The sequence below is a fragment of the Roseateles sp. genome, assembly GCF_047654785.1.
Classification (GTDB): Bacteria; Pseudomonadota; Gammaproteobacteria; order Burkholderiales; family Burkholderiaceae_C; genus Pelomonas.
In genome coordinates this window covers 227174-284844 of the sequence record NZ_JASGKQ010000002.1, presented here as the reverse complement: position 1 = coordinate 284844, position 57671 = coordinate 227174, and the positions used below count along the sequence as shown (strand labels likewise).

Sequence of the window (57671 nt, the reverse complement as noted above, 5' to 3'; positions counted from 1 at the left end):
CGCTTGCGGCTATGGCGGCCATCGGCGCGGCCGAAAACACCCAGACGCTCAAGGCCCGGTGCCCGGGCCGCTGACCTTCCCGGTCACCGGCTGCCGGGTGGCGCGGTCCTCGATCCAGGCCTCGCAGGCGTCCGGCGCGATGCGGCCCGCGACGCGGTAGGCCTTGCCGGCCTCGGGCGTGAAGGCCAGGTCGCCGGACACCCGGCAGCCGTGGCCGCGCATCGCCAGCAGCGGTGCGGCGTACTGCGTCACCGCCTGTAGCCGCACGACGGCCGGGCGCGGCGGCAGCTCGTTGCTCAGCGCCACCGGGGCGGCCGAGAAGCCGCGGCCCTGGTGGGCCTGCAGCGTGGCGATGCTGGTGCTCAGCAGCCGCCGGCCGTCCACCGCCGTCATCTCGAACACATGGGCCAGGCTGTCGCCCTGCAGCGTCGACTGGTCGGCCACGTTCACGGTCGGCCCGTCGTAGCCCTCGGGCGTGGCGGGCTGGAAGCCGCTGAAGCTGCCGCAGCCGGCCAGCAGCGCGACGCCGCAGATGCCGAGCGCGGCCCTCATCGCGCCACCGCCGCGCGCAGCGACCGCGCCACGTCGGCCAGCGCCACGGCCGCCAGCGCGAAGCCGACGGCCACGCCCGGCAGCACCTGCTGCCAGCGCAGCGCCTCGCCCTTCAGCACGGCCAGCATCAGCGTGTTCTGCGCCAGGCCCGGCACCCACAGGTACCAGGGCGCGTCGCCGCCCGGGTTCAGCAGCGTGACCATGGGCATCAGGCTCACGGCCGTCACCACCAGCGTGCTGCCGGCCTGCGCCTCCTTGAAGGTCTTGGAGCGGATGGCCAGCGCCATCAGCAGCGCCGACAACCCGGCCGCCAGCGGGATCTGCAGCAGCCAGAAGGCCAGCACCTCGCCCGGGCCGAACTGGAACATCGCCTGCAGGCTGTCGCTCCTGAGCAGCCACTGCGCGGGCACGAAGCTCAGGGACGACAGCAGCGCCACCGCCAGGCCCAGCAGCGCGACGGCGCCCCACTTGCCGGCGACGATGGCGGCGTGCGGCGCGGGGTTCATCAGCAGCGGCTCCAGCGAGCCGCGCTCGCGCTCGCCGGCCGTGCTGTCCAGCGCGGCGGTCAGCGCGCCGTACAGCACGGCCATGATGATGAACATCGGGATGATGCTGGTCAGCCGCGTGGCGCGGGCCTGCACGCTGGCGAGGTCGCGCTCCTGCACGTCCAGCGGCTCCAGCAGCTCGACGGACACGCCGCGCAGCGCCAGGTTCAGCGCCGCACGCTCGCGGTTGAAGCCGTTCAGCAGCCGCGCGACGGCGCCGGTGCCGGCGGCCGCGCGCTGGTTGGCGCTGTCGCTGACGACCTCCACCGTCGGCGCCTCGCCGGCCAGCAGCCGGGCCTCGAAGTCCCGGGGCACGACGAGCACCGGCTCCAGCAGCTTGTTCGCGCGCAGCCGGGCCTCGTAGTCGGGCGGCGCGGCCTTCAGGGTGTAGGTCTGGCGCTCGATGAAATTCCTCAGCGTGGGCGCGTGCTCCATGCCCACGGCCAGCAGCTCGCGGCGGTCCGCGCGCTCCTCCAGCGACGCGATCAGGCTCGACAGCGCGGCCAGCAGCAGCGGCCCCATCAGCAGCGCCGGGACCAGCAGGCGCAGCAGCGTGCGCCGGTCGCGCAGCGCGTCGGCCAGTTCCTTCGTGAAAACGATCAGCGCCTGCTTCATGCGGCGTCCTCCTGCGAAACCCGGGGAAAGGCGAGCCTGACGAACGCGTCCTCGAAGCGCGCCTCGCCGGCCTGCGCCAGCAGCGCCGGCACGCTGCCGCGCGCGACGCTGCGGCCGTGGGACACGACCACCACCTCGTCGCACAGCTGCTCCACCTCCTGCATGATGTGCGTGGAGAAGACGATGCACTTGGCCCCGCCCTCGGCGCTGCGCAGCCAGCGCAGCGCCTCGCGCAGGCCGCGCGTGGCCAGCACGTCCAGGCCGTTGGTGGGCTCGTCCAGCACGATGTTGGCGGGGTCGTGCACCAGCGCGCGGGCCAGCGCCGTCTTCATGCGCTCGCCCTGGCTGAAGCCGTCGGCGCGGCGGTCCAGGATGGCCCGCATGTCCAGCAGCCGCGCCAGCTCGTCGGCGCGCGCGTGGGCGGCGTCGGGGTCCATGCCCTGCAGCCGGCCGAAGTAGACGATGTTCTCGCGCGCCGACAGGCGCGGGTACAGCCCGTGCGCATCGCCCAGGATGCCCATGCGGGCCAGCGCTTTCAACGGGGCATCCTTCACGACGATGCCATCCACCGCGATGTGGCCGCCGTCCGGCGCGAACAGCCCGGCCAGCATGCGCAGCGTCGTGGTCTTGCCGGCGCCGTTGGCGCCCAGCAGGCCGGTGATGCGGCCGTTGGCGGCCGACAGGCTGACGCCTTGCACCGCGCGCACCACGCGCTTGTCGCCCCGCTTGAACAGCCCCGCGCCGGTGCGCGAGACGAATTGCTTGTGAACGTCCTGGATCTCGATCATCGCGCTGCTCCCGGGGCCTGGACGGGCTGGAAGGCCAGCGGGCGCGGGATGCGCGTGGCGCAGCCGCCGTCCTGGGGCAGGGCGGCCGCATCGGTCTTGGCGTCGATGAAGCGGAACACCAGGTCGCGCACGCAGCCCACCGCCATCACGCCGTGGCCGGCCTCGGGCGCCACCAGGTGCTGCACCCGCCCGGGCTGCCCGGCGGCCAGCGCACGGGCGACGCGCTCGCCGTGGCGCGGCGGCGTGGCCGGGTCGGCGCCGCCGCTCAGCACCAGCACCGGGCTGGGCGCGGGCGGCACCCGGTAGAAGGCGGCCGGCACGTCGCCGCGCGGCCAGCTCCGGCAGACGCGGGCGTACAGGTCCGCGCCGCCGGTGCCGAAGTCGGCGCCCGGCGCATCGGCGGCCTGCGCCAGGCGCGGCATGTCTTCCGCGCAGATCACCGAGAAATGCATGCCCATCGCCAGCGCCATGCCCTTGCCGCCGGCAAAGGCGGCGGTCAGGCCGAACAGCCCGTCGAAGCGGCCGTCGTGCGCGGCGGCGTGCAGCGCGGCCGGCAGCGCGGCGGCCAGCGCCGGCTGGTACAGCGGCGGGCGCACGGCCCGCAGCAGCAGCTCGCGGTCCACCGTGAAGCGCTCGGGCGTGCCGGTCAGCGGGTGGGCCACGGTGACGGGGCGGGGCAGCGAGGCCAGCAGCTGCCGCCAGTCGGCGCGCAGCCCGGGGTGGGTGCGGGCGTGGGCGTCGAACAGCTTGTCCAGCGCGGCCTGGCCGTCGGTCGAGAAGCTGGCGGGCAGCACCATGTCCGGCGGCGCCACGCCGTCGATGACGGTGCGGCGCACCCGGGCCGGGAACTGGCGCAGGTACTCCAGCGCGGCGCGCGTGCCGTAGCTGGCGCCGACGAGGTTCCACTGCGGCACGCCCAGGCGGTCGCGCACGGCGTCCATGTCCTGCATGGCCAGGGTCGTCGTGAAGAAGCGCAGGTCGCCGTAGGGCAGCTTCTCGAGCGCGGCGCGGCAGGCGTCCAGGCGCCGGAACTGCGCCTCGGCGTCCAGCTGCTCGGTGACGGTCAGCCGGCTCTCGTCCGCGCAGGTCAGCGGCGCGGAGCGGCCGGTGCCGCGCTGGTCGATGAACACCAGGTCGCGCCGGTTGTTCAGCCGGTTCAGCCGCGGCAGCACGCGCGCGGCGACGTCGATGGCGCTCTGCCCGGGGCCGCCGGCCAGCATCAGCACCGCGTCGGGCTGCTTGTTGCGCGCCATCGCGGGCACCACGAGGTAGTGCACGGCGATCTTCACGCCCGCCGGCCGCGCCGGGTCCAGCGGCCGCTCCAGGCTGCCGCACTGCAGCTCGTTGGGGATGCCGTCGATGCGGCAGGGGTGCAGCGGCGGCGTGGCCGCTGCCGCCGCGCCGCACAGGCCCGCCATTGCCAGCGCCGCCGCCAGGCGGCCTCGCCAATCACGCATGCCGGTCTCTTCTCGTCGTTGGGATGGCGTGCAGTATCCGGCCCGGGCGCCGCCGTGACGGGGCGCGGCGGGTGGGTGGCGCCGGTGGCCGCGCGAGCGGCAGCCGGTGCGGGTGAATGGCGGCCCCCGCGAACCGCGCTTCAGGCCTTCTTCATCAGCCCCCGGCAGGCCGACCGGGCCTTGGCATCGCTGCCGTCCAGCTTGCCGCAGACGCCGTCCAGCTGCGCCTTCAGCCGGCCGACGGCGGCGGCCTGCGGGGCACCCTGGTTCCAGGCGGCCAGCAGGGTGGCCACCTTCTTCAGTGACCGCTCGCTGCGCTCATAGAACGCGCCCGGGTCCTTCTCGGCCTCGGCGAACAGCTGGGCGGCCGCCTTTTCGATGCGCGGCGTGTCCTGCGGGCTCAGCTCGATCAGCGCCGCGACGTAGTTCGAGCCCCACTGCAGCCGCGTCGCCGGGCCCTCGCTCTTGCTGAAGGCCTCCTCGTACCAGCGCAGCGCCTCCTGCTTGCGGCCCTGCTTCTTCGCGTTGCCGCCCAGCTGGCTCATCAGGTAGTACGGCGAGTGGCTGCGCGCCAGCGCGGACTTCAGCAGCTCGTCGCTGTCCTTCCACAGCCCGGCGCGGCCCAGCAGGTGGGCGGCCTGGGTGACGGCGGCCTGGCGCTCGTAGCCGTCGGTGATCTCGCGGTGGGCGCGGCCGGCCTGCTCGCGCGCCTCGGCCAGCAGCGTGGGCGGGAGGCCTTGCGGATGGGGCTGGTCCCGGGCCACGTCCAGGCGCGCCAGCTCGATGCGGCCCTGCAGCGCGTTCAGCCGGTCGGCGCGGGACAGCGTGGCGTCTTCGTTGAGCCGCTTCAGCGCGGCGTCGAACGCGGCCAGCAGCGCGGCGCGCGCGTCGCCCGGCTGCGGCGCCAGTGCGCGGACGAGGTCCGGCGCCTCGTTGGCGAGCACGTCCATCTGCGCGCGCGCCTGGGCCGGGTCGGCCAGCACGGCGCGCAGGCGCGGCAGCTGCGCGGCGTCCGCCGCGCGGCCCTCGGCCAGCGCGCCGACGGACTTCAGCCACAGCCGCGTCGTCGTCTCGGCGTCCGCCGCGCCGGCACTGGCCCGGGCCAGCTGCGCCAGCGTGGCGGCGCGCTCGGCCACCGGCAGCAGCTGCTGCTCGTCCGTCTCCCAGCCGTAGAAGCCCAGCAGCCGCCACTCGTTGGCCGAGAGCTTGCGGCCCGCCTTCGCGTCGGCCAGCACGGCCTTCACCGGCCGGCCGCTGGACAGGCCCAGCTGCAGCACCTGCATCACCTGCGCCGCGTCCGCCTCGCCCGGCAGCCGGGTGATCTCGCTGCCGCCGGGGTTGAACAGGATCAGCGTCGGGTAGCCGCGCACCTTGAAGCGCGTGCCCAGCTTCTGCGCGCCGGGCGCGTCGCCGTCGATGCCCACGGCCACGAAGGCCTTGCTCTGCGCGATGAAGTCCGCGCGGTTGAACAGCGTCGCCTTCAGCTGGTTGCACGGCGGGCACCACTTGGCGCCCCAGTACAGCAGCACCGGCTTCTTCTCGGCCCGGGCCTGGGCGAAGTGGCGGTCGATGTCGGCATCCGCGGCGGCGGCCTGCCAGGACACGCCCGGGCCGGGGCCGGTGGCCGCCTGGGCGGCGGGCGTGGCGGCGAGCAGGGCGGCGGTGGCCAGCGCGGCGAAACGGAGGGTGAGCGTCATCGGGCCTGGGTGGGGAGGTGGTCGAGGCCGCCATTGTCCGCCGCGGGCCGGCGGGCGGTGTCTGCGCGGGCCGCATGAGCTTATTCGCCGCCCAGCCTTTCCGTCCCCCGTCCGGGGGGGGGGGCTCCGGGGCGACTCCCCCACCGGGCCTCCCCCCGGGCGATGGCCGGCGCCGTGCCGGGCGCCGATGCTGAGGGCATGGCGTCTTCCCGTGCGCCGCCCCCCGGATGGAGCCCGACATGCACTTCTTCCACGCTTTGCAGACCGCCCGCCCCAACACCCCGCCGCCGGCCGCGCTGCCGCAGGCGCAGCCCGCCGTGCCGCGCACCCCGTCCGAGGCCTGCGGCTGGTTCGACTCCAGCTTCGACCTCGCCGCGGGGCTGGAGGTGTCCGAGCAGGACTGCGACACGCTGTACCAGCTCTGGCAGCTGTCCTGAGCCGAACCCGGCCGGCGTGGCCGCGCAACAGTTCTTCACCGGCCGCCAGACGGTGGCAATCGTCCCGCCGCCCGCTTGAGTTCTAATCGCGGGTCCGCGCAATGGGGATCAGCCCGGCGGTTTGGTTTTTTCGGAGAGATTTCGATGCGATTCACCCCCCGGGCCACCTGGCTGGCCTTGATGCTGAGCCTGCCCGCCACCGCGCTGCTGACGGCCTGCGGCAGCGGCGGCGATGGCGGCGGCGACACGCAGGTGCGCCTGCTGAACGCCACCCGTTCCTACCCCTCGCTGGACCTGACGGTCAACGACAAGACCATCAACAGCAAGGTCGCCTACGCCACCGTCGGCGAATACGGCGCGGTGAACATCGACGCCACGGCCACCAAGGTGCTGACCAGCGACGTCGGCACCAGCATCGCCGCGACGACGCCCTCGCTGACCGCCGGCAGCAACTACACCTACATCACCTACGGCTTCGCCGGTGCCGTGCGCACCACGCTGCTGCAGGAAGCCGAGACGGTGCCCGACGCCAACAAGGCCAAGCTGCTGGTGCTGAACCTGGCGCCCGATGCCGGCGCGATGGACGTCTACCTGACCACCGCCGCCGACTGCGCCCTCGCCACCGAGACGGCACTGACCAGCAACCTGCAGGGCGGCGCCGGCAGCGGCTACATCCAGGTCAACTCCGGCACCTTCCGCGTCTGCGTGACCGGCTACAACAAGCGTGCCCAGGACCTGCGCCTGAACATCCCGGCCGTCACGCTGGACTCGGCCACGGTCAACACGCTGATCCTGACCTCCACGGACGGCGGCGTGCTCGTCAACGGCATCACGCTGGTCCAGAAGGGCGCCGTCAAGAACTACGCCAGCACCCAGGCCCGCGTGCGCACCGTCAACGCGCTGAGCAACAGCGCCACCGTCAGCGCCACCGTCAACGGCCAGCAGATGTTCGACGGCGCGATCAGCCCGCTGATCAGCGACTACGTGACCGTCGAGTCCGGCGCCAGCACCCTGAGCGTCCAGGTCAACGGCAACAGCGTCAGCTACACGCCGCCGACGTTCACCGCCGGCACCGACACCACGCTGCTGGTGTACGGCGACCCGGCCGCGCCCAAGCTGTCCGTGCTGAACGACGACAACCGCCTGCCCACCGTGTCCGGCGACGTCAAGATCCGCCTCATCAACGCGATGCCCATCTCCGGCGCCGGCCTGAACGTCGGCTTCGGCGCGGTCGCCTCCAACGTCGCGTCGGGCGCGACCTCGGTGCCCGCCACCACGTCGTCGTCGTCCAGCACCCAGGTCGACGTGACGGCGCCCATTGCCGGCTCGCCGATCTACACCAACACGGCCTTCCCGCTGCCGGCCAACACCGTCTGGACCTTCATCGCCGTTCCGACCGTGATGAGCACGACCAACACGACGGGCTACACCGCCCTGCCCAAGCGCGAGCGCCCCTAAGCGGCCCCGCCGCTCCCGGCCCCACAACCCCCGGGCCTCCCGGCCGGGGGTTTTTTGTTGCCCGCGCGGAGCCGCTCCGGCCGCCGCCGGCCGGCCCACAATCCGTGCCCTGACTTCCCGGAGCGCGCCATGGCCGCCGCGAACAAGACCGTCCCGACCGCCGCCGACGTCGATGCCTACGTCGCCGCCCAGCCCGAGGCGCGCGCGGCCGACTGCCGCACGCTGATCGCGCTGATGCAGCGTGCCAGCGGCGAGCCGCCGGTGATGTGGGGGCGCATGGTCGGCTTCGGCCGCCGGCACTACGTCTACGACAGCGGCCGCGAGGGAGACATCTTCCGGATCGGCTTCGCCAGCGGCGCCGGCGGCAAGGGCGACATCAGCCTCTACCTCGACCTGGGTTGCCTGCCCGCCGGGCGCGAGGCCCTGCTCGCCGGGCTGGGCAGGTACCGCGAAGGCAAGGGCTGCCTGTACGTGAAGCGGTTGGCCGACGTGGACCTGGGCGCGCTGGGCCGGCTCTGCGAGGCCGCGCTGCGCGAGGCCGGCGCATGAGCTCACGAAGGAGGTGCCGGTGAGCGCGGACCTGCCGGGCGACGCGCGCTGCCCGCGCTGCGGCGGCGGCTTCGCGTGCGGCGCGGCCACCGGCCACTGCGCCTGCTTCGGCCTGCGGCTGAGCGACGCGCTGCGCGCCGAGCTGGCCGCGCGCTACCGCGGCTGCCTGTGCCTGGCCTGCCTGCGCGCGCTGGCCGAGGCCGATGCCGGCGGCACCGCGCGTCCCGGGGCATGATGGCGCCACATGCCCGCCCTCGACCGTCTCGCCCCGCCGCTGTTCATCTTCATCTGGGCCACCGGCTACATCGCCGCCAAGCTCGCCGCGCCCTACGCCGACCCGCTGACCTTCCTGTGCTGGCGCTATGCCGGCGTGCTGGTGCTGATGCTGGGCCTGGCGCTGGCCGCGCGCGCGCCCTGGCCCGGCCGGCGCGGCGTGCTGCACCTGGCCGTGGCGGGCCTGGGCATCCAGGCGCTGTACCTGGGCGGCGTGTGGGTGTCCATCCGCCAGGGCCTGCCGGCGGGCACGGCGGCGCTGATCGTCAACTTGCAACCGGTGCTGGTGGCGGCCCTCGCGCCGCTGATCGGCGAGCGCGTGGCGCCGCGGCAATGGCTGGGCGTGGCGCTGGGCCTGGGCGGCGTGCTGCTCGTCATCGGGCACAAGCTGCAGCTGGGCGCCGGCTTCGGCCCGGCGCTGGGGCTGTGCCTGATGGCGCTGCTGGGCATCACCGGCGGTACGCTGTACCAGAAGCGCTTCGTGCCGCAGTTCGACCTGCGCACCGGCCAGGCCGTGCAGTTCGCCGCGTCGCTGGCGGCGACGCTGCCGGTGGCCTGGCTGCTGGAGCCCATGCGCATCGAGTGGAACGCGCAGGTGCTGCTGGCCATGGGCTGGAGCGTGCTGGTGCTGACGGCCGGCGGCATCAGCCTGATGTTCCACATGCTGCGCCACGGCCGCGTGACGGCGGTGTCCAGCACCATGTACCTGGTGCCCTCCGTCACGGCGGTGATGGCGTGGCTGCTGTTCGGCGAGACACTGGGCGCCCAAGCGATCGCCGGCATGGGGGTGACGCTGTTCGGCGTCTACCTCGTCGTGGCGAAATGACCGGAGACTTCCCCCCATGATTTCCCCTCGCGCGCATCACAAGTTCTGGCCGGCCCGCGTGCCCCACGCCATCCGCCCGCCGGCTACGGCGCTGCCGGACAACCTGCTCGTCAGCGCCCGCCGCTTCCCCGACCACCCGGCGCTGGTCTTCCTCGGCCAGGCCACGAGCTATGCCGAGCTGGCCGCGCAGGTGCAGCGCCTGGCCGCGTGGCTGGCACAGCGCGGCGTGCGGCGCGGCGACCGCGTGCTGGTGGGCCTGCAGAACTGCCCGCAGCTCGTCATCGCCCACTACGCCATCCACAGCGCCAACGCGGTCGTCGTGCCGGTGAACCCGATGAACCGCGCGGCCGAGCTGAAGCACCTGCGGGAAGACAGCGGCGCCGTGCTGGCCATCACCAGCGCCGACCTGGCCGCCGAGTGGCTGGCCGCCGGCATGGCCGCGCAGGACCTGCTCGTCACCCGGCTGGCCGAGGCGCTGCCCGGCGGGCGCGCCGACGCGGCCGCGCTGCAGCAGCTCCCGCCCGGCTGGGGCGACTGGCTGAACGCCGACATCCCGCTGCCGGCCGGCGCCACCGCCTGGGCCGACGCGCTGGCCTGCACCGCCGAGCCGCCGCAGACCGTGGTGGGCGCCGACGACCTCGCCGTGCTGCCCTACACCAGCGGCACCACCGGCAACCCCAAGGGCTGCATGCACCTGTACCGCAGCCTGCAGCACAACATCTTCGCCGGCGGCCTGTGGGGCAATGCCAGCCACGAGGACGTGGTGCTGGGCGTGGTGCCGATGTTCCACATCACCGGCATGGTGGTCGTCATGCACGGCACGCTGGCCAGCGGCGGGACGCTGGTGCTGATGCCGCGCTGGCAGCGCGAGTACGCCGCGCGGCTGATCGCCGAGCACCGCGTCACGCGCTGGACCAACATCCCGACCATGGTCATCGACCTGCTCGCCAGCCCGCAGGCCGACGGCTTCGACCTCAGCAGCCTGGTCACCATCGGCGGCGGCGGCGCGGCCATGCCGCAGGCCGTCGCCGAGCGGCTGCTCAGCCGCCACGGCCTGCGCTACATGGAGGGCTACGGCCTGACCGAGACGGCCGCGCCCAGCCACAGCAACCCCTACGACGCACCCAAGCAGCAGTGCCTGGGCGTGCCCTTCCTGAGCTGCGACGCGCGCGTGGTGGACCCCGACACGCTGCGCGAACTGCCGCCGGGCGAGAGCGGCGAGATCATCGTCCACGGCCCCATGGTGTTCGACGGCTACTGGCGCCAGCCCGAGGCCACCGCCGCGGCCTTCGTCGAGTTCGAGGGCCGGCGCTTCTTCCGCACCGGCGACATCGGCTGCGTGGACGCGGACGGCTACTTCTTCATGACCGACCGCCTCAAGCGCATGATCAACGCAAGCGGCTTCAAGGTCTGGCCCAGCGAGGTGGAGAACCTGATGCACGCCCACCCCGGCATCGCCGAGGCCTGCATCATCTCGGCGCCCGACGCCTACCGCGGCGAGACGGTCAAGGCCGTCGTCGTGCGGCGCGCCGGGCACGAGGCGCTGACGGCGGACGCGCTGCGCGCCTGGTGCCGCGAGCACATGGCCGTGTACAAGGTGCCGGCGGTCGTCGAGTTCGTCGACACGCTGCCCAAGAGCGGCGCCGGCAAGGTCATGTGGCGGACGCTGCAGGAGCGCGAGCGCGCGCCCGGCGGCTGACCGGCGCGGCGCCCGGGCCTCAGCGGCGGCGGCGCAGCGCGCCCAGCCCCGCGAGGCCGAGGGCCATCAGCCCCCAAGCCCGCCGGCTCGGGCACGGGCGCGGCCAGGCGGGTCGTGATGGCCGCGCCGCGCACGTCCTCGTAGGCGAAGGCGTTCAGCGTGATGCGGTAGTCCTTGCTGACGGTGATGTCGGCGAAGCCGTAGAACACGTCGCTGGCCGAGCTGCCGCTGGCGTCCCGGATCGTCAGGCCCAGGAAGCCGCGGCCGATGTCGAAGTTGCCGAACACCGGGCCGATGTCCGTGTAGCCGGCGCCCGGGCTCTGGTAGCCCGTGCCGGGGCCGATGCTCACGCCCGCGCCGAAATAGGCCGGGTTGAGGTTGCTGCTGGAGGCGTAGATGACGCCGTTGCCGCGCGAGAAGAAGCCCTGGGTGAAGACCATCGCCTCGGGCGTGGGCAGCGAGGCGTCCAGCAGCAGGAAGAACTGGCCGTCCTCGAACAGCGGCGAGGGGAAGAGGTAGCCGCGCTCCTGCGCCATGCCGGTCAGCGGGTTGAACCACACGCCGGTGCCGTCGGCGTTGCCGCCGGCCGGGTTGGGCGCCGTGGTCAGCGGCGTGGCGAGCGCCGTGTAGACGACCGCGGCCGGCGCGGTGGTGGCGGCGCCCAGCAGGGCCGCGAACGAGAGACCGGTCAACAGGGCACGCATGGCCATTCCTTTCGAGCTGGGATGCCGCCGAGTCTGCCCAAGACCCGCCCGGTGCCGCATCGCGGGGAACCCGCGAATGCGCCTACTCGAACAGATGCCCCAGGTCGTGGTGGCCCATGGACTCGGCCTTGGTGCGCAGGTACTTCTCGTTCTCCGGCCCGGGCCGCGTCAGCGACGCCTCGCGCGCGACGACCTCGATGCCGCACTCCGCCAGCGCCGCCATCTTCAGCGGGTTGTTCGTCAGCAGCCGCACGCGCTGCACGCCCAGCGCGCGCAGCATGCAGGCGGCCGCGTCGTAGCGGCGCGCGTCGATGGGCAGGCCCAGCGCGGCGTTGGCCTCGATGGTGTCCTTGCCCGCGTCCTGCTCGGCGTAGGCGCGCAGCTTGTGCACCAGGCCGATGCCGCGCCCCTCGTGGCCGCGCATGTAGACGATGGCGCCGCGGCCCTGGGCGGCGATGCGGCGCATCCCGTCCTCCAGCTGCGGCCGGCAGTCGCAGCGCAGCGAGCCGAACACCTCGCCCGTCATGCACTCCGAATGCACGCGCACCAGCGGCGGCTCCGCGCCGGGCGGGCCGGCCAGGTCGCCCATGCTGAGCACGACGTGTTCCTGCCCGCTGTCGCCCTCGCGGAAACCGTGGATGGCGAACTCGCCGAAGGGCGTCGGCAGGCGGGTGGAGACGATGTGTTCGATCTTCATGGACCGCGCATTTTCGCCGCGCCCGCGAGCCCGCGCGCCGCTGGGGTTAGGCTGGCGGCTCTGCAAGAGGAGATGCCCAGATGTCCATGACCCAGATCGTCAGCTTCCCGCGCCCGGACGGCGCCCTCGTGTCCGGCTTCCTGGCCGAAGCCGAGCGGCCCGTCGGCGCCGTCGTCGTCATCCAGGAATGGTGGGGCGTGAACGGCCAGATCAAGGGCGTGGCCGAGCGCTTCGCGCGTGCCGGCTTCACGGCCCTGGTGCCCGACCTGTACCGGGGCCAGAGCACCGTCGAGGCCGAGGAAGCCCACCACCTGATGAGCGGCCTGGACTTCGCCGATGCCGCGTCGCAGGACGTGCGCGGCGCCGTGCGCTACCTGAAGGGCCTGCAGCGCGGCAGCGGCAAGGTCGGCGTCACCGGCTACTGCATGGGTGGCGCGCTGACCGTGCTGGCCGCCACGCAGGTGCCCGAGGCCGACGCCGCCGTCGTCTGGTACGGCATGCCGCCGCTGGAATTCGTGGACGCCGGCCGCATCGCGCTGCCGCTGCAGGCGCACTGGGCCACGCAGGACGAGTTCTTCAAGATCGACGGCGTGGACGCGCTGGAGGCCAAGCTGCAGGCGGCCGGCGTGCGCTACGAAGGCCACCGCTACCTCGCCCACCACGCCTTCGCCAACGAGACGGCGCAAGGCCCCGGCCGCATCCCGCAGACCCAGTACGACGCCGCCTGGGCCCAGCAGGCCTGGGACCGCACGCTGCGCTTCTTCGGCCGGCACCTTGGCTGACGGCCCCCTCGCGCGGCTGCTGCCCGAGCTGCGCGCCTGCACCCGCTGCGAGCCCGCGCTGCCGCTGGGCGCGCGGCCCATCTTCCAGCTCGGCGCCACGGCGCGCGTGCTGATCGCCGGCCAGGCCCCAGGCCGCATCGCCCACGAAAAGGGCCGGCCCTTCGACGACGCCAGCGGCGACCGCCTGCGCCAGTGGCTGGGCGTCACGCGCGAGCAGTTCTACGACCCGGCCCGCTTCGCCATCCTGCCGATGGGCCTGTGCTACCCCGGCACCGGCCCGGGCGGCGACCTGCCGCCGCGCCCCGAATGCGCGCCGCTGTGGCGCCGGCGCGTGCTGGACGCGCTGCCCGGCATCCGCCTGACGCTGGCGATCGGCCAGTACGCGCTCGCCTGGCACCTGGGCCGCAAGGCCTCGGTGGCCGAGCAGGTGGCCGGCTGGCGCGACGGCCTGGCGCGCGGCCGAGGTGCTGCCGGCATTGCGGGCGGCGGTGGCGGCAGCCGGGGCGGCCGGACCCAGCGGGGCCTGACCCATCGCCGGCAGGCCCGTGCGGAGCGCCGAGCCTCTGATTTCCGCGTGATGGGCGGAGGAAAAGCCTGTATTTGGCAGGGCGGACTCAAATCTGAAGTGCAATCCCGCCAACAGCCAAGTCATGGCCGTCTGATGAGCAGGCTGGTGATGAAACCGCCCTACCGCGCTCAATCAATTGCAATCTTGCTGCTGCCACCGCATGCGGTATGCATTTTCAAGCGATTACCTTCTTCAATGCCACGGAACAGGAGCAGGTTGAAACCGAACGAAGGACCGAAATTCTTCGAGTAACGGCCTTCACCGGGCTTGGCGTTCTTGGTCTTCGTGATGTCAAAAGCCCTGTAGCGCTCGCCAAGCTGGGACTCAAGTTCCGTTTTCTGTGCATTCGTCACGGCGGCTGGGAAATAGCGGATGATCGACGTGACCGTCCAATGTTGAGTCGAGGTATCCGATTGACCGGGAATCAGTGAGATGCCGACCCGAGTCGGCAGGCCGCTTTCGGTGGTGTAAGTGCCGATCAACTCGTGCCGTTCGCAAGCCGCAGTCACTCGGGCGAGCCCGGCCAGGGCCGTGGAATCGAACAGGCTGTCGGCAAGGAATGGCAATGCGCCTGCTGTGTCACCTTTGAATCTTGACGCTAGCAGCCGTTTTTCGCCATCAGTCACTTTCTTGGCTGACGTGTAAAGCGGCTTCTGCGGGCTGCTGAAGGGGTTTTTCGATCTGTCCCATTTGACCTTGGAAAGCTCAGGGATCCCATCGCCCAGGCAAATCTCTGCGACACAGGGCAGGCCGTTCTTTTCGTAAGTGGCGCCCTGCGAGAACGCGGGGGTCGTGATCATTGCAACGGTGACGAGTAGGGCTTTGCGCATGGTGAGGTCTGTTTCAGGGGGCGTATGGCTGCTCATGCTTCTTGCTGGGCTCGATGGTAGCCGACGAGCGCATTGGCATGACCATGGCCGAGTTTGTGCTCGGTCTTGAGAAAGGCGACTTGCTCCATGTGCTTCTTGTTTTTCACCGAGTTGAGAATATTGAACCAGTGCGAGACGGGTTTTCCGTAGGTTTTCTCAATCGATGGGAAATAGGCGGCTGGGCCTTTGACCTTGGGTTCGCTTGCCATGTCGATCTCCAATGGGGGTGTGCTGGGAGCAGGTCTGTCGATCAGACGGCAGCCATGCTACGTTGCGCCGCCAATCAACACAAGCCAGGGCATCCCTCCAGTGGAGGTCGTCCGCTTTCGCCATCTTCGGCGGACCTGGAATCTACCGGGAGCCAAGAATATAGCCACGAATCAAAACGCCAGCGCCGTCGTCGATTTGACCTCTTCCATCACCGCATAAGTCCGCGTCTCCCGCACCCCCGGCAGCGTCCAGATGACATTGCCGATGAATTCCCGGTATGCACCCATATCCCGCACGCGGGTTTTCAGCAGGTAGTCGAACCCCCCGGCCACCAGGTGACATTCGAGGATTTCGGGGCGGGCCTGGACGGCGGCCTTGAAGTTGTCCATCACGTCCATCACCGTGCGGTCCAGGTGCACCTCGATGAAGACCAGCATCGCCGCGCCCAGCCTGGCCGGGTTCAGCCGCGCTTCGTAGCCGAGGATGTAGCCGTCGCGCGTGAGGCGCTTGACGCGCTCCAGCACGGCCGTGGGCGACAGGTGCACCGTCTCCGCCAGCTTCAGGTTGGAGATGCGCCCGTCCGCCTGCAGCGCGCGCAGGATGCGCGCGTCGATCTTGTCCAGCTCGTCGCTCACCTGGATTTTTCTCTGTGGATACCTCGATTCTTGGAATTTAATCCAAGTAACTGCCCGATACATTGCCGCATCTCACAGGAGCCCGCCATGTCCACGCCCTTCGCCGCCCCCGCCGAACAGCCCCGCCTGCCCGACCCCTACCGGCCCGAGCCCGCCGTCGTGCAGGCGCTGGCGGCGCGGCTGGACGGCGCGCTGGACTGGGGCCGGGTGCTCGCCGCCGCCGGCCCCTGGGTGGAGCAGGTGCGCCGCAGCCCGGCGCCGTTCTGGGCGATGGAATCGCTGCTGCGCGAGTACCCGATCACCAGCGCCGAGGGCCTGGCGCTGATGCGGCTGGCCGAGGCGCTGCTGCGCGTGCCGGACGCGCCCACGGCCATCGCGCTGACGGCCGACCAGCTGGGCCGCGCCGACTTCGACGGTGCCTCGGAAGGCAGCCCGCACAAGATGCTGGCGGCGCTGTCGGCCTCGGCGATCTCCATGTCCAAGCGCTTCCTGCCGGGCGCGGAGGACGACGGCGGCCTGTTCAAGCGCCTGGGCGCGCAGACGGTGGTGGCCGCCACGGTGCGCGCCATCCAGCTGCTGGGCCGGCAGTTCGTGCTGGGCCGCAACATCCGCGAGGCGATGGGCGAGGCGGACGCGGCGCGCAAGCAGCAGAAGCAGCTGCGCTTCAGCTACGACATGCTGGGCGAGGGCGCCCGTACCGAGGAAGACGCGGCGCGCTACCAGGCGGCCTACATCGGCGCGATCCAGGCCATCGCCGGCGGCCGCCGCGCGGAGAGCCCCGAGGGGTCGGACGGCATCTCCATCAAGCTGAGCGCGCTGTTCAGCCGCTACGAGGTGCTGCAGCGCGAGCGCGTCTTCGCCGAGCTGCTGCCGCGCGTGTGGCAGCTCATCGAGCTGGCCGCCGCCGCCAACATCAACCTGACCATCGACGCCGAGGAGGTGGACCGCCTGGAGCTGTCGCTGGACGTGCTCGACACGCTGGCCGCGCGCATCGCCGCGGCCTACCCGCAGTGGCGCGGCTTCGGCCTCGCGGTGCAGGCCTACCAGACGCGGGCGCTGGCCGTCGTCGACGAGGTGGCCGCCATCGCCCGCAAGCACGGGCTGCGCTTCATGGTGCGGCTGGTCAAGGGTGCTTACTGGGACGGCGAGATCAAGCGCGCGCAGGAGCTGGGCCTGGCGCACTACCCGGTGTTCACGCACAAGCAGCACACCGACGTGAGCTACCTCGCCTGCGCCCGCGCGCTCATCCAGCACGCCGACGTCATCTACCCGCAGTTCGCCAGCCACAACGCCGGCACCATCGCCGCCATCGTGCAGATGGCCCGCTCCGCGAATGCCGCCTTTGAGATGCAGCGCCTGCACGGCATGGGCGAGGGCGTGTACCGCGAGGTGCTGAAGGACGGCACCATCCCCTGCCGCGTCTACGCCCCCGTCGGCGAGCACCGCGACCTGCTCGCCTACCTCGTGCGCCGGCTGCTGGAGAACGGCGCCAACTCCTCCTTCGTGCACCAGCTGGCCGACCCCGCGGTGCAGGTGCCCGAGCTGCTCGGCTCGCCGCTGCTGGACGTGCGTGACGCCAGCGCGCTGCCGCTGCCGCCCGCGCTGTACCTGGACGCCGAAGGCCGCGGCCGCGCCAACTCCACGGGCGCGGACCTCACCGCCCCCGCCCAGCGCGCGCCGCTGCAGGCCGCGCTGGCCGCCACCGCCGTGCAGCCCGTGCCCGAGGCCACGGCGGCGGGCGTGGACGCCGCGATGCAGCGCCTGCACGCCGGCTTCGCGGGCTGGAGCGCGGCGCCCGTCGCCCAGCGCGCCGCCGCGCTGCGCCGCGCCGCCGATGCGCTGGACGCGCGCCTGCCCGAGTTCTGTGCGCTGCTCGTCAAGGAGGCGTTCAAGACCCAGGCCGACTGCGTCGCCGAGGTGCGCGAGGCCGTGGACTTCCTGCGTTACTACGCCGACATCGCCGAGCAGGACGCCGCGTTGATGCAGGGCCGAGGCGTGTTCGTCTGCATCAGCCCGTGGAACTTCCCGCTGGCGATCTTCGCGGGCCAGGTCGCCGCCGCGCTGGTCGCGGGCAACAGCGTGGCCGCCAAGCCGGCCGAGCAGACGCCCTATGTCGCGCTGCGGATGGTCGAGCTGCTGCATGAGGCCGGCGTGCCGGCCGACGCGCTGGCGCTGCTGCACGGCGCGGGCGAGACCGTCGGCGCCGGGCTCGTCGCCCACGCGCACACGGCCGGCGTCTGCTTCACCGGCTCCACGGCCGTCGCGCAGATCATCAACAAGGCGCTGGCCGCCAAGCAAAACTCACCCGTCCCGCTGATCGCCGAGACCGGCGGCCTCAACGCGATGGTGGTGGACTCCACCGCGCTGCCCGAGCAGGTCATCGACGCCGTCGTGCAGAGCGCCTTCCGCTCGGCCGGCCAGCGCTGCTCGGCGCTGCGGCTGCTGTGCGTGCAGTCCAGCATCGCCGACGGCGTCATCGAGATGCTGAAGGGCGCTCTCCAAGAGCTGCACGTCGGCCAGCCCGCCAGGCTGGCGACCGACGTCGGCCCCGTCATCGACGACGAGGCCCACGCCAGCATCAGCCGCCACGTCGAGCGCCTGAAGCGCGAGGCCCGCCTCATCGCCGAGGCGCCCGTGGCCGAGCCGCTGCCGCGGCAGATCCGCCCGGTCGCCTTCGAGCTCGCGCGCATCGATCAGCTCGGCGAGGAAATCTTCGGCCCGGTGCTGCACGTCGTGCGCTTCGACGACCCGGTGGACGAGGTCGTCCAGCAGATCAACGCACTGGGCTACGGCCTCACGCTCGGCATCCAGACCCGCATCGACAGCCGCGCCCAGCGCCTGGCCGACGCGGCGCGCATCGGCAACGTCTACGTCAACCGCAACATCATCGGCGCGGTCGTCGGCGTGCAGCCCTTCGGTGGCGAGGGCCTGTCCGGCACCGGCCCCAAGGCCGGCGGGCCGGACTACCTGCGCCGCTTCTGCGCCGAGCCGGTGATCGCCGCCGCCGCGCCGCCGCTGGCGCTGGACGGCCGCGCCGACCCGCTGGCCGTGGCCGCCGACACCGGCTGGCGCGACACGCCGCTGGACGCGCGCATCGCCACGCTGCGCCGCGCCGCCGACACGCTGGACGCGCCCACCGCCATCGCGCTGCGCGGCCTGTTCACGGCCGCGCAATCGCTGTTCGCCGACGCCGTGCTGCCCGGCCCCACCGGCGAGAGCAACACGCTGCGCCACCACGCCCGCGGCGTGTTCGCGGTGCTGGGCCGCGCCGAGGCCGGCCTGGCCGCGGCCGTCAGCGCGCTGCTGGCCGGCAACAGCGCCCTCTGGCTGGGCGGCGACGAGCGTGCCCGCCAGGCCCTGCTGCGCGCCGGCCTGCCGGCCGACGCGCTGACGCTGCTGCCCGACGCGGCCCTGCCCGGCCTGCTGGCCGCGCCGCAGCTCGCGGGCGTGGCGCTCGCGTCGTCGGACCCGGCCGCCGCGCACGCGCTGGCCCAGGCGCTGGCCCTGCGGCCCGGCGCCATCCTGCCGCTGGTCACCGCGGCCGGCCATGTGCGCCAGCTCTACCGCTTCACGGCCGAGCAGACGCTGACGGTCAACACCGCCGCCGCGGGCGGCAATGCGGCGTTGCTGGCCGGGGTGGAATGAGGTGAGGCCCCCCGTCCAGGCTTGCGCCGGCTGAACGCCGGCAAGCCTGACCGGCCCCCCGAGGGGGCGGCGATGCTCGCGGGGCGTGCCCCGCTCGCACATCGCCCGCGGGCCGGCTTGGGAGCGGCCCGGCGCTCGGCCCGCGTGTGTCGTGGTCTGCGAGTGGCACCGCAAAATGCCGCCATGCCTGTGGCCGCTTCCTCCCCGCCCGCCGCCAAGTCCGCGCCGCAGAAGGCGATGGAGAAGCTCGGCCTGCTGCGCGACATCGACCTGGCGCTGCACCTGCCGCTGCGCTACGAGGACGAGACCCGCCTGACGCCCATCGCCGCGCTGCGCGAGGGGGAGCCGGCGCAGGTGGAGGGCGTGGTGGTGGACTGCCAGGTCGATCTGCGCGGCCGCCGCCAGCTGCTGGTGCGGGTGCAGGACGACTCGGCGGCGCCCGGCCGCCCCGAGGCCGGCGGCACGCTGCTGTTGCGCTTCCTGCACTTCTACCCGTCGCAGCAGAAGCTCATGGCCGCCGGCACGCGGCTGCGCATCCGCGGCGAGGCGCGCATCGGCTTCTTCGGCCGCGAGATGGTGCACCCGGCCGTCAAGGCCGTGGACGGCGGCACGCCGCTCGCCGCCTCGCTCACGCCCGTCTACCCGGCCTCGGCGCAGCTGCCGCAGGCCTATCTGCGCAAGGCCGTGGCCTCGGGCCTCGCGCGGGCGGACCTGCGCGAGATCCTGCCGGCCGGCACCGTGCCGCGCGGCCTGCCGCCGCTGAAGGACGCGCTGCACTACCTGCACCACCCGCCGCCCGAGGCCTCGCAGGCCGCGCTGCATGCGCACGACCACCCGGCCTGGCACCGGCTCAAGTTCGAGGAGCTGCTGGCGCAGCAGCTGTCGCAGCTGCAGGCCCAGCGCGAGCGCGCGCGGCTCGTCGCGCCCGCGCTGCGCGCCGCGCCCGGCGGCCTGCACGAGCGGCTGCTGGCGGCGCTGCCCTTCCAGCTCACGGCCGCGCAGCGGCGCGTCGCCGAGGAGATCGCGCAGGACCTGGCCCGCCCGCAGCCCATGCACCGGCTGCTGCAGGGCGACGTGGGCTCGGGCAAGACCGTGGTCGCCGCGCTGGCCGCCGCCGTCGCGATCGACGCCGGCTGGCAATGCGCGCTGATGGCGCCCACGGAAATCCTCGCCGAGCAGCACTTCCGCAAGCTGATCGGCTGGCTGGAGCCGCTGGGGCTGCGGGTCGCGTGGATCACCGGCAGCGTCAAGGGCCGGGCGCGGCAGAAGATGCTGGACGCCGCCGCCTCGGGCGAGGCGCAGCTCGTCGTCGGCACCCACGCCGTCATCGAGGACAAGGTGCGCTTCGCCAAGCTGGGCCTGGCCGTCATCGACGAGCAGCACCGCTTCGGCGTCGCGCAGCGGCTGGCCTTGCGCAACAAGCTCAAATCAATGGACCTGGAGCCGCACCTGCTGATGATGAGCGCGACGCCGATCCCGCGCACGCTGGCGATGACCTATTTCGCCGACCTGGACGTCTCCACCATCGACGAGCTGCCGCCCGGCCGCAGCCCCATCGTCACCAAGGTGTTCACGCTGGCCAAGCGCGACGAGGTGATCGACAAGATCCGCATGGCGGTGGCCGACGGCGCGCAGGTCTACTGGGTGTGCCCGCTGGTGGAGGAGTCCGAGGCCGTGGACCTGCGCAACGCCACCGAGACGCACGCCGAGCTGAGCCAGGCGCTGGCCGGCGCCTCGGTGGGCCTGCTGCACGGCCGCATGGCGCCGGCCGACAAGGCGGCCGTGATGGCGCAGTTCAGCGGCGGCGCGATGAGCGTGCTGGTGGCCACCACCGTCATCGAGGTCGGCGTGGACGTGCCCAACGCCAGCCTGATGGTCATCGAGCACGCGGAGCGCTTCGGCCTGGCGCAACTGCACCAGCTGCGCGGCCGGGTCGGGCGCGGCGCGAAGGCCAGCGTCTGCGTGCTGCTCTACAGCCCGCCGCTGTCCGACACCGGCAAGGCGCGGCTCAAGGCCATGGCCGAGACCACCGACGGCTTCGAGATCGCGCGCCGCGACCTCGACATCCGCGGCCCCGGCGAGTTCATGGGCGCCCGCCAGAGCGGCGCCGAGCTGCTGCGCTTCGCCGATCTGCAGGAAGACGCGCCGCTGCTGCAGGCCGCCCGCGCGCTGGCGCCGCAGCTGCTGGACGCGCATCCCGACGCCGCGCGGCGCCAGGTGGCGCGCTGGCTCGGGACTAAGGCCGAGTTCCTGAAGGCCTGAAGTCCTGACGCGCGGCTACTTCAGCCGCTGCATCCAGTACACCAGCACCTCGGTGCGTGGCTGGAGGTCGGTGGCGCTGTAGCGGTAGACCGGCACGACGTTGATCGCGTCCAGCGTGGCCAGGCCGGAGATGATGCGGCCGAAGACGGCGTAGCCCGGCTTGGCGGCGCTCTGGTAGTCCAGCCCGGTGTTGTCCACCACGTTGAAGAAGAACTCGCTGGTGGCGGAGTCCGGGCCGCTGCGGCGCGGCATGGCGATGGTGCCGCGCAGGTTGGACAGGCCGTTGTTGCTCTCCAGCGGGATGGGCGGGTACAGCGGCCGCTTCTCGACCATGCCCGGCGCGTAGCCGCCGCCCTGCACGACGAAGTCGCGGTCCACGCGGTGGATCAGCGTGTTCGTGTAGAAGCCGGCGGCCACGTAGCGGTAGAAGTTGGCCACCGTCTGCGGCGCGTAGCTGTCGTACAGCTCCACGACCATCTCGCCGCTGCTGGTCAGCATGCACACGGTGCCCCAGCGGCTGGCCGCGGACGCCGCCAGCCCCGCCGCGCTGCACGACAGCGTGGGCGGGTTGGGCTGGGGCTGGGGCCGCGGATAGGGCGTGCCGCTGCCGCCGTCGCCCCAGCCGCCGCCGATCTCGATGGACGCGCCGCCGCCGCAGGCGCTGAGCAGCGCGGCCAGGCCGAGGCTGAGGGCGAGGCCGGCGAGGCGGGGGATCGGGCGCATGGCAACACTCCTGGGCATGGGGTGGGCCAACGCCCGCTGCCTACATGGGTTGACCGGGCTTACAAGCGCTTACGGCCGGGTGGCTATAGTGCGCGCCGCCCGCCACGAGCGGGGTTTCCTCGTCCGCCTGTCTTGATCGCCATGTCCCAGTCCGCCTCCCGCCGCTCCGCCCTCCTGCTCGCCCTGAGCGCCAGCCTCGCCCTTGCCGCCTGCGGCGGTGGCGGCGGCGATGCGGGCACGCCCGTCAATCAGGATCCGAACGGCTGGCAGGCAGTGACCGCCCTCAAGGTCGCCGACACGACGCCGGGCACCGGACTGCAGGCCGATGCCGGCAAGACGGTCTCCGTCCACTACACCGGCTACCTGTACGACGTGCGCGTGGCCAGCACCAAGGGCACGCAGTTCGACACCTCGGTCGGCAAGACGCCGCTGGTGTTCAAGCTCGGCACGAACGCGGTGATCCCCGGCTTCGACCAGGGCGTCACCGGCATGAAGGTGGGCGGCAAGCGCACCCTCACCATCCCGGCCGCGCTGGGCTACGGCAGCGCGGGGGCCGGCGGCGGCACGATCCCGCCGAACGCGGCGCTGGTGTTCGACGTGGAGCTCGTCGGCGTCAACTGACGGCGGCGGCCTCGAGGTTGTCGATCAGCCGGGTCTTGCCCAGCCGGGCGGCGCCCAGCGCGACCAGCGGCTGGCCGGCGACAGCGGGGCCCAGGTCGTGCTGGCGGCGCAGCGTCAGGTAGTCCGGCGCCCAGCCGGCGTCGCGCAAGGCCTGCATCGCGTCGGCCTCCATCGCGGCCAGGCCGCGCTCGCCGGCCTGCCAGCGGGCGATCAGCGCCTTCAGGGCGCGCGACAGGCGCAGCGCCTCGGCCTTCTCGGCCTCGCTCAGGTAGCCGTTGCGCGAGGACAGCGCCAGGCCTTCGCTGCCCGGGGCCTCGCTGCGGCGCGTCTCGCCGCCGTGGATGGCGATGGGCAACGCCATCTGCGCCACCATGCGGCGGATGACCATCAGCTGCTGGTAGTCCTTCTTGCCGAACACCGCCAGCGTCGGCTGCACGATGTTGAACAGCTTGTGGACGACGGTGCAGACGCCGGTGAAGAAGCCGGGGCGGAAGTGGCCCTCGAGGATGTCCGCCAGCTCGGCCGGCGGCACCACCTTGTAGCCCTGTGGCTCGGGGTACAGCTCGCTCTCCGAGGGCGCGAAGACGATGTCGCAGCCCGCGCCCTCCAGCAGCGCGCAGTCGCGCGCCAGCGTGCGCGGGTAGGTGTCGAAGTCCTCGTGCGGCGCGAACTGCAGCCGGTTCACGAAGATGCTCGCCACCACCGTGCCGGCCGGGCCGACCAGCGCGCGCGCCTGCTGGACGAGCGCCAGGTGGCCGTCGTGCAGGTTGCCCATGGTCGGTACGAAGCCGCGCTCGCGGTGCGGCGCGAGCGCCTCGCGCAGCCCGGCAATGGTGTGGATGAGCTGCATGTTCAGAAGCCGTGCACGTCGTTGACCGGGAAGGTGCCGGCCTTCACCTCGTCCACGTAGCCCTTCACCGCGGCCAGGATGGAGTCCCGGCCGGCCATGAAGTCCTTGACGAAGCGTGGCTTGCGGCCGGGCGTGATGTTGAGCATGTCGTGCAGCACCAGCACCTGGCCCGAGCAGCCGACGCCCGCGCCGATGCCGATGACGGGCACGGGCGACGCGGCCGTGATCTCCGCCGCCAGCGCGGCCGGCACCATCTCGTAGAGCAGCATCGCGGCGCCCGCCTCGACCAGCGCCATCGACTCGCGCTTCATGCGCGCCGCGCCGGCCTCGTCGCGCCCCTGCACGCGGAAGCCGCCCAGCGACGTCACCGTCTGCGGCGTGAAGCCCAGGTGCACGCACACCGGGATGCCGCGCTCGCTGATGAAGCGCACCGTCTCGGTCGTCCAGCCGCCGCCTTCGAGCTTGACCATGTGGGCGCCCGCCTTCACCAGCGCGGCCGCGCTCTTCCAGGCCTCTTCCTTGCTCGCGTGGTAGCTGTCGAACGGCAGGTCGGCCACGACGAAGGCGTACTTCACGCCGCGGCGCACGCAACGGGTGTGGTAGCGCATCTCGTCCAGGCTGACCGGGGCCGTGGAGCCTCGGCCCTGCAGCACGTTGCCCAGCGAGTCGCCGATCAGCAGCACGTCCACGCCGGCCTCGTCCAGCAGGCCGGCGAAGGCCGCGTCGTAGCAGGTCAGCATGGCGATCTTTTCGCCGCCGGCATGCATCTGCGCCAGGCGCGGCAGGGTCACGGGCTTGCGGTCGGTCATCACGGAATCCTCGGTGAAAACCCTGGGGCTGCCCCCAGGGCGGGCGCAGTGTAGCGTTCGGGCCCATGACCCTGACCGAACTGCGCTACATCATTGCCGTCGCCCGCGAGCGCCATTTCGGCCGCGCCGCCGAAGCCTGCTTCGTGTCGCAGCCGACGCTCTCCGTGGCCATCAAGAAGCTGGAGGAAGAGCTGGACGTGAAGCTCTTCGAGCGCGGCGGCAGCGAGGTCAGCGTGACGCCGCTGGGCGAGGAGATCGTGCGCCAGGCGCAGTCGGTGCTGGACCAGGCCGGCGCCATCAGGGAGATCGCCAAGCGCGGCAAGGACCCGCTGGCCGGCGCGCTGCGGCTGGGCATCATCTACACCATCGGCCCCTACCTGCTGCCCGAGCTGGTGAAGCACAGCATCGAGCTGTACCCGCAGATGCCGCTGATGCTGCAGGAGAACTTCACCGTGAAGCTGCTGGAGATGCTGCGCACCGGCGAGCTGGACTGCGCCATCATGGCCGAGCCCTTCCCCGACACCGGCCTGGCCACCGCGCCGCTGTACGACGAGCCCTTCGTCGTCGCGCTGCCGGCCGGGCACGGGCTGGCCGGGCGCGCGGCGATCAGCGCCGAGGAGCTCAAGCGCGAGACCATGCTGCTGCTGGGCACCGGCCACTGCTTCCGCGACCATGTGCTGGAGGTCTGCCCCGAGTTCGCGCGCTTCGCCAGCGACGCGGAGGGCATCCGCCGCAGCTTCGAGGGCTCGTCGCTGGAGACCATCAAGCACATGGTCGCCGCAGGCATGGGCGTGACGGTGGTGCCGCGGCTGTCGGTGCCGCAGGAGCCGTCGGCGCACCTGCGCTTCGTGCCCTTCAGCGACCCCGTGCCCACGCGCCGCGTGGTGCTGGCGTGGCGCCGCACGTTCACGCGCTACGAGGCCATCGCGGCGCTGCGCAACGCGATCTATGCCTGCGAGCTGGGCGGCGTGACGCGCCTGTCCTGACGCATCGCGGGCGGCCCGCCCTACAGCCGGAACCCGCCCACCGCCGCCGCCAGCCGCTCGGCCTGCTGCTTCAGCGCCTCGGCCGCGGCGGCCGATTCCTCCACCAGCGCGGCGTTCTGCTGCGTCAGCTGGTCCAGGTGGCCCACGGCGGTGCCGACCTCGCCGATGCTGTGGCTCTGCTCGCTGCTGGCCGCGGCGATCTCCTGCATGATGCCGGTCACCTGGTTCACCGAGCCGACGATCTCGCTCATCGTCTCGCCCGCCTCGGCCACCAGGCGCGAGCCGCTGTCCACGCGCTCGACCGAGGCCGAGATCAGCGTCTTGATTTCCTTGGCCGCGTCGGCCGACCGCTGCGCCAGCGAGCGCACCTCCGCCGCGACGACCGCGAAGCCCCGGCCCTGCTCGCCCGCGCGCGCGGCCTCCACGGCGGCGTTCAGCGCCAGGATGTTGGTCTGGAAGGCGATGCCGTCGATGACGCCGATGATGTCGGCGATGCGGGTGGAGCTGCTGCTGATGTCCTGCATCGTCGTCACCACGCGCGACACCACGTCGCCGCCGCGCTGCGCCACGGCCGAGGCCGCCACGACGAGCTGATTGGCCTGCGCCGCGCGCTCGGCGTTGAGCCGGACCGTGTCGGTGAGCTGCTCGGTGGCGCTGGAGGTCTGCTCCAGGCTGCTGGCGGTCTGCTCGGTGCGGGCGGACAGGTCCTGGTTGCCCAGCGCGATCTCCTGCGACGCGGTGCGCACCGATTCGCTGCTGTCGCGGATCTCGCGCAGCACGCCGCAGAGCTTGTCGACGAAGGTGTTGAAGCTGCGCGCGATCGTGGCCAGCTCGTCGTCGCCGGCCGCGGCGACGCGCCGGGTCAGGTCGCCGTCGCCGGAGGCGATGTCCTGCAGCGCGGTGTTCAGTACCGCCAGGTGGCGCAGCCGCCGCGCCACCAGCGCGCCGATCACCAGGCCCGACACCAGCAGCACGACGACGGCGGCCACCAGCGAGCTGATGGCCAGGCCGCGCAGGCCGGCCAGCGCCTCGGCCTTGTCCAGCGCGATGACCAGCACCCAGTCGGTGCCCTTCACGGCGGTGGCCAGCAACTCGTGGGCGGTGCCGTCGATGTCGGCGGACGCCAGCCGGGCGCCGTCGGCCAGCTGCCGCAGCCGCTCGGGCGTCAGCCCGGCCACCACGTCCTTGACCGGCGTGCCGCCGCGCTTCAGGTCGGGGTGGGCGATGAAATTGCCGTCCTTGTCGGCCAGGAAGGCGAAGCTGCTCGCCGTGGGATGAATGGACTTGACGATGTTCACCACGTTGTCCAGGTACACGTCGCCCGCGGCCACCGCGGTCGTGCTGCCGCCGTCCTTCACCGCCACGGCGAAGGTCACCATCATGCGCTGCGTCGCGGCGTCCTTGTACGGCGAGGTCAGCACCGGGCCGCTGGCGCCGGCGGCCAGCAGGTACCAGGGCCGGCCGGTCGGGTCGTAGCCCGGGGGCAGGTTCTGCGCCGCGCTGAAGACGATGCGCTTGTCGGCGAAGGCGACATAGCTGTTGTCGAAGCCGCCGGAGCCGTGCGCCTGCACCAGGAACCTGACGGCCTCCGCCTCCGGCACGTTCGCCACCGGCACCGTCGACTTGACGACGGCCACCTTGGAGGCGGCCCAGTCGGCGATCGCCTGGGCCTGCGCCTGGGCCAGCCCCAGCGTGTTCTTCTGCAGGTCGTCCAGCACCTGGCCGCGGGCCGTGACGTAGTTGGCCGCCGCCAGGGCCAGCAGGCCGAGCAGCAGGGACATGACGGCCAGCGCGACGAGGCGCGTGCGCAGGGACTTGAACTTTGCGAGCATGGCCTCTCTCCTGTTCATGGGCGGCCGCAAACTCTATCGGCGCCCTTTTGCCGTGCGCGCCCCCGGTCCCGACGCGCCGGCGCAAACCGAGACTTGCACCACACGGTCACGCGAATCCGCTAGGCTGCTGCCGTCTCATTCCGGAGTCATCCATGGCCAAGAAACCCGTCACTTCCCGCGCCCCCGCCGCCCCGTCCATCAGCATCGGCATCAGCGACAAGGACCGCAGCGCCATCGCCGCCGGCCTGTCCGAGCTGCTGGCCGAGACCTACACGCTGTACCTGACCACGCACAATTTCCACTGGAACGTCACCGGGCCGATGTTCAACAGCCTGCACGCGATGTTCATGGCCCAGTACACCGAGCTGTGGAACGCGGTGGACCCCATCGCCGAGCGCATCCGCTCGCTGGGCCATCCCGCGCCCGGCAGCTATGCGCAGTTCACCAAGCTCAGCGGCCTGCCCGACGCGCCCGCCACGCCGCCCAAGGCGCTGGAGATGGTGCGCATCCTGAAGGAAGGCCACGAGGCCGTCGCCCGCACCGCGCGCCAGCTCTTCCCCACCGTCGACAAGGCCGGCGACGAGCCCACGGCCGACCTGCTGACGCAGCGCATCACGGTGCACGAGCAGACGGCGTGGATGCTGCGCAGCCTGCTGGAGGAATAGCGCCTGCGGCCTCGGCGGGATGCGGCCCCGCTTGCGGCCCGCGCCCCGCCCGGCATCCCGGGATGCCGGGCGGTGGCCGACGGGGTGGCTGGGATAATCCCGGGCTCCCCTGCAAGAACAAGTCCATGTCCGAACCCACCGCCAGCCGCATCGAGACGGAAGTCCGCCGCCGCCGCACCTTCGCCATCATCAGCCACCCCGACGCGGGCAAGACCACGCTGACGGAAAAGCTGCTGCTGTTCTCCGGCGCGATCCAGATCGCCGGCTCGGTGAAGGCGCGCAAGGCGACGCGGCATGCGACCTCGGACTGGATGGAGATCGAGAAGCAGCGCGGCATCTCGGTGGCGTCGAGCGTGATGCAGATGGAGTACCGCGACTGCGTCATCAACCTGCTGGACACCCCGGGCCACCAGGACTTCTCGGAAGACACCTACCGCGTGCTGACCGCCGTGGACGCGGCGCTGATGGTCATCGACGCGGGCAACGGCGTCGAGCCGCAGACGCGCCGGCTCTTGCAGGTCTGCCGCGCGCGCAACACGCCCATCCTCACCTTCGTCAACAAGATGGACCGCGAGGTGAAGGATCCGCTGGCGCTGATGGACGAGATCGAGGCCGAGCTGGGCATGACGGTCGTGCCGTTCACCTGGCCGGTCGGCATGGGCAAGCAGTTCCACGGCGTGATGGACCTGCGCCAGCAGCGCATGCGCGTGTTCGCGCCCGGCGAGGACCGCGCGGCCGGCACCGAGGAGGTGCTGGAGGGGCTGGACAACCCGGTGTACGCCGAGCGCTTCGGCATGCAGTACGAGCAGGCCGAGGGCGAGATCGAGCTGGTGCGCGAGGCCGCGCCCGCGTTCTCGCGCGACGAGTTCCTGAGCGGCCGGCAGACGCCGATGTTCTTCGGCTCGGCCGTCAACAACTTCGGCGTGCAGGAGGTGCTGGACGCGCTCGTGGAGCTGGCGCCCGCGCCGGACGTGCGCGAGGCCATGCAGCGCACGGTGAAGCCCGAGGAGCCCCGCTTCACCGGCGTCGTGTTCAAGATCCAGGCCAACATGGACCCGGCGCACCGCGACCGCATCGCCTTCCTGCGCGTGGCCTCGGGCCACTTCGAGCGCGGCATGCGGCTGAAGGTGGTGCGCTCGGGCAAGGAGCTGCGGCCCAACACGGTGGTGTCGTTCCTGAGCCAGCGCCGCGAGCTGCTGGACGAGGCCTTTGCCGGCGACATCATCGGCATCCCCAACCACGGCGTGCTGCAGCTGGGCGACACCATCACCGAAGGCGAGGCGCTGCAGTACACCGGCCTGCCGTTCTTCGCGCCGGAAATGTTCCGCAGCGTCGAAGTGGCCGACCCGCTGAAGACCAAGCAGCTGCGCGAGGGCCTGCGCCAGCTGGGCGAGGAGGGCGCCATCCAGGTGTTCCGCCCCGAGGCCGGCAGCGTGCTGCTGCTGGGCGCGGTGGGCCAGCTTCAATTTGAAGTGGTCGCGCACCGGCTGGAGCACGAGTACGGCGTGAAGGCCCGCATCACCGCGGCGCGCTACAACGTGGCGCGCTGGGTGACCTGCGACGACGCCGAGGGCCAGCCCGGCAGCGGCGAGAAGGAGCTGCGCCGCTTCATCGACCACAACGCCCACCGCGTGGCCTGGGACGCCGTCAACGCGCCCACCGTGCTGCTGGAATATGCCGGCGAGCTGCGCGCGATGCAGGAGAACTGGCCGCGCATCCGGTTCCACGCGCTGCGCGAGCACGCCGGGCTGGTGTTTCAGCAGCGGATGGAGGGGTGAGCGCCCCTCGCTCCCTCACTGCCCCGGCGCGGGGCTCAGCAGCAACTGGTTGATGCTCGGCAGTGCCAGTGCCGACACGCCGGTCCCGCGCAGGTTCAGCGCGATGAACTCGGCCACGTTGCTGGTCGTGCCGTCGCTGGCCAGCACGCCGGTGGCCGGCAGGCGGCGCAGATAGCCTTCGCGCAGGCTGTTGATGACGATCGTCTCGGGCACCGTGGCGCCGGTGTTGAAGTTCAGCACGCTGCTGCGCACATAGCTGCTGTTGGCCGCGTCCACCGAAGCCACCGTGGTCTTGGACGGGCTCATGGGCTGCGGCGCGGTGTATTGCGCCGTCATCCTCAGCACCATGCGCTCCTGCACGTCGCCGACGGCCGGCATCGTCACGGCTGCCTTGCGCGTGGCGAAGGTGATGGGGCCAGCCTGCAACAGCGCCACCAGCATCAGCTCGCCGCCGCCAGCGCGGAAGAGGAAGAGGCGGTCGGTCCAGTCGGGCCCCTTGAGGTCGAAGCCGCCCGCCGCATTGGGCACCACCGTGACCTGCTCCGACAGCGAACCGGTTTCGCAGGACGCTAGGACGTCGCAATCTTGGTAGGCGATGAGCTTGCCCGCAGCGTCGAAGCTGAAGGTGGAGGAAACCAGGTGGACGGGGCCGTTGTCCTCGGTACTCTCCATGGCCAGCGCGTTCCAGTCGCCGGCCAGCTCGGCCACCGTGTGGGCCTGCTCGGGGAAGAGGACGGCGCCCCTCAGGATCGGCCCGTTGCTGTAGACGCGCCCAACCAGCACCCCCGCGCCTGTCACCACGAGCTCCTCACCCGGCAAATCGGTGGTGTAGCGGCAGGTGCCGTCGGCCTGCAGCAGGCCACCCCCGTCGGCGTCCTGGTCGGCGGTCACGAGCAGCGTTTTGGCATTCACGGTCATCGTGGTCGTTGAGGGCTGCTGGTCGTCTGCTTCGTTGATGACGAGGCGGTATTTGCCGCTGCGTAGCGCGGCGCAGTTGGCGGCGGCGGGCTGCAGCAGCTGGGCCGCCGGCAGCGAGGCCACGGCGTCGGTGGTCGGCGCGGCGGGCGCCGCCACGGCGGTGGTCAGGGCCGCCAGCGTCGTCTGCCCGGCGGCGAGGCCGGCGTTCAGCGCGTCCAGCGCCTGCTGCTGGGCATTGCCGGCGGCGATGGCGGCGGTCAGCGGGTCGCCGGCGGCGCTGGTGTCGATGCCGCCCTCCTTGAGCGTCTGCACGACGGCGGCCGTGGCGGTCTGCACGGCGGGCACGGTCGCCTTGGTGGCGTCGAAGCCGTCGTAGAAGCCGGCCGGCGCGCCGCCGGCCAGCCGCGCCACCACCAGCTCGGTCAGCGGCGTCAGGTTGGCGCTGGCGGTGTCGCCGCTGCCGGTGGCCACCGAATGCAGCAGCGTGCCGTCGGCGAGCTTGGCGCGCAGCACGCAGGGCAGCTTGCCGCCGCTGATCGCCAGCGCGTAGACGCCGCGGTCCGAGGCCGTGGCGCTGCCGCTGCCGGCGGCGCATCTGGACTCGACCGCCGCCTTGGAGGCCGGCGTGTCGCCGACGACGGCGCCGCTGAGGGCCAGGGTCGCGGCGGCGGGCGGCGCGGGGCTGTCATTGCCGCCGCCGCCGCAGGCGGCCAGCGCCAGCGCGGCCGGCCAGGCCAGCAGGGATCGGGTCGGATGGAGACAAGACATGGGAACCTCCTAGAGCACCCGTGATGGGTGGGAGGCAGTGTGGGCACGGCGAGCGGGCCTGGCGCCCTCAGTTCTGAGGAGCCCTGGCGCGCCGCGCTGCAGGCCGTTCCTGGCGCCTGCGCATGTTTTACAATTTCAGCCTGAAAAGCTGAAATAGCAAATCCATGTTCACGCGCGCCGCCTCCCAACGCCTGCTGCGCCTGGCGCGCGGCTTTCCGGTGGTCGTCATCACCGGCCCGCGCCAGTCGGGCAAGACGACGCTGGCGCGCCAGTGCTTTCCGCAGTACGCCTACGTGTCGCTGGAAGACCCCGACACGCGCCAGCGCATCGCCGCGGACCCGCGCGGCTTCCTGGCCGCGCATGCGGGCGGCCTGGTGCTGGACGAGGCGCAGCGCCTGCCCGATCTGCTCTCCTACTTGCAGACCGCCGTGGACGCCGACCGCCGCCCCGGCCGCTTCGTCGTCACCGGCTCGCAGAACCTGCGCCTGTCGCAGGCCGTGTCGCAGAGCCTGGCGGGCCGCGCGGGTTTCCTGGAACTGCTGCCGCTGTCCTACGCCGAGGCCGACGGGCGCTTCGACGGGCTGTCGCTGGACGAACTGCTCGTGCGCGGCGGCTACCCGGCCATCCACGGCACGCTCGTGGACGCGGCGGACTGGCATGCCAGCTACGTCGCCAGCTACCTGGAGCGCGACGTGCGCGAGATCAGCCGCGTCGGCGACCTGCTGCAGTTCCAGCGCTTCATGCGGCTGATGGCGGCCTACTGCGGCCAGCTGCTCAACCTCAACGCGGTGGCCAACGACCTCGGCATCGCGCAGACCACCGCGCGCGACTGGCTCACGGTGCTGGAGGCCAGCTACGTCGCCTTCCGGCTGCCGCCGTACCACACCAACTTCGGCAAGCGCCTGGTCAAGACGCCCAAGCTCTACTTCCACGACACCGGCCTGGCCGCCTGGCTGCTGGGCGTGCGCAGCGCCGAGGCGATGAACATCCACCCGATGCGCGGCGCGCTGTTCGAGAACCTGTGCATCGCCGAATACGGCAAATACCTGCGCCACCACGGCGCGCCGGGCACGCCCTATTTCTGGCGCGACAACATCGGCAACGAGGTGGACCTGCTGATCGAGCGCGACGGCCGGCTGTGGCCGGTGGAGTTCAAGTCCGGCGCCACCTTCCAGCCGGCCTGGCTCGCGCCGCTGCACACCTGGCAGCGCCACGCCGCCGCCGCCGCGCAGGGCGAGGCGCTGCTCGTCAGCGCCGCCCCCGGCAACCAGAAGCTGCAAGGCACCGGCCTGGCGCACTGGCGCGACGCGCTGGCGGCCCTGCGGTGACGCGCGGCGCCGGCCCTACCATCCGCCGATGCCCGCCCCCGCCAGCCGCCCCTGCCCGTCCTGCCGCGAGGCCATGCAGGTCCACGTGCTGCCGGCCGTCTACGGCGGCGCGGTGGAGATCGACTTCTGCTTCGCCTGCCACGGCATCTGGTTCGACCACCTGGAGAACCTCAAGCTCGCACCCGAGGCCATCGCGACGGTGTTCAAGGAGATGCACCGCCACCGCGACGACGCCCGCACGCCGCTGGCCGGGCGGCTGAACTGCCCGCAATGCCGCGGCGCGCTGCGGCAGGGCTTCGACCTCGTGCGCAGCGGCCGCTACATCACGCACCGCTGCGAGAACCGCCACGGCCGCTTCAGCAGCTTCGCGTCCTTCATGATCGAGAAGGGCTTCGTGCGCCAGCTCACCCGGCCCGAGATCGCCGACATCGCGCGCAAGGTCGGCGTCATCCACTGCAGCAGCTGCGGCGCGCCGGTGGACCTGCGCAAGGAGGACGCCTGCTCGCACTGCCGCTCGGCCCTGTCGCTGCTGGACCCGCAGGCCGTCGAGCGCGCGCTGCAGACCTATGCCCACGCCGCCGCCAAGCCCCCGCCCGGCAGCCCCGACCAGATCGCCGACGCCATCGTCGCGCTGGCCCGGGAGCAGTCGCGCGCCCGGCGCGAAGACCCCCGCCCCGCTCCCGCCGGGCTGCTCACGGTGGACCTGTTGAGCGTCGGCCTCGGCCTCTTCAGCGCCCTGTGGGACGACTGAACGATGATGCGCAACCATCGCCACCCGCCGCCGCCCCGATGAGCTCGCACCGCCTCCTCCCCGTCGCCGCCATCGCCCTTGCCACGCTCGCGCAGGCCGCGCCCGAACTGGAAACCGTCGTCGAAGGGCTCAAGACCCCCTGGGCCCTCGCCTTCCTGCCCGACGGGCAGTTCCTCATCACCGAGCGCGACGGCGCGCTGCGCACCGCCCGGCCGGGCGGCAAGCCCGGCGCGCCCATCGCCGGCCTGCCGGCCATTGCCGCCGTGGGCCAGGGCGGCCTGCTGGACCTGCAGCTCGACAGCGACTTCGCCCGCAACCGCACGATCTATTTCTGCTTCGCCGAGCCCGGCGCCGACGGCAAGACCAACAGCACCGCGCTGGCCCGTGCGCGGCTCGGCGAGGACCTGAAGCGCCTCACGGACGTGAAGGTCATCTTCAGCCAGAAGCCCAAGATGGACAGCCAGCTGCACTTCGGCTGCCGCATCGCCGAGGCGCCGGACGGCAAGCTCTTGCTGAGCCTGGGCGAGCGCTACAAGGGCATGCAGAGCGCGCAGACGCTGGACAACCACCTCGGCAAGATCGTGCGTATCGGCAAGGACGGCAGCGTGCCGGCCGACAACCCGTTCGTGAAGACGCCCGGCGCGCTGCCCGAGATCTGGAGCTACGGGCACCGCAACTCGCAGGGCCTGGCGTTCGACGAGAAGGGCCGTTTGTGGCAGCACGAGCACGGCCCGCAGGGCGGCGACGAGCTCAACCTCATCGGCCCGAAGCTGAACTACGGCTGGCCCGTCATCACCTACGGCGAGAACTACGGCGGCGGCAGGATCGGCGACGGCATCGCCGCCAAAGCCGGCATGGAGCAACCCGTCGTCAAATGGGTGCCGTCCATCGCGCCGTCGGGGCTCGTCAAGCTGAAGAGCGCGAAGTACGGCGCGGCGTGGCAGGGCAGCTTCTTCATCGGCTCGCTGAAGTTCGGCCACCTGGCGCGCGTGAAGCTCGACGCCGACAACCGCCCCGTCGAGCAGGACAAGCTCTTCCCCGACGCCGGCCGCATGCGCGACGTGCGCGAGGGGCCGGACGGGCTGCTCTACCTCGTGCTGGAGAGCCGCGGCCGCGTCGTGCGCGTGAAGCCTTGAGCTGACCCGGCCCGACGCGCCGAGCCGTGACGGACTGGCTCTCCCCCGCCCAACTCTTCGGCTACGCCGCCTTCGTGCTCGGCGTCGGCTGCTTCCTTCAGACCGACGACCGGCGCTTCAAGTGGTTCATGGCGGGCGAGTGCCTGGCCTACATCGCCCACTTCGCGCTGCTGGGCAACCCGACGGCGGTGGCGAGTTCGTCGCTGTCGCTGCTGCGCTCGCTGCTGTCGCTGCACACGCGCTCGGCGTGGGTGGCCGTGGCCGTCGTGGCGGCCAACGTCGGCTTCGGCCTGGCGGTCGCGCAGCAGCCCGCGGACTGGCTGCCGCTGGCGGCGTCGTGCCTGGGCACGGTGGCGCTGTTCACGCTGCAGGGCATCGCCATGCGGCTGCTGATGCTGTGCGGCACCGGGCTGTGGATCGCCAACAACCTGATCGCCGGCTCCATCGGCGGCACGGCGCTGGAGGTGGTGGTGGCGGCGGTCAACCTCGTCACGATCCGGCGGATGTGGCGGGCGGCGGCGTGAACGACCGCGTCGTCGCCTAGGGCTGACGGCGGCTGTCCGCCAACTGGACGCTGCCGCCCCACTCGACTGGCTGGATTCCAGACAGCGCCGCCGCGCAAACCGCCCCAATCCCGGGTTAACGCGCAAGGGTTTGCATGTGGTTTGCGACCAGGGCACGCGGGCACGTCTCTTGCGCCAGGGGTGCTGGTATCGAACAACAACCCGGAGACAACCATGCCCCGACGCCACCCGGCGCCCTCGCGCCTGCAACTCGCCCTCTTCACCGCGCTGGCCGCCCTCGGCGGGGCCGCCGCCGCGCAGACCGCACCGGCCGCCGCGACGGCCGAGCCGGCCGTGACGACGCTGGACACCGTCAAGGTCACCGCGCGCAAGCGCGAGGAGTCGCTGCAGGACGTGCCCGTCGCCGTCACGGCGCTGACCGCCGAGCAGCTGGACAAGCTCGCCATCAAGGACCTCGGCGACCTGCAGGGCCAGGTGCCCAACCTGACCATCTACGCCGCGCGCGGCAGCAACACGACGATCACCACCTTCATCCGCGGCGTCGGCCAGGCCGACCCGCTGTGGGGTGTGGACCCGGGCGTGGGCATCTATTTCGACGACGTCTACATCGCCCGCCCGCAGGGCGCGCTGCTGGACGTGTACGACGTGCAGCGCGTCGAGGTGCTGCGCGGCCCGCAGGGCACGCTCTACGGCAAGAACACCATCGGCGGCGCGGTGAAATACGTCTCCAAGCCGCTGCCCACCCAGACCGAGGGCTCGCTGACGCTGGCCGTCGGCAACTACGGCCAGGTGACGGCCAAGGGTGGCGTGGGCACGGCGGTGGCCGACGGCCAGTTCCGCTTCCGCGTCGCCGGCGCCAGCCTGGACCGCGACGGCTACGGCCGCAACCTCACCGACGGCAGCCCCGTCAGCGACCAGGACACCACGGCCGGCCGCGTCTCGATGGGCTGGTTCCCGACCGGCAGCAGCTTCAGCGCCCAGCTGTCGGTGGACCGCACGCGCGACAGGTCGCACATGCGCGGCTTCCAGCGCCTGAACGTCAACCCCTCCGACCCGGCCAAGACGCCGGTCATGAGCAGCCGCTACGACATCGCCAGCGGCATGCCCAACGCCAACTACACCAACAGCGGCGGCGAATCGCTGACGTTGAACTGGGGCCTCAGCGACGCCTGGAGCCTGAAGTACATCGCCGCGCACCGCACGTCCGACACCGACACGTCCATCGACTTCGACGGCCTGCCCGCCAAGATCGCCGACGTGCGCGCCGAGTACACCGACAGCTCGCGCAGCCACGAACTGCAGGCCGTCTACGAGGGCGAGAGCAGTTCGGGCGTCGTCGGCCTGTACTACTTCGACGGCCGTGCCGGCGGCACGGTGCGCAACAACTTCTTCAACCTGCTGTTCGGCACCACCAACGGCAATGTCTTCACCGAGGGCAAGGCCGTCTTCGGCGACTGGAGCTGGCGCCTGACGCCACAGTTCAGCGTCAGCACCGGCCTGCGCTACACCAAGGAAACCAAGCACGCCGTGGTGCTGAACCTGGGCTTCCCGAACGCCAACTTCGGCCCCACGCCCATCGCTGTGGCGGCGGATTTCGACAAGTCCCTGAGCGTCTCCAACACCTCGCCGCGCCTGTCGCTGGAATACAGGCTGAGCAAGGAGGTGCAGCTCTACACGACCGCCTCGCGCGGCTTCAAGAGCGGCGGCTACAACATCCGCGCGCAGGCCACGGCCGTGCCGCGCTCGGCCGATCCGTTCAAGGACGAAATCCTGGACTCGCTGGAAGCCGGCGCCAAGATGGTGTTCGACGAAGGCCGGCTGGAACTGAACGCCGCGCTCTTCCACAACAAGTACAAGAACGTGCAACTCTCGGTGTTCACCGGCTACGTGGACGCCAACGGCGTGGCGCAGTTCTTCGGCGACTTCACCAATGCCGGCAAGGCCAGCATCAACGGCGCCGAGCTGGAGTTCGCCTGGCGCCCGAGCGCCGACTGGCGCATCAGCGGCAACCTCGCCGCGCTGGACGCCAAGTACGACGAGTACATGGACGGCGGCGTCAACGTGGCCGGCCAGAAGAAGTTCTCCAACACGCCCAAGTTCCAGGCCGGCCTGAACATCGAACACAGCGCCCGCCTGGGCAGCGGCACGCTGCGCTCGCGCCTGGGCCTCTCCCACCGCAGCAAGGTCTACCCGACGACCGACCTCGCCGAGTCGCTGGCGCAGGACGCCTACACCCTCGTCAACGCCGGCCTGATCTGGGAGCAGAGCCGTCACCTGAGCTTCTTCCTGCAGGGCAGCAACCTGACGAACAAGGCGTACAAGACCGACGGCTACAACATCGCCGCGCTGGGCGTGCTGGACGCTTTCTACGGCGCGCCGCGCACCTTCACCATCGGCGGAACCTACAAGTTCTGAACGGGGTCGACCTGAAGCCGCTCGGCTTCGCGGGCGGGCCGGCGCGGTACATTGCGCCGGCCATGCCCCTGTCCAGGAACCAGACACCCGCCGGCATCCCGCAGGATGTCGATGGCCTGCTGTGCCTGGCCGCGCGCTCGATGTTCGACGTGCTGGCCCGCTCGGCCGAGGGCATGTTCGTCATCGACCGCAGCCACCACATCGTCTGGATCAGCGAGGGCTACAAGCGCTTCCTGCCGGCGCTGGGCTTCGCGGACGAGCGCGAGTTCGTCGGCAAGCGCGTCGAGGACGTCGTTCCCAACACGCAGATGCTGCAAGTGCTGGAGACGGGCAAGCCCGTGCTCGTGGACCTGCTGACCAACAAGGCCGGCACCTTTCTCGTCAGCCGGCTGCCGCTGCGCAACGACGCGGGCGAGGTCATCGGCGCGCTCGGCCTGGTGCTGCTCGACCACCCCGAGACGACGATGCAGCCGCTCATCACCAAGTTCGCGCGGCTGCAGCAGGAGCTGGAGGACACGCGCCGCCAGCTGGCCGCGCAGCGCCGGCCCAAGTACACGATCGCCAGCTTCATCGGCGCCGGCCCCGCGGCGCTGGAGGTCAAGCGCCAGGCCCGCCGCGTCGCGCAGACCGACTCCACCGTGCTGCTGCTCGGCGAGACGGGCACCGGCAAGGAGCTGATGGCGCACGCCATCCATGCCGCGTCGCGGCGCGCGCACCGGCCGCTGGTCGGCGTCAACATCGCCGCCGTGCCCGAGACGCTGCTGGAGGCCGAGTTCTTCGGCGTCGCGCCGGGCGCGTACACGGGCGCCGAGCGCAAGGGCCGCGACGGCAAGTTCAAGCTCGCCGACGGCGGCACGCTGTTCCTCGACGAGATCGGCGACATGCCGCTGGCCTTGCAGAGCAAGCTGCTGCGCGTGCTGCAGGAGCAGGAGGTCGAGCCGCTGGGCAGCAACACCGTGCTGCGCGTGGACGTGCGCGTCATCGCCGCCACCAGCCGCGACCTGGCGGCGATGGTCGCGGGCGGCCAGTTCCGCGCCGACCTCTACTACCGCCTCAACGTGCTGCCCATCCGCGTGCCGGCGCTGCGCGAGCGGCTGGAGGACATCGAGGCGCTGGCCGAGGCGCTGGGCGAGGACATCGCCCGCCGCAGCGGCATGCCGCAGAAGCTGTTGAGCCCCGACGCGCTGGAGTGGCTGACGCAGCAGCCCTGGCCCGGCAACATCCGCGAACTGCGCAACACGCTGGAGCAGGTCAGCCTGATGAGCGACGACATGCAGTTGACGGCGGGGCATTTCCAGGGCGGCTCGGCGCTGCCACAGCCCGCGCCCGCCCCTGCGCCGGCGGCCCCCGCTGCCGGGACCGCGCAAGCCGTGGCCCCGCTGCCCGAGCTGATCGAGGCGCTGGAGCGCGACGCCATCCGCCGCGCGCTGCAAGCCACCGGCGGCAACCGCATGGCCGCCGCCCGGCTGCTGCAAATCTCGCGCGCCTCGCTGTACGAAAGGCTGGCGCGTTGGCCGGATCTGGAAGTCCAGGTTTCAGGCAGCGCCTGAATTTCGGACACTCGCAACGGCCCTAACGCCGTAAAACCTCGGGACAACCCGAACGGAATCCGGCCCTGGCGTCCTCTTCCCCGCCAGGCACGGCCCTTGCAAAAAGGGAAGCATTACAAGGAAACAACCCATGCGCCTCACACGCCGCCTCGCGCTCGCCGCCGCCCTAGCGTCCACCTTCGTGGCGCTCTTGCCCGCCCACGCCGCCAGCAACGAAATCCGCATCGCCCACGTCTACAGCAAGACCGGCCCGCTGGAAGCCTATGGCAAGCAGACGCAGGTCGGCCTGCTGATGGGCCTGGACTACGCCACCGGCGGCACGATGACCGTCGCGGGCAAGAAGCTCGTCGTCATCGAGAAGGACGACCAGGGCAAGCCCGACGTGGGCAAGAGCCTGCTGGCCGCGGCTTATGGCGACGACAAGGCCGACATCGCCGTCGGCCCCTCGTCCAGCGGCGTCGCGCTGGCGATGCTGCCGGTGGCCGAGGAGTACAAGAAGATCCTGCTCGTCGAGCCCGCCGTGGCGGACTCCATCACGGGCGAGAAGTGGAACAAATACATCTTCCGCACCGGGCGCAACTCCGGCCAGGACGCGCTGGCCAACGCGGTGGCGTCGGACGTGCCGGGCCTGAGCATCGGCGTGCTGGCGCAGGACTACGCCTTCGGCCGGGACGGCGTGAAGGCGTTCAAGGACGCGCTGAAGAAGGCCAAGATCGTCCACGAGGAATACCTGCCCGCGCAGACCACCGACTTCACGGCCGGCATCCAGCGCCTGGTGGATGCGCTGAAGGACCGGCCCGGCCCCAAGGTCATCGCCGTCGTGTGGGCCGGCGCCATCACGCCCTTCCCGGCGCTGGCCGCGCTGGACCTGCAAAAGCGCTACGGCATAGCCGTCGGCTCGGGCGGCAACATCCTGCCGGCGATGGCCGCCTACAAGCAGTTCCCCGGCATGGAGGGCGCGACCTACTACTACTTCGGCATCCCGAAGAACCCGGCGAACGAGTGGCTCGTGGCCAACCACTACAAGCGCTTCAAGCAGCCGCCGGACTTCTTCACGGCCGGCGGCATGGCGGCGGGCATCGCGCTCGTCGAGGCGCTGAAGAAGACGGGCGGCGACACGGCGACGAACAAGCTCATCAAGACGATGGAGGGCATGAGCTTCGAGACGCCCAAGGGCAAGATGACCTTCCGCGCTGAGGACCACCAGGCGATGCAGTCGATGTACCACTTCCGCATCAAGGTGGACCCGGCCTTCCCCTGGGGCGTGCCGGAACTGGTGCGGGAGATCAAGCCCGAGGAAATGAACGTCCCGATCCGCAACAAGCGCTGAGGATGGCCCACCCCCTACCGACTTCGGCGGCCCCCTCAAGGGGGCGCTGCCAGTGGCCCGGCAAAGCCGGTTCCATGGCAGCCGCTGAGTAATTCACTACGGACCTGCAGTGCTCGAAACCAAGTCCCTCACCATCCGCTTCGGCGGCCACGTGGCCGTCGATGGCGTGAGCTGCGCCTTCCAGCCCGGCACGCTGACGGCCATCGTCGGGCCGAACGGCGCGGGCAAGACGACCTACTTCAACCTGATCTCGGGCCAGTTGCCCGCGAGCGGCGGCGAGGTCTGGCTGGACGGCGAGAACCTCACGCGGCTGCCCGCGCCGGTGCGCACGCGGCGCGGGCTGGGCCGGGCCTTCCAGCTGACGCAGTTGTTCGCGCACCTGACGGTGCTGGAGAACGTGCGCCTCGCCGTGCAGGCGCGGCGCGGCGAGGGGTTGCGGATGCTGTCGGTGTGGCTGTCGCACCGGGATCTGATCGACGAGGCGCGTGCGATTCTCGAACGTGTCCGGCTGGGCGGCCGCGCCGACGACCTCGCGGCCAGCCTGCCGCATGGCGACCAGCGCAAGCTGGAGGTGGCGATGCTGATCGCGCTCGACCCCAAGGTCTATCTGTTCGACGAGCCGACGGCCGGCATGAGCGTGGACGAGGTGCCCGTCGTGCTCGACCTGATCCGCGCGCTGAAGGCCGAGAAGCGGCACACGCTGCTGCTCGTGGAGCACAAGATGGACGTGGTGCGCGAGTTGGCCGACCGCATCATCGTGCTGCACCAGGGCCGGCTGGTGGCCGACGGCGACCCGGCGACGGTCATCGCCTCGCCCATCGTGCAAGAGGCTTACCTCGGGGTGGCGGCATGAGCCCCGCACGGCCGCCCGAAGGGGCTCAACTCCCGCCTGGCGGGACAGCGCGCAGCGCGAAGGGTGCGCCAATGACTTTGCTGGAGTTGAGGGGCGTGCACACCCACGTCGGGGCGTATCACATCCTGCACGGCGTGGACCTCGACGTGCCGGCGGGGCAGGTCACCATGCTGCTGGGCCGCAACGGCGCGGGCAAGACGAGCACGCTGCGCACGCTGATGGGGCTGTGGACGGCGAGCGCGGGCAGCGTGCGCTTCAAGGGCGAGGACATCACGCGGCTCTCGACGCCCGACATCGCGGCGCGCGGCATCGCCTACGTGCCCGAGACGATGGGCATCTTCGGCGAGTTGAGCGTGGCCGAGAACCTGCTGCTGGCGGCGCGGTCGGCGAAGCGGCTGGGCGATCTCGACGCGCGGCGGCTGGACTGGCTGTTCGGGCTGTTCCCGGCGCTGAAGACCTTCTGGCAGCACCCGGCCGGCAAGCTGTCGGGCGGGCAGAAGCAGATGCTCGCGATCGCGCGGGCCATGATCGAGCCGCGCGAGCTGCTGGTCATCGACGAGCCGAGCAAGGGGCTGGCGCCGGCCATCGTGCAGAACCTCATCACGGCGTTGCGGGAACTGAAGGGTACGGCGACGACGGTGCTGCTGGTGGAGCAGAACTTCCGTGTTGCTGCCGAGCTGGGGGATTCGGTTGCCGTCATGGATGACGGGCGGGTGGTGCATCGCGGGGCGATGCGGGAGTTGATCGAGGACTCGTCGTTGCAGCAGCGGTTGCTGGGGCTTTCGTTGGCGGCGCACCAATGAGTTCTTTGGTTGCTTTTGCTGGGAGCCTTTCGACTCGGTGCACCGCCGTCGGAGCATGTGGTGCCTTCATTGGTGAGCCCGGCGTGCAGCCGGCGTTAAGCGGCGTGAAGGTTCGATCTTTGGTGCTCGTCACAGGGACAGCGGCGAGAGCGCAGCGGGTCGCCTCGGGGCGTTCATCGAGCGGTTGTTCTCGCGCGCGAGCCGTCGCGCCAGGCCGCTCACGTGCGGTTCAGCGCCTCTCTTTTGGTGACTTTTCTCTGGCGCGACAGAGAAAAGTTACCCGCCCTCGCGGGGCGGATTCCCGCGGCGGTGCACCGAGTCGAAAGGCTCCCAGCAAAAGCAACCGCCAACCATGAAGCTCGACCCCAAACCCTTGGCCCTGCTCGCCGCGCTGATCCTCCTCGCGCTGCCGCTGACCGGCAGCGCAAGCACCTGGCTCAACCTGACCCTCGCCGGCCTCGCGATGGGCCTGATCATCTTCGTCATCGCCTCCGGCCTGACCCTCGTGTTCGGCCTGATGGACGTGCTGAACTTCGGCCACGGCGTCTTCATCGCGCTGGGCGCGTTCATGGCCACCACCGTGCTCGCCGCGCTGGCACCGTGGGCCGGCAGCCAAGACGTGCTGCCCAACCTCGCCGCCCTCGCCGCCGCCTGCCTCGCCGGCATGGCCCTCGCCGCCGCCGTCGGCGTCGTCTTCGAGCGCGTGCTCGTGCGCCCCGTCTACGGCCAGCACCTGAAGCAGATCCTCATCACGATGGGCGGCATGATCGTCGGCGAGGAACTCATCAAGGCCAGCTGGGGCCCGGCGCTGATCTCGCTGCCGCTTCCGGCGACGCTGAACGGCATCTTCCTCATCGGCGACGTGGCAGTCGAAAAGTTCCGCGTGCTGGCGATGGGGGTCGGCCTCGTCGTCCTCATCGCGCTGCTGCTCGTGCTGAACCGCACCAAGATCGGCCTGCTCATCCGTGCCGGCGTGCAGGACCGCGAGATGGTCGAGGCGCTGGGCTACCGCATCCGGCGGCTGTTCGTCGGCGTGTTCGTCGCCGGCGCCGCGCTCGCCGGCCTGGGCGGCGTGCTCTGGGGCCTGGTGCAGCAGGGCGTCGAGCCGCAGATCGGCGCCAAGGTCAACCTGCTGCTCTTCATCGTCATCATCATCGGCGGGCTGGGCTCCACCGTCGGCTGCCTGGTCGGCGCGCTGCTGGTCGGCCTGGTCGCCAACTACGCCGGCTTCCTCGCCCCGAAGGCCGCGCTGTTCTCCAACATCGGCCTGATGGTCGCCATCCTGCTGTGGCGCCCGCAGGGCCTGTATCCCGTGGGGGCGAAATGATCCGCGCGCTGCTCTCCCACGATCTGCCGCGCAGCAAGCCGCTGGCCGCGCTGCTGCTGGCCTGCTTCCTCGGCCTGCTGCTGGCGCCCTTCGTCTTCCCCGGCACGCAGGCGCTCAACGTCGCGGCCAAGGTGCTGGTCTTCATCCTGCTCGTCGCCAGCTACGACCTGCTGCTGGGCTACACCGGCATCGTCAGCTTCGCGCACACGATGTTCGTCGGCATCGGCGCCTACGGCATCGCCATCGCCTCGACGCGGCTGGGGCCGGACTGGGGCTCGCTGGCCCTCGGCTTCGCCGCCGCGCTGGCGCTCTCCGCCGTGCTGGCGCTGGCGATGGGGCTGGCGAGCCTGCGCGTGAAGGCGATCTTCTTCGCGATGATCACGCTGGCCGTGGCCTCGGCCTTCATGACGCTGTGCTCGCAGCTTTCCGACTTCACCGGCGGCGAGGACGGCTTGAGCTTCCAGCTGCCCGAGTTGCTGCGCCCGTCTACCGAGTTCATGGAAGAGCCGCTGTGGGGCGTCTCCCTCGACGGCCGGCTGTTGAGCTACTACGGGCTCTTCGTCGCCGTCACGGCGCTGATCCTGCTGCTGCTGCGCATCGTCAACTCGCCCTTCGGCCGCGTGCTGCAGGCCATCCGCGAGAACGAGTTCCGCGCCGAGGCCATCGGCTACCGGCCCGTGGTCTACCGCACCGGCGCCAACGTCATCGCCGCGCTGCTGGCCTGCTGCGGCGGCGCGCTGCTGGCGCTGTGGCTGCGCTACACCGGCCCCGAGACGGCGATGAGCATGGAGATCATGCTCGACCTGCTGCTCATCGTCGTCATCGGCGGCATGGGCACGGTCTACGGCGCGGTGGTCGGCAGCGTGCTGTTCATCGTCGCGCAGAACTATTTGCAGGCACTGCTGAAGGGCGCGGGCGGCCTCGTCGAGGGCGTGCCGGTGTTGAGCACGCTGGTCGCGCCCGACCGCTGGCTGCTGTGGCTGGGCCTGCTGTTCGTGCTGGCCGTCTACCACTTCCCCGGCGGCATCGTCGGGCGGCTGCGGCTGGCGGCGTGGGCGCGCCGCCGGAAGGACGGGAAGGGCAGGCCATGAGATCGCGCTACCTGAACTGCCTCGGCCGCGAGATCCACGTCACCGAATGGGGCGACCCCGGATCGCCAGCCGTCATCGCCTGGCACGGCCTGGCGCGCAGCGGGCGGGACTTCGACGACTTCGCCGCCGCGCTCGGCGAGCGTTGGCACGTCGTCTGCCCCGACACGCTGGGCCGCGGCCTGTCGCAATGGGCCGTCGATCCGGCGCGCGAATACTGCCTGGCCTTCTACGTCGAGCAGGCCGAGGCGCTGATGGACCAGCTGGGCCTGCAAAAAGCGCACTGGGTCGGCACCTCGATGGGCGGTGCGATCGGCACGCTGGGCGCGGCCACGCGGCTGCGCGGGCGCATCAAGCGCCTGGTGCTGAACGACAACGGCCCCGAACTGGCCGCCCCGGCGCTGGCGCGCATCAAAGCCTATGCCGGCCGGCCGCCGAGCTTCGCGGCGGTGAGCGAGTTGGAGGCGTACTTCCGCGAGATCTACGCGAGCTTCGGCCACCTGAGCGACGCGCAATGGCGGCGCCTGACCGAGACCTCGCTGCGCCGCCTGCCCGACGGCCGCGTGACCACGCACTACGACCCGGCGATGGCCGCGCAGTTCGACCACCACCCCGACGACTACGGGCTGTGGAGCGCCTGGGACCAGCTCGACCTGCCGGTGCTGTGCCTGCGCGGCGAGCATTCGACGCTGCTGACCGCCGACACCGCCCAGGCCATGCGCGAGCGCGGCCCGCGCGCGGCCGTGGCGCTGATCCCCGGCTGCGGCCACGCGCCCGCGCTGAACACGCCGGAGCAGATCGGGCTCATCGAACGCTTTCTTTCCGCTGACCGGGAATGCCCGTAAACCCATGGCCGGCTCGAAGCCCTAGAGTCGGCGACGCTATGAGCGACTACATCCTCGAAACGCAAGACCTGACCAAGGAGTTCAAAGGCTTCACCGCCGTGGACTCGGTCAGCCTGCGCGTGCAGCGCGGCCACATCCACGCGCTGCTCGGCCCCAACGGCGCGGGCAAGACCACCTGCTTCAACCTGCTGACCAAGTTCCTGACGCCCACGCGCGGGCGCATCGTCTTCGCCGGCACCGACATCACCCGCGAGACCTCGGCGCAGATCGCGCGCCGCGGCGTCATCCGCAGCTTCCAGATCTCGGCCGTGTTCCCGCACCTGACGGTGCTGGAGAACGTGCGCATCGGCCTGCAGCGCTTCACCGGCACCAGCTTCCATTTCTGGAAGGGCCTCACGGGCCTGAAGGCGCTGGACGCCAAGGTGCTGGCGCTGCTGGAGCTGGTGGACCTGCGCGACATGGCGCAGCTGAAGGCCGGCGACCTGCCCTACGGCCGCAAGCGCGCGCTGGAGATCGCCACCACGATGGCGATGGAGCCGCAGCTGATGCTGCTGGACGAGCCCACGCAGGGCATGGGCCACGAGGACGTGGACCGCGTGACGGCCCTCATCAAGCGCGTGGCCGAGGGGCGCACGGTGCTGATGGTGGAGCACAACATGAAGGTCGTGGCCAGCATCGCCGACCGCATCACCGTGCTGGCGCGCGGCGCCGTGCTGGCCGAGGGCGACTACGCGACGGTGTCCAAGCATCCGGCGGTGCTGGAGGCGTACATGGGTACCGAGGCGACCGAGTTGCAGGGGGCGCACTGATGATTCGTGGCGCCGATCGTGGGTTGCTTTTGCGATCTTGCTTTGCAACCCGGTGCGCCGCCGCGGGAATCCGCCCGCCGGGGCGGACTCCCGGCACGGTGCAACGAGTCGAAAGGCTCTCCGCAAAAGCAGCTGAAAAAACACGAGCGCACCACTGACACATGGCCATCCCCGCCCTCGAAATCACCAACCTCCACGCCTGGTACGGCGAGAGCCACATCCTGCACGGCATCTCCTTGAGCGTGCAGCCCGGCCAGGTCGTCACGCTGCTGGGCCGCAACGGCGCGGGCCGCACGACCACGCTGCGCGCCATCATGGGCCTGACCGGCGCGCGCAAGGGCTCGATCAAGGTCCACGGCGAGGAGGCCGTCGGGCTGCCGACGCACCGCATCGCCCAGCTTGGCATCGGCTACTGCCCCGAGGAGCGCGGCATCTTCGCGAGCCTGACGGCCGAGGAGAACCTGCGCCTGCCGCCGCCGCTGAAGGCCAAGCGCGGCAAGGTCATGAGCGAGACCGAGATCTACGCGATGTTCCCCAACCTCGCGGAGCGCCGCCACAGCCCCGGCACGCGGCTGTCCGGCGGCGAGCAGCAGATGCTGGCCGTGGCGCGCATCCTGCGCACCGGCGCCGACATCCTGCTGCTGGACGAGATCAGCGAAGGCCTCGCGCCGGTCATCGTCCAGGCGCTGGCCCGCATGATCCGCGCGCTGAAGGCGCAGGGCTTCACCATCGTCATGGTGGAGCAGAACTTCCGCTTCGCCGCACCGCTGGCGGACCACTTCATCGTCATCGAGCACGGCGAAGTCGTGCTCTCCTTCCCCGCCGCCGAGCTGGCCCGCCACCAGGCCCAGATGGACGAACTGCTCAGCGTCTGAACACCCCTACCACCAGGAGACACCCATGAACGCGATCCGCACCACCCTCGCCGCCGCCGCACTCGCCTGCTGCGGCCTCGGCGCCCAGGCCCAGGTCTCGGGCGACGTCATCAAGATCGGCATCATCACCGACATGTCCGGCCTGTACGCCGACATCGACGGCGCCGGCGGCGTCGAGGCCATCAAGATGGCCATCGCCGACATGAAGGGCGTGGCCGCCGGCAAGAAGGTCGAGCTGATCTTCGCCGACCACCAGAACAAGGCCGACGTGGCCGCCTCCAAGGCGCGCGAGTGGTTCGACACCCAGGGCCTGGACATGCTCGTCGGCGGCACCAACTCCGGCACCAGCCTGGCGATGTCCAAGATCGCGGCCGAGAAGAAGAAGCCCTTCATCTCCATCGGCGCCGCCAGCTCGCGGCTGACCAACGAGGAGTGCACGCCCTACACCGTCCACTACGCCTACGACACCGTCGCGCTGGCCAACGGCACCGGCAACGCGGTGGTCAAGGCCGGCGGCAAGACCTGGTTCTTCATGACGGCCGACTACGCCTTCGGCGCCAGCCTGCAGGCCGACGCCACGGCCGTCGTGCAGAAGGCCGGCGGCAAGGTGCTGGGCAGCGTCAAGCACCCGTTGTCGGCCAGCGACTTCTCGTCCTTCCTGCTGCAGGCGCAAAGCTCCGGCGCGCAGATCCTCGGCCTGGCCAACGCCGGCGGCGACACGATCAACACGATCAAGGCCGCCAACGAGTTCGGCATCACCAAGACGATGAAGCTCGCCGGCCTGCTGATGTTCATCAACGACGTGCACTCGCTGGGCCTGCAGGCCACGCAGGGCATGTACCTGACGGACGGCTGGTACTGGAACCAGAGCGCCGACGCGCGCGCCTGGAGCCGCCGCTTCTTCGACAAGGTCAAGCGCATGCCCTCCATGCTGCAGGCCGCCGACTACTCGGCCGTCACGCACTACCTGAAGGCCGTGGACGCGCTCAAGACCGACAACCCGGACAAGGTCATGGCCAAGATGAAGGCCACCAAGATCAACGACTTCTACGCGAAGGGCGGCGAGATCGGCGCCGACGGCCGCATGCGCTACGACATGTACCTGATGCAGGTGAAGACGCCCAAGGAGTCCACCGAGCCCTGGGACTACTACAAGGTCGTGCAGACCATCCCGGCGGCGCAGGCCTACACGAAGCTGGCCGACTCCAAGTGCCCGCTCGTCAAGAAATAAGTGAGCCCCTCGCCCAGCCTCGCGCCGCTGAACGCGCGCGTGTCTAGCCGGTCCCCCGAGGGGACGCCGATCGATGCCGGCACGGGCCGGCATCGACATCGGCCCTGGCCGCCCTTGGGAGCGGCCCGGCGGGCGTCCAGGATCGGAATGCAAATGTCATGACAGAACTATTCGGTATTCCGCTGCCGGCCCTCCTGGGCCAGCTGCTGCTGGGCCTGGTGAACGGCTCGTTCTACGCGATGCTGTCGCTGGGCCTGGCGGTCATCTTCGGCATGCTCAACATCATCAACTTCGCCCACGGGGCGCTGTACATGATGGGGGCCTTCTTCGCCTGGATGGGGATGGAGTACCTGGGCCTGAACTACTGGGTCATGCTCGGCCTGGCGCCGCTGGCCGTGGGCCTGGTCGGCATCGTCATCGAGCGCACCCTGCTGCAGTGGCTCTACAAGCTGGACCACCTCTACGGCCTGCTGCTGACCTTCGGCATCACGCTGGTCATCGAGGGCATCTTCCGCAGCTTCTACGGCGTGTCCGGCCAGCCCTACTCGGTGCCGGAGGCGCTGCAGGGCGCCACCAACCTCGGCTTCATGATCCTGCCCAACTACCGCGGCTGGGTCGTCGTCGCCTCGCTGGTGGTGTGCTTCGCGGTGTGGGCGCTGATCGAGAAGACCTCGCTGGGCGCCAAGCTGCGCGCCGGCACCGAGAACCCGCGGCTGGTGCAGGCCTTCGGCATCAACGTGCCGCGCATGGTGACGCTGACCTATGCCGGCGGTGTCGCGCTGGCGGCCTTTGCCGGCGTGCTGGCCGCGCCCATCCTGCAGGTGTCGGCGCTGATGGGCAGCAACCTCATCATCGTCGTGTTCGCGGTGGTGGTGATCGGCGGCATGGGCTCCATCCTCGGCTCCATCCTGACCGGCCTGGGCCTGGGCCTGATCGAGGGGCTGACCAAGGTCTTCTACCCCGAGGCGTCCAACACGGTCGTGTTCGTCGTCATGGTCCTCGTGCTGCTTGCGCGCCCCGCCGGCCTGTTCGGCAAAGAGAAATGACCCCCCTGAAGACCGCGGGACTCACTGCATGAACAAGAAGCTCCTGGGCTACGTGGCCCTGTTCGCCGCCATCGCGCTGCTGCCCGCCGTGGGCGCCTACCCCATCTTCGTGATGAAGGTGATGTGCTACGCGCTCTTCGCCTGCGCCTTCAACCTGCTGATCGGCTTCACCGGCCTGCTGTCCTTCGGCCACGCGGCCTTCCTGGGCATGGCGGCGTACACGGCCGGGCATGCGCTCAAGGTCTGGGGCTTGCCGGCGCCGCTGGGCCTGCTCGCCGGCACCGGCGCGGCGGCTCTCACGGGGCTGGTGTTCGGGCTGCTGGCCATCCGCCGCTCGGGCATCTACTTCTCGATGATCACGCTCGCGCTGGCGCAGATGCTGTACTTCTTCTTCCTGCAGGCGTCGTTCACCGGCGGCGAGGACGGTCTGCAGGCCGTGCCGCGCGGTAGCTTCCTGGGGCTGGACCTCGCCAACGACCTGACGCTGTACTACGTCGTGCTGGCCATCTTCATCGCCGCGTTCTGGCTCATCTACCGCATCGTCCACTCGCCGTTCGGCCAGGTGCTCACGTCCATCCGCGAGAACGAGGCCCGAGCCACCTCGCTGGGCTACGACACGGCCCAGTTCAAGCTGCTGGCCTTCGTGCTGTCGGCCGCGCTCGCGGGCCTGGCCGGCGCCACCAAGACGCTGGTGCTGGGCTTCGCCACGCTGACCGACGCGATCTGGACCACCTCCGGCCTCGTCATCCTGATGACGCTGGTGGGCGGCATGGGCACGCTGGTCGGGCCGATGGTGGGCGCGCTGGTCATCATCGCGCTGGAGAACAAGATCGGCGACCTGGGCGGCTTCCTGGCCCAGCTGACCGGCATCGCCTGGTTCAACGGCCTGGGCGAATCCGTCAGCCTGGTCACCGGGCTGATCTTCATCGTCTGCGTGCTCGCCTTCCGGCGCGGGCTGGTGGGCGAGACGGTGGCGCTGTGGGAGCGCTGGACGGCCGCCAAGCGCGCCGCCTGAGCGCCCGGCGCGTTGCCGGCTGTCACCAGCGCCAGCCCCCGTCAGCGTGGGTGCCGTTCAGCTGTAGTCCTCGGCCCAGGGCGGCGCGTTCAGTGCCGCCGCCGGGATTGGCACCGTGCTGTACATGTGCGCGTGCCCATTCGGACACGCGCTGGCACGGCAAGCGGCATGCCCGCATCAGCGCGAATATTCACGTGGCCAGCATCCGTAATATTAACTACTGGCCACCTGGTCAAGCGTCATATCGTCACCTAGGATGAGATAACCATCAACCTGTGGAGAGTTGCGTTGTGCACCCGTAGAACGTTTCTAGTCGTTTCCTACGCTGCACTCGCTTCAGGGGCGTCACTAGCTCGTGATGATAAAGATTGCAGTGGAAAGGGGAAGTCCCTTCCAAGTTCTCCAAGCGCTACAGTGTCTTCGCCTACCTTGCGCCAGAGTAAGATAGGACTTACGCAAACGTTTAAATAAATAGACCCTGCATGGTATTTGTTGGATAATTTGCCGCATCGACCTCAGCATGCAAATTGTCCATCAAAAGAATCGACTACTGCCAGTTCATCCTGACCAGCCAGACCAATTTCACCATGACGAACTTTGCGGATCACGGCCAGGGATTCAGCCACGATGCGGTGAAGCGGTACCTGCAAGGCGACAAGCTGTCGGCCAGCTTGGTTTGGGAGCATGCGCAGCGTGACATCGTTCCATCCCCCCGGGGATGCATCGTGTTTGACGACACCATCCTCGACAAAGGCCATTCGCACCAGATCGAGTTGGTTCGCCGGCAGTACAGCGGCAATGCCCACGGCATCATCAAAGGGATCGGCCTGGTGAACTGCCTCTACGTCAACCCCGACACCGGCGAGTATTGGCCCATCGACTATCGATTGTTTGCGCCCGAGCAGGACGGCAAGACCAAGCTGGAGCACGTGCGCGACATGTTGGTCAGCGCTGCGGGCAACAAAGCACTGCCCTTCACCCGGGTGCTGTTCGACACCTGGTACGCCACGATGGAGCTGATGCTGCTGGTGGACAGCCTGGGCAAACGCTTTTACTGCCCGATCAAGGCCAACCGGCTGGTCGATGACAGCGCCGGCCAAACGCCGTACCGGGCAGTGAGCGGCTTGTGCTGGACGGCACAAGAGGCTGAGCGCGGCAAGCTGATCAAGATCAAGGGATTCCCCAGGGACTACAAGGTGAAGCTCTTCCGGGTGACGGTGTCTTCCCACCGCACGGATTGGATCGTGACGAACGATCTGGCTCAAGATTCGACGCAGGGCACGCAAGAGGCGTGTGCGCTGCGCTGGAAGATCGAGCAGTTTCATCGAGAACTCAAGCAGCTGACGGGCGTTGAGAAGTGTCAGTGCCGCAAGGCGCGAATGCAGAGAAACCACATCGCCTGCGCGATCTTGGTTTGGCTGCGGCTGCGGGCGGTGGCCAAGGAAAAACTCTCTTCGATGTATCAGATCAAGACCAGTTGGCTGTCCGAACGGATGCGCCAGGAGCTGCGAAGTCCTTCGGTTTTGATGCGTTTTGCGTAAGTTCTATAAGAACGAGATCATCACATTGGAGCAAGGAGCGACCACTCCGTGGGAGATTGCCTCAGTCATTTCAGAAAATTTCCAACTGATCGTTGAACAGAACTTTCGAAAGATGAAGCCCGATGAAATGCGTGCTCTGTTGCACTCGTTGAGTGACGCCGAGCTCAATGATCTGGCGATGCTTTATAACCGATCAGCCTTGAATAGCGGCATGAACGCAGTGCTGCTAGACACCATCGCTATATCGGCGGATGCTGCCGCTATCCGCCGCGTCGGAGATCACTTCGGTTTCGAGGACACCTATGCGGCAGTATATCGATCAGCTCCCGCCAATGCCTACGCGCTTACGCGTGCACTGAACCCTTCAACATCGCGCGCGACAACGGTATCGTTCGCCAACGGTGGAGCTACAGGCGGCATGATGATCCCTAATTCTGGGCCTACTGTCGGGTACACGATTGGTGAGGTATACCTGTCATTCCGCACTGCGCCGGTCGGTTCGTTGGGCGTCGCTGGTGCGTTATACGAGACGGCGTCCTTTGTTGGTACTCGGCTTAGCGTGGCCTATGGCGCTGGATATGCGCTTGGGTCGGCGATCAACAGCCTTTGGTCGACCTATTCTCCTTCTACCTACGCTGTGTCGTCTAACTTGCTTGGTCAAGCCGTCGATGGCTTTGCGAGCTCGGTCTCAAGCCTAATGAACGGCACCGCATTTTCTGCCCTTTCGATGTCGGTCCGTTCTGCGATCGGAGATTTGCAATCAAACTTGTTCAGCAGCTTCCTTCCAGGTGGGCCAAGGGCCACGTTCTACCGTGGCGGCGGTGATTTCGGTGTGAGCAGTCCATGGAGTTATAACGAGCGCGACTCATGCAAATGAATCTGTCGCAGAACAGGTGGTTGGTGGTAGGCCGGGCGGCGATTGCGCTCATCGGCGCGCTCTCCATGACGGCGTTTGCGACGGGGAGCGAAGCGCACGTGCGTTGGCTCGTCGGTGGGCTGTTCGTTGCCGCCTTCATCGCCTACCTTGCCGAGGCCAAACGCCGCCAAGGAATGGCGGCGCCCTACCGGCTCAGCAAGCCAGTTCTGGCCGTCGAACTCGTTTGTGTGCTCTGCGGCCTGGCGGTCGTCGTAGGGCGCACAGCGCCGGCCTGACGCTGCCCCGCCTGCCGCTACCGCTGGCCCGCTGCGCTGAGACCCGGCTCAGGGCCTCCCGGACTCCTACACTCGCCGCGCGCATTCAGCGGGAGGGGCGGCGATGGCATCCAGGCGGGTTCAGGGCGCGGTGGCGGCCGTGGTGGCGGCGGGTGCGGCGGCGGCCGGTGGCTGGTGGTTCACGCAGCGCGCGCCGGCCCTGCCCAGCAGCGCCGAGATCGGCGGCGAGGAAGCCGCCTTCGCGTTCACCGAATGCAAGCCGCGGCTGCTGGACGGCTCGCCCGCCATCGCCGTCATGTTCACGCAGGCGCTGGACCGGCGGCAGGACTTCGGCGCGCTGCTGAGCGCCGCCGAAGCCCCGCCCGGCCGCCCGGCCGACCCCGACGACCCCGCGAGCCCGGCCGCGCCGGCCGACCCGGCCAGCTTCAAGCCGCTGGCCGCCCGCTGGGTGCTGGGCGACAACCCGCGCGTGCTCTACCTGCCCTTCGCCACGCCGGACCGCGCCTACCGCATCACGATGAACGCCGGCCTGGCCGCGCGCGGCGGCGCCACGCTGGCCGCCGCGCAGACCTGCGAGGCCACCAGCGAGGCCATGCCGCCGAGCTTCTACTTCGCCAGCCGCGGCCTGGTGCTGCCGGCCGGGCAGAACGGCGGACTGCCGGTGGTCAGCGTCAACACGCCCGAGGTGGACCTGCAGTTCCTGCGCGTCAAGCCGGAGGCGCTGCCCGCCTTCCTGGAGCAGGTGGGCGGCCGCCGCGAACGCCACGCCGACGAGGGCGGCGGCGACGACAGCTGGGGCGACGGCCAGCGCCGCCTGAAGGGCACGGTCGGCGGCTGGGCGCTCGACGAACTGCGCGCGATGGCCGACAGCGTCTACCTCGCCCGCTTCAAGACCGACCCGCGCGCCAACCGCCGCAACGTCAGCTTCCTGCCGGTGGAGAAGATCCCGGCGCTGCAGCAGCCCGGCATCTACGTGGCCGTGATGAGCCAGCCCGGCCGCTTCGGCTGGGACTACCAGGTCACGCACTACTACGTGACGGACATCGGCCTGCACCTGCGCCGCCACGCGGCGCAGATCGACGTGTTCACCACCTCGCTGAAGAGCGGCAAGGCCCAGGGCGGCGTCGCGCTGACGCTGGTGGACGACGCCGGCCGGGCGCTGGCCCAGGCGCAGACGGACGGCGAGGGCCACGCGGTGTTCACGGGCCGGCACGACCGGGCCCGCGCGGTGCTCGCGCGCCAGGGCGGCGAGATGGCCATGCTGTCGCTGCGCGACGCGGCGCTGGATCTCAGTGAGTTCGAGGCCACCGGCCACCCGTCGCGCAGCCACAAGCTGTTCGTCTACGCCGGCCGCGACCTGTACCGGCCGGGCGAGCGCTTCGACGTGTCCGTGCTGTCGCGCGACGCGGACGGCCGCCTGCCGGCCCGGCTGCTGCCGCTGACGCTGACGGTGAAGAAGCCCGACGGCAGCAAGCTCGCCGAGCAGCTGGTGCCGCCGCGCCAGCCGGGCCAGGGCTATTTCCAGCACACGATCGCGCTGCCGGCCGACGCGCCCACCGGCGGCTGGACCCTGCAGGCCCGCGTGGACCCGTCGGCCCGCCAGCCCGATGCGCAATGGAGCTTCAAGGTCGAGGAATTCCTGCCCGAGCGCATGAAGCTCACGCTGGCCGCGCCCGAGGCGCCGCTGGCCGGCGAGGTCCGGCTGCCCGTGCAGGTGCGCGGCGACTACCTCTACGGCGCCCCGGCCGCCGGCAACCGGCTGCAGGCCAGCGTCGCCACCGAGCGCCTGGCCAACCCGCTGGCGCAGCAGCTGCCCGGCTTCGTCTTCGGCGACTTCGCCGACGACCCGGCCCGCACCCGGCAGGACCTGCCCGAGGCCGAACTGGACGCCGACGGCCGGGCCGAGGTCACGCTGACCGCCCCGCTGGCCGGGCGCCGCTCGCCGATGCGCGTGCGCGGCGCCTTCAGCCTGCTGGAGAGCGGCGGCCGGCCGGTGGTGCGCAGCCTCGAACGCAGCTGGTGGCCGGCGCCGGCCCTCGTCGCCGTGCGCCCGCTGTTCGACCGCGACGTCGCGCCCGAGGGCGGCCAGGCCGGCTTCGAGGTGGTGCGCGTGGGCGCGACCGGCGCCTTCCGGCCCGCCAGCGGCCTGCGGCTCACGCTGGTCCGCGAGGAGCGCCAGTGGTACTGGCGCCACGACGACAACCGCGGCTGGCACGCCGGCTTCACGACGACGGACGAGCCCGTCGAGGCGCGCACGCTGAAGCTGCCTGCCAAGGCCACCGTCAACCTGCCGGTGCGCTGGGGCCGCTACCGGCTCGAAATCGCGGACCCGCAGACCGGCCAGGCGCTGCGCTACGGCTTCTACGCCGGCTACGGCGCGCAGGACGCCGACGACATCGGCAACCGCCCCGACCGCGTGCAGCTGCAGCTCCAGGGCGCGCCCTACCGGGCGGGCGACGTCGCCCGGCTCGCCATCAAGCCGCCGCACGACGGCCAGGCCATCGTGACCGTGGAGGGCGACCGGGTGCTGTGGAGCCGCCGCGTGGCCGTGAAGGCCTCGGGCACGGCGCTGGACATCCCGGTGGATGCGGCCTGGGCGCGCAACGACCTCTACGTGACGGTGGCCGCCTTCCGCCCCGGCAGCGACGGCGACCGCGTGACGCCGGCCCGCGCGCTGGGCCTGGTCCACCTGCCGCTGGACCGCGGCGACCGCAAGCTCCGGGTCGCGCTGGCGGCGCCGGCCAAGACCCTGCCGTCCACCGCGCTGCCGGCGCGCGTCAAGGTGCCGCAGCTCGCCGGCCGGCCCGCCATCGTCACCGTCTCCGCGGTGGACGCCGGCATCCTCGCCATCACCGGCTTCAAGACGCCCGACCCGGCCGACTTCTTCTTCGGCAAGCACCGCTACGGCGCCGACATCCTGGACCTCTACGGCCGCCTCATCGAGAAGATGGACGGCAACGTCGCGCAGCAGCGCTTCGGCGGCGACGCCGGCAAGCGCGACACCCAGTCGCTGCCGCGCAAGCTGCTGCTGGTGGACCTGTTCAGCGGCCCGGTGCAGCTGGACGCCCAGGGCGAGGCGAGCGTGCCCGTCAAGCTGCCGGACTTCAACGGCACGCTGCGCCTGATGGCCGTCGTGTCCGGCGCGGACCGCTATGGCAGCGCGCAGGCCGAGACCGTGGTGGCCGCGCCGCTGGTGGCCGAGCTGAACCTGCCGCGCTTCATCGCGCCGGGCGACACGGCGACCGTCGCGCTGGACCTGACCAACCTCAGCGGCGCGCCGCAGGAGGTGCGCGTCGCGCTGTCCGCCACCGGCCCGGTGCGCATCGGCGGCGGGCCGCAGACCCTGAGGCTGGCCGACCGGCAGCGGCAGGTCCTGCGCTTCCAGGCCGAGGCGCTGGACGCCGAGGGCCTGGCGCCGCTGCGGCTGAGCGTCAGCGCCGGGGCGCTCCGGCTGGAGCGCGAGGCCGCGCTGCAGGTGCAGCCCGCCACGCCGCGGGTGCGCGAGAGCCGCCGCATCCGCCTGGAGCCCGGCGCCACGCAGGCCCTCGACCGCACGCTGCTGGACGCCTACCGGGCCGGCTCGGCCACGCTGGCCCTGAGCGTCGGCAGCACGCCGCCGCTGGACATCCAGGCCCAGGTGCAAGGCCTGCTGGGCTACCCCTACGGCTGCCTGGAGCAGACCGCCTCCAGCGCCTACCCGCTGGTCTTCATCGACGAGGACGCTGCCCGGCGCTGGGGCCTGACGCCGCTGCCGCGCGAGGAGCGCGCCCGGCGGCTGGACGCCGCCTTCGCCCGCCTGGCCGGCATGCAGCAGGCGCGCGGCGGCTACGGCCTGTGGGCGGCCGGCGACGCCTACGAAGGCTGGCTGACGGCCTACGTCACCGGCTTCCTGCAGGACGCCCGCGACGCCGGCTTCGCGGTGCCCGAGGGGCCGCTGAAGAAGGCGCTGGAGAACCTGACCGAGCAGTTCCAGCGCAGCCCCGGCCAGCAGCTCGCGCCGCCCCGGGCGCCGCGCCGCAACGACAGCGGCATGCTGCTGGACCCGCACGACGCCGAGACCCTGCGCCTGGCCCACCAGCGCTTCGCCGAGGCCGCCCACATGGGCCATGTGCTGGCCCGCGAGCAGCGCGCGCCGCTGGCCACGCTGCGCACGCTGCACGACCGGCACCGCGCCAGCGCGCTGTCGCCGCTGCCGCTGGTCCACCTGTCGCTGGCGCTCCAGGCCATGGGCGACCCGGCCCGCGCCCGCGCCGCGCTGGACGACGCGATGCAGCGCGGCTACGGCTACCAGCCGGCCGACGGCGGCTGGGACCCCTGGCTGGGCGACTACGGCTCCCGCGTGCGCGACCGCGCGCTGGCCTACGCGCTGCTGCTGCGCCACAAGATCGGGCACGACCGGCGCGAGAACCTGCTGTTCGACCTGGCCGACGACCTCCGCCAGCGCAGCCACTACGCCACGCAGGAGCGCCTGGCCCTGTTCCTCGCGGTGCAGGCCGCGACGGACGGCGCCGGCCGCGACGATGCCTGGACGACCACGCTCACGGTCGGCGGCCAGGCCGGCGGCTGGGCCGGCCGCGGCACCGGCCAGCAGAGCCTGGGGCCGGCGCAGGTGCGCAGCGGCGTCGCGCTGAAGAACGAAGGCAGCCGCCCGGTCTACCTGGACGTGGCGGCCCAGGGCTACCCGACCCGGCCGCCGGCGCCCGCGAGCGGGGCCATCAGCGTCGAGCGCGCGCTGTTCACGAGCGACGGCCGGCCGGTGGCGACGCGGCGGCAGTTCGCCACCGGCGAGATGCTGATCGTCCGCCTGCGCGTGAAGGCGTCGCAGGAGATCCGG

The 57671-nt window shown here is 71.0% G+C and carries 48 protein-coding genes (1 of these 48 cut by a window edge); 35 read left to right on the top strand and 13 right to left on the bottom strand.

All coding sequences use genetic code 11. The features are described 5' to 3' along the window. Positions 1-48: 48 nt before the first annotated feature. The 5 genes from QM788_RS05960 to QM788_RS05940 form a co-directional block, all read right to left on the bottom strand. Positions 49-552: a hypothetical protein gene (locus tag QM788_RS05960; protein ID WP_415660562.1), complete on the bottom strand. Its 504-nt coding sequence runs from the start codon at positions 550-552 to the stop codon at positions 49-51. Then, positions 549-1712 carry an ABC transporter permease gene (locus QM788_RS05955; RefSeq protein ID WP_415660561.1) on the bottom strand — a complete coding sequence of 388 codons (1164 nt, stop codon included), beginning with the start codon at positions 1710-1712 and terminating at the stop codon, positions 549-551. Before QM788_RS05955 ends, QM788_RS05960 begins: the two co-directional genes overlap by 4 nt. Continuing rightward, the gene (locus tag QM788_RS05950) at positions 1709-2500 is read right to left on the bottom strand and encodes an ATP-binding cassette domain-containing protein (RefSeq protein ID WP_415660560.1); all 792 of its coding nucleotides are present in this window, start codon (positions 2498-2500) and stop codon (positions 1709-1711) included. Before QM788_RS05950 ends, QM788_RS05955 begins: the two co-directional genes overlap by 4 nt. After that, on the bottom strand, positions 2497-3957 hold the full coding sequence (locus QM788_RS05945) for an alpha/beta hydrolase (RefSeq protein WP_415660559.1): 1461 nt from the start codon (positions 3955-3957) through the stop codon (positions 2497-2499). Before QM788_RS05945 ends, QM788_RS05950 begins: the two co-directional genes overlap by 4 nt. 140 nt (positions 3958-4097) lie before the next feature. Then, entirely contained in the window at positions 4098-5654 is a 1557-nt protein-coding gene (locus QM788_RS05940) for a thioredoxin family protein (protein WP_415660558.1), read from the bottom strand. Between the two features lie 239 nt (positions 5655-5893). On the opposite strand from QM788_RS05940, the gene QM788_RS05935 reads away from it, so the two are divergent. The 6 genes from QM788_RS05935 to QM788_RS05910 all read left to right on the top strand — a co-directional run bounded on the left by QM788_RS05935 (position 5894) and on the right by QM788_RS05910 (position 10896). Then, the gene (locus tag QM788_RS05935; protein WP_415660557.1) at positions 5894-6091 is read left to right on the top strand and encodes a hypothetical protein; all 198 of its coding nucleotides are present in this window, start codon (positions 5894-5896) and stop codon (positions 6089-6091) included. 144 nt (positions 6092-6235) lie between these two features. After that, a complete protein-coding gene (locus QM788_RS05930; RefSeq protein ID WP_415660556.1) occupies positions 6236-7549 on the top strand; it encodes a DUF4397 domain-containing protein in 1314 nt (437 codons plus the stop codon). A gap of 129 nt (positions 7550-7678) precedes the next feature. Then, the gene (locus QM788_RS05925; protein WP_415660555.1) at positions 7679-8098 is read left to right on the top strand and encodes a DUF1801 domain-containing protein; all 420 of its coding nucleotides are present in this window, start codon (positions 7679-7681) and stop codon (positions 8096-8098) included. A 19-nt stretch (positions 8099-8117) separates the two neighbouring features. After that, positions 8118-8333, top strand: a complete 216-nt coding sequence (locus QM788_RS05920; protein WP_415660554.1) for a cysteine-rich CWC family protein — start codon at positions 8118-8120, stop codon at positions 8331-8333. Positions 8334-8342: 9 nt separating this feature from the next. Then, the gene (locus QM788_RS05915; RefSeq protein ID WP_415660553.1) at positions 8343-9197 is read left to right on the top strand and encodes a DMT family transporter; all 855 of its coding nucleotides are present in this window, start codon (positions 8343-8345) and stop codon (positions 9195-9197) included. A gap of 16 nt (positions 9198-9213) precedes the next feature. Next, a complete protein-coding gene (locus QM788_RS05910; RefSeq protein WP_415660552.1) occupies positions 9214-10896 on the top strand; it encodes a long-chain-fatty-acid--CoA ligase in 1683 nt (560 codons plus the stop codon). Between the two features lie 786 nt (positions 10897-11682). Here the strand turns inward: QM788_RS05910 and ribA are convergent. Next, entirely contained in the window at positions 11683-12297 is a 615-nt protein-coding gene (gene ribA, locus QM788_RS05905; protein ID WP_415660551.1) for a GTP cyclohydrolase II, read from the bottom strand. 86 nt (positions 12298-12383) lie between these two features. On the opposite strand from ribA, the gene QM788_RS05900 reads away from it, so the two are divergent. Further along, on the top strand, positions 12384-13079 hold the full coding sequence (locus QM788_RS05900) for a dienelactone hydrolase family protein (protein WP_415661164.1): 696 nt from the start codon (positions 12384-12386) through the stop codon (positions 13077-13079). Beyond that, a complete protein-coding gene (locus QM788_RS05895; protein WP_415660550.1) occupies positions 13072-13899 on the top strand; it encodes a uracil-DNA glycosylase family protein in 828 nt (275 codons plus the stop codon). The genes QM788_RS05900 and QM788_RS05895 overlap by 8 nt, the downstream gene beginning before the upstream one ends. A 610-nt stretch (positions 13900-14509) precedes the next feature. Here the strand turns inward: QM788_RS05895 and QM788_RS05890 are convergent. Both QM788_RS05890 and QM788_RS05885 read right to left on the bottom strand, forming a co-directional pair. Next, positions 14510-14725: a DUF4287 domain-containing protein gene (locus tag QM788_RS05890; protein WP_415660549.1), complete on the bottom strand. Its 216-nt coding sequence runs from the start codon at positions 14723-14725 to the stop codon at positions 14510-14512. Positions 14726-14896: 171 nt separating this feature from the next. Next, complete coding sequence (locus QM788_RS05885) at positions 14897-15361, bottom strand: Lrp/AsnC ligand binding domain-containing protein (RefSeq protein ID WP_415660548.1); 465 nt, start codon at positions 15359-15361, stop codon at positions 14897-14899. A gap of 87 nt (positions 15362-15448) precedes the next feature. Between QM788_RS05885 and putA the strand changes: the two genes are divergently transcribed. Together putA and recG are read left to right on the top strand one after the other, a co-directional pair. Then, entirely contained in the window at positions 15449-19006 is a 3558-nt protein-coding gene (putA, locus tag QM788_RS05880; RefSeq protein WP_415660547.1) for a bifunctional proline dehydrogenase/L-glutamate gamma-semialdehyde dehydrogenase PutA, read from the top strand. A 183-nt stretch (positions 19007-19189) separates the two neighbouring features. Beyond that, on the top strand, positions 19190-21268 hold the full coding sequence (gene recG, locus QM788_RS05875) for an ATP-dependent DNA helicase RecG (RefSeq protein ID WP_415660546.1): 2079 nt from the start codon (positions 19190-19192) through the stop codon (positions 21266-21268). Between the two features lie 15 nt (positions 21269-21283). On the opposite strand, the gene QM788_RS05870 is transcribed toward recG, so the two are convergent. Beyond that, entirely contained in the window at positions 21284-21991 is a 708-nt protein-coding gene (locus QM788_RS05870) for a peptidylprolyl isomerase (RefSeq protein ID WP_415660545.1), read from the bottom strand. A gap of 141 nt (positions 21992-22132) precedes the next feature. Here QM788_RS05870 and QM788_RS05865 point away from each other — a divergent pair, with 141 nt between their 5' ends. Further along, entirely contained in the window at positions 22133-22612 is a 480-nt protein-coding gene (locus tag QM788_RS05865) for an FKBP-type peptidyl-prolyl cis-trans isomerase (RefSeq protein ID WP_415660544.1), read from the top strand. Here QM788_RS05865 and panC read toward each other — a convergent pair. Continuing rightward, positions 22605-23462 carry a pantoate--beta-alanine ligase gene (panC, locus tag QM788_RS05860; RefSeq protein ID WP_415660543.1) on the bottom strand — a complete coding sequence of 286 codons (858 nt, stop codon included), beginning with the start codon at positions 23460-23462 and terminating at the stop codon, positions 22605-22607. The two genes, QM788_RS05865 and panC, sit on opposite strands and share 8 nt — an antisense overlap. A 2-nt stretch (positions 23463-23464) precedes the next feature. Next, positions 23465-24271 carry a 3-methyl-2-oxobutanoate hydroxymethyltransferase gene (panB, locus tag QM788_RS05855; protein ID WP_415660542.1) on the bottom strand — a complete coding sequence of 269 codons (807 nt, stop codon included), beginning with the start codon at positions 24269-24271 and terminating at the stop codon, positions 23465-23467. A 65-nt stretch (positions 24272-24336) separates the two neighbouring features. Here panB and QM788_RS05850 point away from each other — a divergent pair, with 65 nt between their 5' ends. Then, positions 24337-25257 carry a hydrogen peroxide-inducible genes activator gene (locus QM788_RS05850; protein WP_415660541.1) on the top strand — a complete coding sequence of 307 codons (921 nt, stop codon included), beginning with the start codon at positions 24337-24339 and terminating at the stop codon, positions 25255-25257. A 20-nt stretch (positions 25258-25277) separates the two neighbouring features. Here the strand turns inward: QM788_RS05850 and QM788_RS05845 are convergent, their stop codons facing one another. Continuing rightward, entirely contained in the window at positions 25278-27089 is a 1812-nt protein-coding gene (locus tag QM788_RS05845) for a methyl-accepting chemotaxis protein (RefSeq protein WP_415660540.1), read from the bottom strand. Positions 27090-27241: 152 nt separating this feature from the next. Here QM788_RS05845 and QM788_RS05840 point away from each other — a divergent pair, with 152 nt between their 5' ends. Both QM788_RS05840 and QM788_RS05835 read left to right on the top strand, forming a co-directional pair. Further along, positions 27242-27754 carry a Dps family protein gene (locus tag QM788_RS05840; protein ID WP_415660539.1) on the top strand — a complete coding sequence of 171 codons (513 nt, stop codon included), beginning with the start codon at positions 27242-27244 and terminating at the stop codon, positions 27752-27754. A gap of 125 nt (positions 27755-27879) precedes the next feature. Beyond that, positions 27880-29532 carry a peptide chain release factor 3 gene (locus QM788_RS05835; protein ID WP_415660538.1) on the top strand — a complete coding sequence of 551 codons (1653 nt, stop codon included), beginning with the start codon at positions 27880-27882 and terminating at the stop codon, positions 29530-29532. Between the two features lie 15 nt (positions 29533-29547). On the opposite strand, the gene QM788_RS05830 is transcribed toward QM788_RS05835, so the two are convergent. Further along, positions 29548-31218, bottom strand: coding sequence for a hypothetical protein (locus QM788_RS05830; protein ID WP_415660537.1), 1671 nt, complete (start codon positions 31216-31218; stop codon positions 29548-29550). 164 nt (positions 31219-31382) lie between these two features. Between QM788_RS05830 and QM788_RS05825 the strand changes: the two genes are divergently transcribed. The 21 genes from QM788_RS05825 to QM788_RS05725 all read left to right on the top strand — a co-directional run. Next, complete coding sequence (locus QM788_RS05825; RefSeq protein ID WP_415660536.1) at positions 31383-32546, top strand: ATP-binding protein; 1164 nt, start codon at positions 31383-31385, stop codon at positions 32544-32546. Positions 32547-32574: 28 nt separating this feature from the next. Then, complete coding sequence (locus QM788_RS05820; protein WP_415660535.1) at positions 32575-33297, top strand: zf-TFIIB domain-containing protein; 723 nt, start codon at positions 32575-32577, stop codon at positions 33295-33297. A gap of 38 nt (positions 33298-33335) precedes the next feature. Beyond that, positions 33336-34433 (top strand): PQQ-dependent sugar dehydrogenase, encoded by a 1098-nt coding sequence (locus QM788_RS05815; RefSeq protein WP_415660534.1) that lies wholly within the window; start codon positions 33336-33338, stop codon positions 34431-34433. Between the two features lie 26 nt (positions 34434-34459). Continuing rightward, on the top strand, positions 34460-34957 hold the full coding sequence (locus QM788_RS05810) for a YgjV family protein (protein ID WP_415660533.1): 498 nt from the start codon (positions 34460-34462) through the stop codon (positions 34955-34957). 213 nt (positions 34958-35170) lie between these two features. Further along, complete coding sequence (locus QM788_RS05805) at positions 35171-37372, top strand: TonB-dependent receptor (protein WP_415660532.1); 2202 nt, start codon at positions 35171-35173, stop codon at positions 37370-37372. 62 nt (positions 37373-37434) lie between these two features. Continuing rightward, positions 37435-38922, top strand: a complete 1488-nt coding sequence (locus QM788_RS05800) for a sigma-54 interaction domain-containing protein (protein WP_415660531.1) — start codon at positions 37435-37437, stop codon at positions 38920-38922. A 130-nt stretch (positions 38923-39052) separates the two neighbouring features. Next, a complete protein-coding gene (locus tag QM788_RS05795; protein ID WP_415660530.1) occupies positions 39053-40252 on the top strand; it encodes a substrate-binding domain-containing protein in 1200 nt (399 codons plus the stop codon). 109 nt (positions 40253-40361) lie between these two features. Continuing rightward, the gene (locus tag QM788_RS05790; protein WP_415660529.1) at positions 40362-41105 is read left to right on the top strand and encodes an ABC transporter ATP-binding protein; all 744 of its coding nucleotides are present in this window, start codon (positions 40362-40364) and stop codon (positions 41103-41105) included. 71 nt (positions 41106-41176) lie between these two features. After that, complete coding sequence (locus tag QM788_RS05785) at positions 41177-41908, top strand: ABC transporter ATP-binding protein (protein ID WP_415660528.1); 732 nt, start codon at positions 41177-41179, stop codon at positions 41906-41908. Between the two features lie 352 nt (positions 41909-42260). Continuing rightward, complete coding sequence (locus tag QM788_RS05780) at positions 42261-43235, top strand: branched-chain amino acid ABC transporter permease (RefSeq protein WP_415660527.1); 975 nt, start codon at positions 42261-42263, stop codon at positions 43233-43235. Further along, positions 43232-44326, top strand: coding sequence for a branched-chain amino acid ABC transporter permease (locus tag QM788_RS05775; RefSeq protein WP_415660526.1), 1095 nt, complete (start codon positions 43232-43234; stop codon positions 44324-44326). Before QM788_RS05780 ends, QM788_RS05775 begins: the two co-directional genes overlap by 4 nt. Beyond that, on the top strand, positions 44323-45168 hold the full coding sequence (locus QM788_RS05770) for an alpha/beta fold hydrolase (protein ID WP_415660525.1): 846 nt from the start codon (positions 44323-44325) through the stop codon (positions 45166-45168). Before QM788_RS05775 ends, QM788_RS05770 begins: the two co-directional genes overlap by 4 nt. 38 nt (positions 45169-45206) lie before the next feature. Then, positions 45207-45977: an ABC transporter ATP-binding protein gene (locus QM788_RS05765; RefSeq protein WP_415660524.1), complete on the top strand. Its 771-nt coding sequence runs from the start codon at positions 45207-45209 to the stop codon at positions 45975-45977. 161 nt (positions 45978-46138) lie between these two features. Further along, entirely contained in the window at positions 46139-46852 is a 714-nt protein-coding gene (locus tag QM788_RS05760; protein ID WP_415660523.1) for an ABC transporter ATP-binding protein, read from the top strand. A 25-nt stretch (positions 46853-46877) separates the two neighbouring features. Then, positions 46878-48083: an ABC transporter substrate-binding protein gene (locus tag QM788_RS05755; RefSeq protein WP_415660522.1), complete on the top strand. Its 1206-nt coding sequence runs from the start codon at positions 46878-46880 to the stop codon at positions 48081-48083. Between the two features lie 158 nt (positions 48084-48241). Then, on the top strand, positions 48242-49129 hold the full coding sequence (locus QM788_RS05750) for a branched-chain amino acid ABC transporter permease (RefSeq protein ID WP_415660521.1): 888 nt from the start codon (positions 48242-48244) through the stop codon (positions 49127-49129). A gap of 28 nt (positions 49130-49157) precedes the next feature. After that, positions 49158-50144, top strand: coding sequence for a branched-chain amino acid ABC transporter permease (locus QM788_RS05745; RefSeq protein WP_415660520.1), 987 nt, complete (start codon positions 49158-49160; stop codon positions 50142-50144). Positions 50145-50671: 527 nt separating this feature from the next. Continuing rightward, positions 50672-51685 (top strand): transposase, encoded by a 1014-nt coding sequence (locus QM788_RS05740; RefSeq protein ID WP_415659779.1) that lies wholly within the window; start codon positions 50672-50674, stop codon positions 51683-51685. Beyond that, the gene (locus QM788_RS05735) at positions 51678-52562 is read left to right on the top strand and encodes a hypothetical protein (RefSeq protein ID WP_415660519.1); all 885 of its coding nucleotides are present in this window, start codon (positions 51678-51680) and stop codon (positions 52560-52562) included. Before QM788_RS05740 ends, QM788_RS05735 begins: the two co-directional genes overlap by 8 nt. Further along, entirely contained in the window at positions 52553-52837 is a 285-nt protein-coding gene (locus QM788_RS05730; protein WP_415660518.1) for a hypothetical protein, read from the top strand. Before QM788_RS05735 ends, QM788_RS05730 begins: the two co-directional genes overlap by 10 nt. 103 nt (positions 52838-52940) lie before the next feature. After that, a protein-coding gene (locus QM788_RS05725) for an alpha-2-macroglobulin family protein (protein ID WP_415660517.1) crosses the window boundary here: on the top strand, positions 52941-57671 show its 5' portion. 330 nt of this gene lie beyond the right edge of the window; only the first 4731 of its 5061 coding nucleotides appear in the window; its start codon is at positions 52941-52943; its stop codon lies beyond the right edge, outside the window.

Excerpts from the sequence above, each read along its gene's own strand:
- QM788_RS05960 (WP_415660562.1), bottom strand. The coding sequence starts at position 552 with ATGAGGGCCGCGCTCGGCATCTGCGGCGTCGCGCTGCTGGCCGGCTGC.
- QM788_RS05955 (WP_415660561.1), bottom strand. The coding sequence starts at position 1,712 with ATGAAGCAGGCGCTGATCGTTTTCACGAAGGAACTGGCCGACGCGCTG.
- QM788_RS05950 (WP_415660560.1), bottom strand. The coding sequence starts at position 2,500 with ATGATCGAGATCCAGGACGTTCACAAGCAATTCGTCTCGCGCACCGGC.
- QM788_RS05945 (WP_415660559.1), bottom strand. The coding sequence starts at position 3,957 with ATGCGTGATTGGCGAGGCCGCCTGGCGGCGGCGCTGGCAATGGCGGGC.
- QM788_RS05940 (WP_415660558.1), bottom strand. The coding sequence starts at position 5,654 with ATGACGCTCACCCTCCGTTTCGCCGCGCTGGCCACCGCCGCCCTGCTC.
- QM788_RS05935 (WP_415660557.1), top strand. The coding sequence starts at position 5,894 with ATGCACTTCTTCCACGCTTTGCAGACCGCCCGCCCCAACACCCCGCCG.
- QM788_RS05930 (WP_415660556.1), top strand. The coding sequence starts at position 6,236 with ATGCGATTCACCCCCCGGGCCACCTGGCTGGCCTTGATGCTGAGCCTG.
- QM788_RS05925 (WP_415660555.1), top strand. The coding sequence starts at position 7,679 with ATGGCCGCCGCGAACAAGACCGTCCCGACCGCCGCCGACGTCGATGCC.
- QM788_RS05915 (WP_415660553.1), top strand. The coding sequence starts at position 8,343 with ATGCCCGCCCTCGACCGTCTCGCCCCGCCGCTGTTCATCTTCATCTGG.
- QM788_RS05910 (WP_415660552.1), top strand. The coding sequence starts at position 9,214 with ATGATTTCCCCTCGCGCGCATCACAAGTTCTGGCCGGCCCGCGTGCCC.
- ribA (WP_415660551.1), bottom strand. The coding sequence starts at position 12,297 with ATGAAGATCGAACACATCGTCTCCACCCGCCTGCCGACGCCCTTCGGC.
- QM788_RS05900 (WP_415661164.1), top strand. The coding sequence starts at position 12,384 with ATGACCCAGATCGTCAGCTTCCCGCGCCCGGACGGCGCCCTCGTGTCC.
- QM788_RS05890 (WP_415660549.1), bottom strand. The coding sequence starts at position 14,725 with ATGGCAAGCGAACCCAAGGTCAAAGGCCCAGCCGCCTATTTCCCATCG.
- putA (WP_415660547.1), top strand. The coding sequence starts at position 15,449 with ATGTCCACGCCCTTCGCCGCCCCCGCCGAACAGCCCCGCCTGCCCGAC.
- recG (WP_415660546.1), top strand. The coding sequence starts at position 19,190 with ATGCCTGTGGCCGCTTCCTCCCCGCCCGCCGCCAAGTCCGCGCCGCAG.
- QM788_RS05870 (WP_415660545.1), bottom strand. The coding sequence starts at position 21,991 with ATGCGCCCGATCCCCCGCCTCGCCGGCCTCGCCCTCAGCCTCGGCCTG.
- QM788_RS05865 (WP_415660544.1), top strand. The coding sequence starts at position 22,133 with ATGTCCCAGTCCGCCTCCCGCCGCTCCGCCCTCCTGCTCGCCCTGAGC.
- panC (WP_415660543.1), bottom strand. The coding sequence starts at position 23,462 with ATGCAGCTCATCCACACCATTGCCGGGCTGCGCGAGGCGCTCGCGCCG.
- panB (WP_415660542.1), bottom strand. The coding sequence starts at position 24,271 with ATGACCGACCGCAAGCCCGTGACCCTGCCGCGCCTGGCGCAGATGCAT.
- QM788_RS05850 (WP_415660541.1), top strand. The coding sequence starts at position 24,337 with ATGACCCTGACCGAACTGCGCTACATCATTGCCGTCGCCCGCGAGCGC.
- QM788_RS05845 (WP_415660540.1), bottom strand. The coding sequence starts at position 27,089 with ATGCTCGCAAAGTTCAAGTCCCTGCGCACGCGCCTCGTCGCGCTGGCC.
- QM788_RS05840 (WP_415660539.1), top strand. The coding sequence starts at position 27,242 with ATGGCCAAGAAACCCGTCACTTCCCGCGCCCCCGCCGCCCCGTCCATC.
- QM788_RS05835 (WP_415660538.1), top strand. The coding sequence starts at position 27,880 with ATGTCCGAACCCACCGCCAGCCGCATCGAGACGGAAGTCCGCCGCCGC.
- QM788_RS05830 (WP_415660537.1), bottom strand. The coding sequence starts at position 31,218 with ATGTCTTGTCTCCATCCGACCCGATCCCTGCTGGCCTGGCCGGCCGCG.
- QM788_RS05825 (WP_415660536.1), top strand. The coding sequence starts at position 31,383 with ATGTTCACGCGCGCCGCCTCCCAACGCCTGCTGCGCCTGGCGCGCGGC.
- QM788_RS05820 (WP_415660535.1), top strand. The coding sequence starts at position 32,575 with ATGCCCGCCCCCGCCAGCCGCCCCTGCCCGTCCTGCCGCGAGGCCATG.
- QM788_RS05815 (WP_415660534.1), top strand. The coding sequence starts at position 33,336 with ATGAGCTCGCACCGCCTCCTCCCCGTCGCCGCCATCGCCCTTGCCACG.
- QM788_RS05805 (WP_415660532.1), top strand. The coding sequence starts at position 35,171 with ATGCCCCGACGCCACCCGGCGCCCTCGCGCCTGCAACTCGCCCTCTTC.
- QM788_RS05800 (WP_415660531.1), top strand. The coding sequence starts at position 37,435 with ATGCCCCTGTCCAGGAACCAGACACCCGCCGGCATCCCGCAGGATGTC.
- QM788_RS05795 (WP_415660530.1), top strand. The coding sequence starts at position 39,053 with ATGCGCCTCACACGCCGCCTCGCGCTCGCCGCCGCCCTAGCGTCCACC.
- QM788_RS05785 (WP_415660528.1), top strand. The coding sequence starts at position 41,177 with ATGACTTTGCTGGAGTTGAGGGGCGTGCACACCCACGTCGGGGCGTAT.
- QM788_RS05780 (WP_415660527.1), top strand. The coding sequence starts at position 42,261 with ATGAAGCTCGACCCCAAACCCTTGGCCCTGCTCGCCGCGCTGATCCTC.
- QM788_RS05775 (WP_415660526.1), top strand. The coding sequence starts at position 43,232 with ATGATCCGCGCGCTGCTCTCCCACGATCTGCCGCGCAGCAAGCCGCTG.
- QM788_RS05770 (WP_415660525.1), top strand. The coding sequence starts at position 44,323 with ATGAGATCGCGCTACCTGAACTGCCTCGGCCGCGAGATCCACGTCACC.
- QM788_RS05765 (WP_415660524.1), top strand. The coding sequence starts at position 45,207 with ATGAGCGACTACATCCTCGAAACGCAAGACCTGACCAAGGAGTTCAAA.
- QM788_RS05760 (WP_415660523.1), top strand. The coding sequence starts at position 46,139 with ATGGCCATCCCCGCCCTCGAAATCACCAACCTCCACGCCTGGTACGGC.
- QM788_RS05755 (WP_415660522.1), top strand. The coding sequence starts at position 46,878 with ATGAACGCGATCCGCACCACCCTCGCCGCCGCCGCACTCGCCTGCTGC.
- QM788_RS05750 (WP_415660521.1), top strand. The coding sequence starts at position 48,242 with ATGACAGAACTATTCGGTATTCCGCTGCCGGCCCTCCTGGGCCAGCTG.
- QM788_RS05745 (WP_415660520.1), top strand. The coding sequence starts at position 49,158 with ATGAACAAGAAGCTCCTGGGCTACGTGGCCCTGTTCGCCGCCATCGCG.
- QM788_RS05730 (WP_415660518.1), top strand. The coding sequence starts at position 52,553 with ATGCAAATGAATCTGTCGCAGAACAGGTGGTTGGTGGTAGGCCGGGCG.